This is a genomic window from Salinivibrio proteolyticus, assembly GCF_001996165.1.
Classification (GTDB): domain Bacteria; phylum Pseudomonadota; class Gammaproteobacteria; order Enterobacterales; family Vibrionaceae; genus Salinivibrio; species Salinivibrio proteolyticus.
Genome location: NZ_MUFP01000003.1, coordinates 115,344 through 173,014 on the forward strand (window position 1 = coordinate 115,344; position 57,671 = coordinate 173,014).

Annotated in this window: 53 protein-coding genes (2 of these 53 cut by a window edge); 25 read left to right on the forward strand and 28 right to left on the reverse strand. The window is 52.5% G+C overall.

The features are described from left to right. The 3 genes in view from waaF to rfaD are tightly spaced (at most 44 nt apart) and all read right to left on the reverse strand, a layout consistent with a single transcriptional unit that may run on beyond the window. On the reverse strand, positions 1 to 894 hold the 5' portion of the coding sequence (gene waaF, locus BZJ19_RS02840; RefSeq protein WP_077674549.1) for a lipopolysaccharide heptosyltransferase II. Its footprint begins 132 nt before the window's first position; 894 of the gene's 1,026 nt are visible here — the first part of the coding sequence; its start codon is at positions 892 to 894; the stop codon falls past the left edge of the window. Next, positions 891 to 1,871, reverse strand: a complete 981-nt coding sequence (locus BZJ19_RS02845) for a lipid A biosynthesis (KDO)2-(lauroyl)-lipid IVA acyltransferase (RefSeq protein WP_077674550.1) — start codon at positions 1,869 to 1,871, stop codon at positions 891 to 893. Before BZJ19_RS02845 ends, waaF begins: the two co-directional genes overlap by 4 nt. Positions 1,872 to 1,915: 44 nt before the next feature. Then, positions 1,916 to 2,860 (reverse strand): ADP-glyceromanno-heptose 6-epimerase, encoded by a 945-nt coding sequence (rfaD, locus tag BZJ19_RS02850; RefSeq protein ID WP_077674551.1) that lies wholly within the window; start codon positions 2,858 to 2,860, stop codon positions 1,916 to 1,918. A 100-nt stretch (positions 2,861 to 2,960) separates the two neighbouring features. On the opposite strand from rfaD, the gene BZJ19_RS02855 reads away from it, so the two are divergent. The 3 genes from BZJ19_RS02855 to tdh all read left to right on the forward strand — a co-directional run bounded on the left by BZJ19_RS02855 (position 2,961) and on the right by tdh (position 6,063). Then, positions 2,961 to 3,629 (forward strand): TetR/AcrR family transcriptional regulator, encoded by a 669-nt coding sequence (locus BZJ19_RS02855; RefSeq protein ID WP_069590877.1) that lies wholly within the window; start codon positions 2,961 to 2,963, stop codon positions 3,627 to 3,629. Between the two features lie 189 nt (positions 3,630 to 3,818). After that, positions 3,819 to 5,015, forward strand: coding sequence for a glycine C-acetyltransferase (locus BZJ19_RS02860; RefSeq protein WP_077674552.1), 1,197 nt, complete (start codon positions 3,819 to 3,821; stop codon positions 5,013 to 5,015). A gap of 19 nt (positions 5,016 to 5,034) precedes the next feature. Beyond that, positions 5,035 to 6,063, forward strand: a complete 1,029-nt coding sequence (gene tdh, locus BZJ19_RS02865) for an L-threonine 3-dehydrogenase (RefSeq protein ID WP_102136096.1) — start codon at positions 5,035 to 5,037, stop codon at positions 6,061 to 6,063. A 66-nt stretch (positions 6,064 to 6,129) separates the two neighbouring features. On the opposite strand, the gene BZJ19_RS02870 is transcribed toward tdh, so the two are convergent. Then, positions 6,130 to 7,239, reverse strand: a complete 1,110-nt coding sequence (locus BZJ19_RS02870; RefSeq protein ID WP_235608132.1) for a peptidoglycan DD-metalloendopeptidase family protein — start codon at positions 7,237 to 7,239, stop codon at positions 6,130 to 6,132. A 31-nt stretch (positions 7,240 to 7,270) separates the two neighbouring features. Beyond that, positions 7,271 to 8,809, reverse strand: a complete 1,539-nt coding sequence (gene gpmM, locus BZJ19_RS02875; RefSeq protein WP_077674555.1) for a 2,3-bisphosphoglycerate-independent phosphoglycerate mutase — start codon at positions 8,807 to 8,809, stop codon at positions 7,271 to 7,273. A gap of 462 nt (positions 8,810 to 9,271) precedes the next feature. Here gpmM and BZJ19_RS02885 point away from each other — a divergent pair, with 462 nt between their 5' ends. From BZJ19_RS02885 to cysE, 4 genes are all read left to right on the forward strand, one after another. Then, complete coding sequence (locus BZJ19_RS02885) at positions 9,272 to 9,733, forward strand: rhodanese-like domain-containing protein (RefSeq protein ID WP_077674557.1); 462 nt, start codon at positions 9,272 to 9,274, stop codon at positions 9,731 to 9,733. Between the two features lie 97 nt (positions 9,734 to 9,830). After that, positions 9,831 to 10,307, forward strand: coding sequence for a protein-export chaperone SecB (gene secB, locus BZJ19_RS02890; RefSeq protein WP_069590868.1), 477 nt, complete (start codon positions 9,831 to 9,833; stop codon positions 10,305 to 10,307). A gap of 9 nt (positions 10,308 to 10,316) precedes the next feature. Further along, positions 10,317 to 11,336 (forward strand): NAD(P)H-dependent glycerol-3-phosphate dehydrogenase, encoded by a 1,020-nt coding sequence (gene gpsA / locus BZJ19_RS02895; protein ID WP_077674558.1) that lies wholly within the window; start codon positions 10,317 to 10,319, stop codon positions 11,334 to 11,336. Between the two features lie 122 nt (positions 11,337 to 11,458). Beyond that, positions 11,459 to 12,292 (forward strand): serine O-acetyltransferase, encoded by an 834-nt coding sequence (gene cysE, locus BZJ19_RS02900; protein WP_069590864.1) that lies wholly within the window; start codon positions 11,459 to 11,461, stop codon positions 12,290 to 12,292. Between the two features lie 58 nt (positions 12,293 to 12,350). On the opposite strand, the gene pfkA is transcribed toward cysE, so the two are convergent. From pfkA to BZJ19_RS02915, 3 genes are all read right to left on the reverse strand, one after another. Beyond that, entirely contained in the window at positions 12,351 to 13,313 is a 963-nt protein-coding gene (gene pfkA / locus BZJ19_RS02905) for a 6-phosphofructokinase (RefSeq protein WP_069590862.1), read from the reverse strand. Between the two features lie 154 nt (positions 13,314 to 13,467). Next, positions 13,468 to 14,394, reverse strand: coding sequence for a CDF family cation-efflux transporter FieF (fieF, locus tag BZJ19_RS02910; RefSeq protein WP_077674559.1), 927 nt, complete (start codon positions 14,392 to 14,394; stop codon positions 13,468 to 13,470). 76 nt (positions 14,395 to 14,470) lie between these two features. Continuing rightward, entirely contained in the window at positions 14,471 to 14,908 is a 438-nt protein-coding gene (locus BZJ19_RS02915) for a Spy/CpxP family protein refolding chaperone (protein ID WP_077674560.1), read from the reverse strand. Positions 14,909 to 15,063: 155 nt separating this feature from the next. Here BZJ19_RS02915 and BZJ19_RS02920 point away from each other — a divergent pair, with 155 nt between their 5' ends. From BZJ19_RS02920 to BZJ19_RS02930, 3 genes are all read left to right on the forward strand, one after another. Continuing rightward, positions 15,064 to 15,759, forward strand: coding sequence for a response regulator (locus BZJ19_RS02920; protein WP_077674561.1), 696 nt, complete (start codon positions 15,064 to 15,066; stop codon positions 15,757 to 15,759). Next, complete coding sequence (gene cpxA / locus BZJ19_RS02925; RefSeq protein ID WP_077674562.1) at positions 15,747 to 17,147, forward strand: envelope stress sensor histidine kinase CpxA; 1,401 nt, start codon at positions 15,747 to 15,749, stop codon at positions 17,145 to 17,147. Before BZJ19_RS02920 ends, cpxA begins: the two co-directional genes overlap by 13 nt. Before the next feature lie 63 nt (positions 17,148 to 17,210). Continuing rightward, positions 17,211 to 17,675 carry a tRNA (cytidine(34)-2'-O)-methyltransferase gene (locus BZJ19_RS02930; protein ID WP_077479523.1) on the forward strand — a complete coding sequence of 155 codons (465 nt, stop codon included), beginning with the start codon at positions 17,211 to 17,213 and terminating at the stop codon, positions 17,673 to 17,675. 50 nt (positions 17,676 to 17,725) lie between these two features. Here BZJ19_RS02930 and tpiA read toward each other — a convergent pair whose 3' ends face one another. After that, positions 17,726 to 18,493: a triose-phosphate isomerase gene (tpiA, locus tag BZJ19_RS02935; RefSeq protein ID WP_069590852.1), complete on the reverse strand. Its 768-nt coding sequence runs from the start codon at positions 18,491 to 18,493 to the stop codon at positions 17,726 to 17,728. A 260-nt stretch (positions 18,494 to 18,753) separates the two neighbouring features. Between tpiA and BZJ19_RS02940 the strand changes: the two genes are divergently transcribed. Further along, positions 18,754 to 19,113, forward strand: a complete 360-nt coding sequence (locus BZJ19_RS02940) for a 5-carboxymethyl-2-hydroxymuconate Delta-isomerase (RefSeq protein ID WP_069590851.1) — start codon at positions 18,754 to 18,756, stop codon at positions 19,111 to 19,113. A gap of 51 nt (positions 19,114 to 19,164) precedes the next feature. On the opposite strand, the gene BZJ19_RS02945 is transcribed toward BZJ19_RS02940, so the two are convergent. The 4 genes from BZJ19_RS02945 to glpX form a co-directional block, all read right to left on the reverse strand. Further along, positions 19,165 to 19,506: a DUF3135 domain-containing protein gene (locus BZJ19_RS02945; protein ID WP_077455092.1), complete on the reverse strand. Its 342-nt coding sequence runs from the start codon at positions 19,504 to 19,506 to the stop codon at positions 19,165 to 19,167. A gap of 238 nt (positions 19,507 to 19,744) precedes the next feature. Then, positions 19,745 to 20,488, reverse strand: a complete 744-nt coding sequence (locus BZJ19_RS02950) for a ferredoxin--NADP reductase (RefSeq protein WP_077674563.1) — start codon at positions 20,486 to 20,488, stop codon at positions 19,745 to 19,747. Positions 20,489 to 20,497: 9 nt separating this feature from the next. Beyond that, a complete protein-coding gene (locus BZJ19_RS02955) occupies positions 20,498 to 21,118 on the reverse strand; it encodes a helix-turn-helix transcriptional regulator (RefSeq protein ID WP_069590905.1) in 621 nt (206 codons plus the stop codon). A 129-nt stretch (positions 21,119 to 21,247) separates the two neighbouring features. After that, positions 21,248 to 22,255, reverse strand: coding sequence for a class II fructose-bisphosphatase (glpX, locus tag BZJ19_RS02960; protein WP_077674564.1), 1,008 nt, complete (start codon positions 22,253 to 22,255; stop codon positions 21,248 to 21,250). Positions 22,256 to 22,557: 302 nt separating this feature from the next. Here glpX and zapB point away from each other — a divergent pair, with 302 nt between their 5' ends. After that, entirely contained in the window at positions 22,558 to 22,800 is a 243-nt protein-coding gene (gene zapB / locus BZJ19_RS02965; RefSeq protein ID WP_069590841.1) for a cell division protein ZapB, read from the forward strand. A 51-nt stretch (positions 22,801 to 22,851) separates the two neighbouring features. Here the strand turns inward: zapB and rraA are convergent, their stop codons facing one another. From rraA to priA, 7 genes are all read right to left on the reverse strand, one after another. Next, positions 22,852 to 23,370, reverse strand: a complete 519-nt coding sequence (rraA, locus tag BZJ19_RS02970; protein ID WP_077479519.1) for a ribonuclease E activity regulator RraA — start codon at positions 23,368 to 23,370, stop codon at positions 22,852 to 22,854. A 119-nt stretch (positions 23,371 to 23,489) separates the two neighbouring features. Next, positions 23,490 to 24,395, reverse strand: a complete 906-nt coding sequence (locus BZJ19_RS02975) for a 1,4-dihydroxy-2-naphthoate polyprenyltransferase (RefSeq protein ID WP_077479518.1) — start codon at positions 24,393 to 24,395, stop codon at positions 23,490 to 23,492. A gap of 153 nt (positions 24,396 to 24,548) precedes the next feature. After that, positions 24,549 to 25,880 carry an HslU--HslV peptidase ATPase subunit gene (gene hslU / locus BZJ19_RS02980; protein ID WP_077674565.1) on the reverse strand — a complete coding sequence of 444 codons (1,332 nt, stop codon included), beginning with the start codon at positions 25,878 to 25,880 and terminating at the stop codon, positions 24,549 to 24,551. 11 nt (positions 25,881 to 25,891) lie between these two features. Next, complete coding sequence (gene hslV / locus BZJ19_RS02985) at positions 25,892 to 26,419, reverse strand: ATP-dependent protease subunit HslV (protein WP_069590834.1); 528 nt, start codon at positions 26,417 to 26,419, stop codon at positions 25,892 to 25,894. A gap of 168 nt (positions 26,420 to 26,587) precedes the next feature. Further along, the gene (locus tag BZJ19_RS02990) at positions 26,588 to 27,139 is read right to left on the reverse strand and encodes an SPOR domain-containing protein (RefSeq protein WP_077674609.1); all 552 of its coding nucleotides are present in this window, start codon (positions 27,137 to 27,139) and stop codon (positions 26,588 to 26,590) included. Between the two features lie 71 nt (positions 27,140 to 27,210). Next, entirely contained in the window at positions 27,211 to 28,248 is a 1,038-nt protein-coding gene (gene cytR / locus BZJ19_RS02995) for a DNA-binding transcriptional regulator CytR (RefSeq protein WP_256369730.1), read from the reverse strand. Between the two features lie 146 nt (positions 28,249 to 28,394). After that, the gene (priA, locus tag BZJ19_RS03000; RefSeq protein WP_077674566.1) at positions 28,395 to 30,593 is read right to left on the reverse strand and encodes a primosomal protein N'; all 2,199 of its coding nucleotides are present in this window, start codon (positions 30,591 to 30,593) and stop codon (positions 28,395 to 28,397) included. A 218-nt stretch (positions 30,594 to 30,811) separates the two neighbouring features. On the opposite strand from priA, the gene rpmE reads away from it, so the two are divergent. Beyond that, positions 30,812 to 31,027 (forward strand): 50S ribosomal protein L31, encoded by a 216-nt coding sequence (gene rpmE, locus BZJ19_RS03005; RefSeq protein WP_077640953.1) that lies wholly within the window; start codon positions 30,812 to 30,814, stop codon positions 31,025 to 31,027. Between the two features lie 252 nt (positions 31,028 to 31,279). Beyond that, positions 31,280 to 32,533 carry a malic enzyme-like NAD(P)-binding protein gene (locus BZJ19_RS03010; RefSeq protein ID WP_077674567.1) on the forward strand — a complete coding sequence of 418 codons (1,254 nt, stop codon included), beginning with the start codon at positions 31,280 to 31,282 and terminating at the stop codon, positions 32,531 to 32,533. A 114-nt stretch (positions 32,534 to 32,647) separates the two neighbouring features. Here the strand turns inward: BZJ19_RS03010 and metJ are convergent, their stop codons facing one another. Beyond that, the gene (gene metJ / locus BZJ19_RS03015) at positions 32,648 to 32,965 is read right to left on the reverse strand and encodes a met regulon transcriptional regulator MetJ (protein WP_069589843.1); all 318 of its coding nucleotides are present in this window, start codon (positions 32,963 to 32,965) and stop codon (positions 32,648 to 32,650) included. 172 nt (positions 32,966 to 33,137) lie between these two features. Between metJ and metB the strand changes: the two genes are divergently transcribed. The 3 genes from metB to metF all read left to right on the forward strand — a co-directional run bounded on the left by metB (position 33,138) and on the right by metF (position 37,957). Beyond that, positions 33,138 to 34,295: a cystathionine gamma-synthase gene (gene metB / locus BZJ19_RS03020; RefSeq protein ID WP_077662611.1), complete on the forward strand. Its 1,158-nt coding sequence runs from the start codon at positions 33,138 to 33,140 to the stop codon at positions 34,293 to 34,295. 69 nt (positions 34,296 to 34,364) lie between these two features. Next, positions 34,365 to 36,806, forward strand: coding sequence for a bifunctional aspartate kinase/homoserine dehydrogenase II (locus tag BZJ19_RS03025; RefSeq protein ID WP_077674568.1), 2,442 nt, complete (start codon positions 34,365 to 34,367; stop codon positions 36,804 to 36,806). 251 nt (positions 36,807 to 37,057) lie between these two features. Then, positions 37,058 to 37,957 (forward strand): methylenetetrahydrofolate reductase, encoded by a 900-nt coding sequence (gene metF / locus BZJ19_RS03030; protein WP_077674569.1) that lies wholly within the window; start codon positions 37,058 to 37,060, stop codon positions 37,955 to 37,957. A gap of 52 nt (positions 37,958 to 38,009) precedes the next feature. Here metF and BZJ19_RS03035 read toward each other — a convergent pair whose 3' ends face one another. The 3 genes from BZJ19_RS03035 to ppc all read right to left on the reverse strand — a co-directional run bounded on the left by BZJ19_RS03035 (position 38,010) and on the right by ppc (position 42,729). Then, positions 38,010 to 38,570 carry a PadR family transcriptional regulator gene (locus tag BZJ19_RS03035; RefSeq protein WP_077674570.1) on the reverse strand — a complete coding sequence of 187 codons (561 nt, stop codon included), beginning with the start codon at positions 38,568 to 38,570 and terminating at the stop codon, positions 38,010 to 38,012. 64 nt (positions 38,571 to 38,634) lie between these two features. Next, on the reverse strand, positions 38,635 to 39,912 hold the full coding sequence (locus tag BZJ19_RS03040; RefSeq protein ID WP_077662614.1) for an O-acetylhomoserine aminocarboxypropyltransferase/cysteine synthase family protein: 1,278 nt from the start codon (positions 39,910 to 39,912) through the stop codon (positions 38,635 to 38,637). Between the two features lie 183 nt (positions 39,913 to 40,095). Further along, positions 40,096 to 42,729, reverse strand: coding sequence for a phosphoenolpyruvate carboxylase (gene ppc / locus BZJ19_RS03045; protein WP_077674571.1), 2,634 nt, complete (start codon positions 42,727 to 42,729; stop codon positions 40,096 to 40,098). A 529-nt stretch (positions 42,730 to 43,258) separates the two neighbouring features. Here ppc and argC point away from each other — a divergent pair. From argC to BZJ19_RS03070, 5 genes are all read left to right on the forward strand, one after another. After that, positions 43,259 to 44,269 carry an N-acetyl-gamma-glutamyl-phosphate reductase gene (gene argC, locus BZJ19_RS03050; protein ID WP_077674572.1) on the forward strand — a complete coding sequence of 337 codons (1,011 nt, stop codon included), beginning with the start codon at positions 43,259 to 43,261 and terminating at the stop codon, positions 44,267 to 44,269. Positions 44,270 to 44,278: 9 nt separating this feature from the next. Continuing rightward, positions 44,279 to 45,058 (forward strand): acetylglutamate kinase, encoded by a 780-nt coding sequence (gene argB / locus BZJ19_RS03055; protein ID WP_077674573.1) that lies wholly within the window; start codon positions 44,279 to 44,281, stop codon positions 45,056 to 45,058. 54 nt (positions 45,059 to 45,112) lie between these two features. Then, positions 45,113 to 46,324, forward strand: a complete 1,212-nt coding sequence (locus BZJ19_RS03060; protein ID WP_077674574.1) for an argininosuccinate synthase — start codon at positions 45,113 to 45,115, stop codon at positions 46,322 to 46,324. Between the two features lie 34 nt (positions 46,325 to 46,358). After that, on the forward strand, positions 46,359 to 48,239 hold the full coding sequence (gene argH, locus BZJ19_RS03065) for an argininosuccinate lyase (protein WP_077674575.1): 1,881 nt from the start codon (positions 46,359 to 46,361) through the stop codon (positions 48,237 to 48,239). Between the two features lie 213 nt (positions 48,240 to 48,452). Beyond that, a complete protein-coding gene (locus BZJ19_RS03070; RefSeq protein ID WP_077674576.1) occupies positions 48,453 to 49,922 on the forward strand; it encodes an alkaline phosphatase family protein in 1,470 nt (489 codons plus the stop codon). Here BZJ19_RS03070 and BZJ19_RS03075 read toward each other — a convergent pair. The 3 genes from BZJ19_RS03075 to BZJ19_RS03085 all read right to left on the reverse strand — a co-directional run bounded on the left by BZJ19_RS03075 (position 49,919) and on the right by BZJ19_RS03085 (position 52,588). Further along, the gene (locus BZJ19_RS03075) at positions 49,919 to 50,191 is read right to left on the reverse strand and encodes a DUF3624 domain-containing protein (protein ID WP_077640964.1); all 273 of its coding nucleotides are present in this window, start codon (positions 50,189 to 50,191) and stop codon (positions 49,919 to 49,921) included. The two genes, BZJ19_RS03070 and BZJ19_RS03075, sit on opposite strands and share 4 nt — an antisense overlap. Before the next feature lie 161 nt (positions 50,192 to 50,352). After that, positions 50,353 to 51,804, reverse strand: coding sequence for a dihydrolipoyl dehydrogenase (locus BZJ19_RS03080; protein ID WP_077674577.1), 1,452 nt, complete (start codon positions 51,802 to 51,804; stop codon positions 50,353 to 50,355). Positions 51,805 to 51,856: 52 nt separating this feature from the next. After that, positions 51,857 to 52,588 (reverse strand): glutathione peroxidase, encoded by a 732-nt coding sequence (locus BZJ19_RS03085; RefSeq protein ID WP_077455110.1) that lies wholly within the window; start codon positions 52,586 to 52,588, stop codon positions 51,857 to 51,859. Between the two features lie 149 nt (positions 52,589 to 52,737). On the opposite strand from BZJ19_RS03085, the gene oxyR reads away from it, so the two are divergent. Continuing rightward, positions 52,738 to 53,670 (forward strand): DNA-binding transcriptional regulator OxyR, encoded by a 933-nt coding sequence (gene oxyR / locus BZJ19_RS03090; RefSeq protein WP_077674578.1) that lies wholly within the window; start codon positions 52,738 to 52,740, stop codon positions 53,668 to 53,670. Positions 53,671 to 53,734: 64 nt separating this feature from the next. On the opposite strand, the gene BZJ19_RS03095 is transcribed toward oxyR, so the two are convergent. Then, on the reverse strand, positions 53,735 to 56,227 hold the full coding sequence (locus BZJ19_RS03095) for a penicillin-binding protein 1A (RefSeq protein ID WP_077674579.1): 2,493 nt from the start codon (positions 56,225 to 56,227) through the stop codon (positions 53,735 to 53,737). Positions 56,228 to 56,370: 143 nt separating this feature from the next. Between BZJ19_RS03095 and pilM the strand changes: the two genes are divergently transcribed. Together pilM and BZJ19_RS03105 are read left to right on the forward strand one after the other, a co-directional pair. Next, positions 56,371 to 57,285, forward strand: a complete 915-nt coding sequence (gene pilM / locus BZJ19_RS03100) for a pilus assembly protein PilM (protein ID WP_077674580.1) — start codon at positions 56,371 to 56,373, stop codon at positions 57,283 to 57,285. Beyond that, positions 57,276 to 57,671, forward strand: the 5' portion of a protein-coding gene (locus tag BZJ19_RS03105; protein ID WP_077674581.1) for a PilN domain-containing protein. It continues 183 nt past the right edge of the window; the window shows 396 of its 579 coding nt (coding positions 1-396); it begins with the start codon at positions 57,276 to 57,278; the stop codon falls past the right edge of the window. Before pilM ends, BZJ19_RS03105 begins: the two co-directional genes overlap by 10 nt.

Below are 57,671 nucleotides of genomic sequence, written 5' to 3' on the forward strand. Positions count from 1 at the left end.
TAATGGGGGCGTATATTCCGGCGACGTGGAGCCGTATACTGCAATCACATGACAATTTACCGCGGCAGCGATATGCATTAAGCCCGAGTCGTTGCTGACCACAGTTTGGCAGGCGCCGAGTAAGTCAACGGCTTCAATCAGGCTGGTTTTTCCCGCTAACACATACATGTTATCTTGCTGGCCAGACAGTGCGGCAATGTTTTCACAGGTTTCAACGTCTTTTGCCGAGCCGAATAGCCACACTTGGTAGCCTTGTGCAATCATCGCTTGTGCGACCGCGGCATAGTGTCGTTCGGGCCACTTTTTCGCTGGGCCAAACTCGGCCCCTGGGCATAAACCAAGCACGGGCWTATCTTGATTCAGCCCCAGTTTTTTGACCACGGCCGCTTGTGCGTCAGGGTCAATGGTTAACTCAGGCTTTGGCAGGCCTTCAAGACCGCCGAGTGAGGCCGAGCTTTGCATCTCAGCTCGAGGGTGAGCCAATGCGACATAACGCTCAACCATGTACTGAAAGGCTTTTTTGTTGGGGCGTAAGTCATTCAGCAAGCCATACCGCATTTCACCTTTCCAGCCTGTGCGCACTGGAATATTGGCAAACCAAGGGATCAGTGCCGATTTGGCCGAATTAGGCAATACGTAGGCGTGATCATAATGGTGCTTTGTGAGTGCTTTACCCAATTGGCGACGTTTACCGAGCGCAAATTCGCCATGGCCGAGCGGCATCTCAATGCTGCGATTGACCTCTGGCATGCGTGCCAAAATTGGGGCACACCAAGCAGGCGCCATTACATCAATCTTGGCGTTAGGATGCTGTTGTTTAATGGATTTATACAGTGATTGTGACATCACCATATCGCCTACCCAAGAGGGACCAATGACCAGTATATTCGTCATGCTGCCGCCTTCTTTTTTGCTTCTTGATAAATGTTGCGGCCATCTTCTCGAGTCCGGAGAAGCTGAAGAATCCACATATATTGGTCTAACTGTCCTTCTAACATTGTCTCGATTTGTGCATTCATAGCGCGTGCATCTGTCTGACTTTCACCAGTAGGAAAGTCGTTGAATGCGGGATAAACGGTGATGGTAAATCGCCCTGTTTGGGCATTAAAGCCGGACAGTACCGGGACGATATGGGAACGGGTCACTTTGCTTAGCTTGCCTAAACTCGGCAAGGTGGCTTTGGTGGTGGCAAAAAACGGCACGAATTCGCTGCTTTCATCACGCATATCTTCATCAGGCAAGTAGTAACCCAGGAATCCGCGTTTAACTGCGCGAATAAAAGGTTTAATACCGGCCTCACGCTCGTAGCAGTTCCCGCCGTATTGCACGCGTTGGCGATGCATCAGCCAATCCAGCAGGCGATTCTTTTGTCGTTTCGAAAAGGCCGCCACCGGCAGTCCTTGAGAAGCAAACAGAATGGCCGCGGCATCAATGGCCCATGTGTGGGGCACAAAAAGGATCACCGCTTCGTCATTATCCGTGTGGCGAGTGATGTTCTCCATGCCCGCGACGTCACAGTGGTGTTGAAACCAATRGCGGCTTCGCAAGGTGATCAGCGGAAAGCTAAGCAAAAAGGCCCCAGCCGTGGTTAAGGTTTCTACCAAAATCGCCTGACGTGCCTCGGCGGATTTGTCAGGAAAGCAGGCTTCGAGGTTAAGCCATGCATTTAAAATAGTGCCCTTTTTCTTTGCTACCAGTTTGTTGGCGACCCAGCGAGAAAAACGGTACTTCGCCTTAGCCGGAGTGAGTAAACAAACGGGAAGGGCAACCAAAAGCATCAGCCATGTGCCCCAGTATTTTGGCGCCAGATAGGCCCGCGAAAATTCTGGGTTGTAAGCATGCGCGTCGTAATCGTGTCGCTGTTTTGTCATTGCTCTTTCTCACGCCCCAGCCTCACTGGGGCGAACTATTGTTATTAGCGATTAATTTCGGCCAAGTACGCGGCAACACCTTCAGCAACGGTTTTAAATGTTGCGGTGTAGCCAGCCTCTCGAACCTTGGTGAGATCGGCTTGCGTGTAGGCTTGGTAACGGCCTTTCAGGTGGGCAGGAAATGGAATTTCTTCGATTTCGCCTTTGCCGTGAAACGCGATCACTGCATTGGCAACGGCGCTGAATGGCTCAGCACGGCCGGTACCGCAGTTAAAAATCCCAGAGACTTGCTGCTGCCAGAACCAGATATTCATCGSGCAAACATCGCCGACATAGACAAAATCACGTTTGAAGGTATCACTGCCTTCAAAAAGCTTGGGATTTTCACCATTTAGGATTTGTTGGTTAAGGTGGTAGGCCACTGAGGCCATACTGCCTTTGTGCTGCTCGCGCGGGCCATACACATTAAAGTAGCGAAAGCCGGTGATAGGTGGCAGTGTTTCACCATGGGCTGCCGCATCGTCCCATACGCGACGAACATAGTTATCGAATTGCTGCTTCGAATAGCCATAGACATTGAGTGCCCCTTCATAGTCGGGCGATTCAATGAAATCGCTGTCGCGGCCGCCGTAAGTGGCTGCTGACGAGGCGTATAAGAATGGAATATCCCGCTCAATACAATAATGGAGTAGCTCTTTGGAGTACTCATAGTTATTGAGCATCATGTACTTACCATCCCACTCGGTGGTGGCAGAACAGGCGCCTTGGTGGAAAACCGCTTCAATAGGACCAAAATCATCACCCGCCATAATTTGGGTAAGGAAATCGTCTTTATCCATGTAGTCGGCGATATCGAGATCAACGAGGTTAGCGAACTTGGTGCCGTCTTTTAGGTTATCGACCACCACAATATCGCGATAGCCTTGCTGGTTGAGTGCTTTTACTAAGTTGCTGCCGATCATGCCGGCGCCACCTGTCACAATTATCATATCATTACCTAAATTTTTGCCTGACGACAGACGCCGTCGCCTTCGCTGTTGTCTGTGATAGTATGGTTTAGCATCAACCGGGCAGAGGACAGAACCATACATGAAAACCCGCGATCGAATTATCCATGCTGCACTGGCTTTGTTCAATCAACACGGCGAGCCAAATATTACCACAAACCATATAGCGGCTGACCTCGGTATCAGCCCGGGCAACCTTTACTATCACTTTCGCAATAAAGAGGCGATTATACACAGTATATTCGACCAATACGCGCAAGATCTCGCCTTGGCGTTTGATCCTCATCAGCCCCGCGACGATACCCAAGCCCTGTTGCAGCATTATTTAGACGCGACGTTTAGCCTGATGTGGCGGTATCGGTTTTTTTACGCCAACCTGCCCGACATCCTGCGCCGAGATGAAGCTTTGCAACAAAAGTACTTGGCCGCCCAGCAACAGCTGCAAGTTAATTTAATGACCATACTTCAACACTATAGCCAAGCAGGCTGGCTCGCGCTGGATGAAAGTGCCCTTAGTGCCGTTGGCGAAACCCTGAAGTTGGTGGCGTCGAGCTGGATTTTTTACCAAAGCGCCCAGGCTCCCCAAACGCAAATTCACGCGGGGGTGATTTATAAAGGCGTGCTGCAAATGCTAGAGCTCCTCAGGCCCTTAACTACCGCACAAGGGCAAGCCGCCATTGGTGTATTAATAGACCACTATCGCAAGCAATTAGTTCGCCAAGATAAGCATGCTTTAGACACGCTGAACTGAGTAGCTCGACGGTTTGCCTGCCTAGCTGCGCGATATTCAAACAAGATGACAGCGATTACACGATATGAATCACTGTCTGACATCCCTTATTGGCACCCGGGTATTTAACGTGCCATGATAGCCGCCATCATTCGCTGCCACTGTAGGCAGCGACCTTCCTAAAGTAATCATCACAGCATGGAGATTGCGATGACGGCTGCCTTCTATCAGCAAATTCGTCATCAGCTTGAGCAAGTAAAAGCTGATGGCTTGTACAAAAGTGAACGTCTTATTACCTCGCCACAAGCGGCCAGTGTCGCCGTTAATCATGAGCAGCAGGTACTGAACTTTTGCGCCAATAACTACTTGGGGTTGGCGAATCATCCTGAGTTGCTCAAGGCTGCCAAGGCAGGGATGGATGAGCACGGTTTTGGTATGGCGTCGGTGCGGTTTATTTGTGGGACGCAAGATGCACACAAAACCTTGGAAGCCAAGTTATCTGACTTTCTCGGGATGGAAGATACCATCCTATATTCCTCATGCTTTGATGCCAACGCGGGGTTATTCGAGACCATTCTCGGCCCTGACGATGCCATTATTTCTGATGCGCTAAACCATGCGTCAATTATCGATGGCGTACGCTTGTGTAAAGCGAAGCGATTCCGTTATGCCAACAACGATATGGACGAACTGGAAGCCCAGCTTAAAGCCGCGAAAGCCGCCGGTGTGGCGAATATCTTGATTGTGACTGATGGTGTCTTCTCGATGGACGGCGTGGTGGCGAACTTACCAGCTGTGTGCGATCTGGCGGAGCAATATGGCGCACTAGTCATGGTGGATGATTCCCACGCGGTTGGTTTTATGGGCGAGCATGGCCGAGGTACGCACGAGTATCATCAAGTGATGGATCGTGTCGACATCATCACCGGCACCTTGGGTAAAGCCATGGGCGGCGCGTCAGGGGGCTACACGTCAGGCAAAAAAGAGGTGATCGATTGGCTGCGTCAGCGTTCGCGTCCCTACCTTTTCTCCAACTCGCTGGCTCCTGCGATTGTGTCTGCCTCTATTCGCGTACTGGATATGCTGGCCGAAAGTGACCACTTGCGTGAGCAGCTTTGGGACAACAGCAAGCACTTCCGTGCACGCATGACGGAAGCTGGATTTACGCTAGCAGGGGCTGATCACGCTATTATTCCTGTGATGCTTGGCGATGCCAAAGTGGCCAGTGAGTTTGCCGAGCGCATGATGAAAGAGGGCGTCTATGTGGTTGGCTTCTCCTACCCAGTGGTACCGAAAGGTCAAGCACGTATCCGCACCCAGATGTCAGCCGCGCATACGCGTGAGCAATTGGACCGAGCCATTGATGCTTTCATTAAAGTAGGCAAAGAGATGCAACTGATTGGGTAATGTTATGACACAAACAACCATGAAAGCTTTGGCGAAACTCAAAGCGGAGCCCGGCATTTGGATGACGGAGACCGAGCTTCCCGAGCTGGGGCATAACGATCTACTGATCAAAATTCGCAAAACGGCTATCTGTGGCACCGACGTGCACATTTACAAATGGGATGAGTGGTCGCAAAAGACCATTCCGGTTCCTATGGTAGTTGGCCATGAGTATGTCGGTGAAGTGGTCGGCATTGGTCAAGAAGTGCGTGGCTTCTCTCTGGGCGATCGGGTTTCAGGAGAAGGGCATATCACTTGTGGACACTGCCGTAACTGTCGTGGTGGTCGCACTCACTTATGTCGCAACACCGTTGGTGTGGGAGTTAACCGTGAAGGTGCCTTCGCAGAGTATCTGGTGATCCCAGCGTTTAACGCGTTCAAAATTCCCGATGAGATCTCTGATGACTTAGCCTCGATTTTCGACCCATTCGGCAATGCGGTGCATACGGCGCTATCCTTTGATTTGGTGGGCGAAGACGTGTTGATCACCGGCGCGGGGCCGATTGGCATCATGGCCGCTGCGGTGGCCCGTCATGTTGGGGCGCGTCATGTGGTGATCACCGACGTGAATGAATATCGCCTCGAGCTTGCTCGTAAGATGGGTGTCACACGTGCGGTCAATGTGGCTGAGTCATCTCTGGAGTCGGTGATGGAAGAGCTTGGCATGACCGAAGGTTTTGATGTTGGCCTCGAAATGTCTGGGGTGCCGACGGCGTTTAATAGCATGCTGGCAGCCATGAACCACGGTGGCAAGATTGCGCTTCTTGGCATCCCACCGAGTGATATGGGCATTGATTGGAATCAGGTGATCTTTAAAGGGCTCGTGATCAAAGGTATCTACGGCCGCGAGATGTTCGAAACCTGGTACAAGATGGCATCGTTAATTCAATCTGGCTTGGATTTAACCCCGATCATCACCCATCACTACAGCGTGGATGACTTCCAACAAGGCTTTGATGTGATGTGTTCAGGGCAATCAGGGAAAGTGATCCTCGATTGGCAGCGTTAATGCCTCTGGTGTAGCAGCGCTGAAGCGCGCAAAACACGAGCACGCCCACTTATTTGGTGGGCGTTTTTAATTCAGCCAAGGGAGTGGATTGGTGGTGTTGCCTTTGCGGCGAATTTCGAAATACAAGGAAGGGGTGGATTGGCCACCGCTGTCGCCGACCAAGGCGATAGGCTCACCGGCGGTCACCGTATCGCCCACATCTTTTAGCAAAGCTTGGTTATAACCATACAAGGTCATGTCACCTTTACCGTGGTCTACGGCAATCAATAGGCCATAGCCACGCAACCAGCTCGATAGAACCACTTTACCCGCATGCGCCGCTTTCACTTCGGTGCCGCGCTTGGCGCCAATCACCACACCGTTCCAACTGACTTGGCCGGACTGACGTTCGCCAAAACGGTGTAATAACGTGCCTTTAACGGGCCAAGTGAGCTTGCCTTTGGCATTCGCAATCCCTGCCATCTTCACGGTGGCGCGTCGTGCCGCCGCGGCGATTTCTTCTTGTAAACGTTGTTTGTTCGCGTTGAGTTCCGCAAGGTAGGCACTGTCACTGGCAATTTGTGTGCGGATTTTTTTCGCCGTTTGACTTTGTGCGGTTTGCTCGCTTTCTAAATCCCGCTTTTTCTCTTGCAGTTCGGCCACCAAGGCAGCCTGCTTATCGCGTTGTTGTTTCAGCTGGTGCGCGGTTAACTGATATTCGGTGCGTGTCGCGGCGAGGGACTCAATCGCAGCTTGACGAGACTGAGCCAAGGTTTCGGCATAGCGTGTGAGTCGGTCTAATTGTGCAATATCATCGCCACTGAGTAGGCGCTGGAGTTGATCGTGTTGGCCTTGGCGGTATTGTGCGTCCAGTAAGTCGGCCAGTAAGGCTTGCTGGCCAATCATCTCCTGTTGGAGACGGGACTGTTTTTTAGTGAGTGTCTCAATCTCGGCTTCTGTATCACCAAGAACGCTCTGTGCAGAGCGAATCCGTTTCGATAGCGTTTCAATACGCGTGGCTTGCGCTTTTAAATCGCGTTGCAGGTGATTCAGTTTTTTGTTGTGTGCGGCCAATTGCGATTGTTGGCGAGCGATTTCATCACTGACGCCTTCCAACTGGGAATTGGCGCTAGTTGAAAAAGTGAGCAGGCACAGAAAAACGCCAGTGCACAAGGCACTGGCGCGGAGGGCTGTCAAAAAGCGTGTTCGTTTCTCCCGCATGAGGGGATTATTTCAGATCGAACACCGGCTTGCCAGTCATCTCTTCTGGAATATCCATACCGGTCAAGGCCAGCATGGTTGGGGCCAGATCAGACAGCTTACCGCCTTCTTTCAACGTGATGTCTTTGCTGCCCACATACATCAGTGGCACTGGCAAATTGGTGTGCGCGGTGTAAGCGCCACCAGTGTTTGGATCCACCATCATCTCGGCGTTACCGTGGTCGGCAGTGATCAGCATCTGACCGTCCACTTCGTTGATCGCTTCCAGCACGCGACCAATGCAATGGTCTACCGCTTCACATGCCTTCACCGCGGCATCGTACACGCCAGTGTGACCGACCATGTCGCCGTTCGGATAGTTACAGATAATCATGTCGAACTTGCCAGACTTGATGGCCGCAACGAGCTTGTCAGTCAACTCTTCTGAACTCATTTCTGGCTGCAGATCGTAGGTTGCTACTTTTGGTGAAGCAACCAACGCACGCTCTTCGCCTTCAAACACGGTCTCGATGCCGCCGTTAAAGAAGAAAGTCACATGAGCGTACTTCTCAGTTTCTGAGATGCGCAGCTGGGTTTTGCCGTTTTTCGAGAGCCACTCACCCAAGGTGTTAGACAAGCTCTCTGGTGGGAATGCGACCGTGGTATCGATGTCGGCCGCATATTCTGTCAGCATCACAAAGTCAGACAGCTCGGCGTATTTTTTACGCGTAAAGCCATCGAAATCCGGCATAAAGGCGCGGGTCATTTGACGCGCACGGTCGGCACGGAAGTTCATGAAGATCACTGCATCGCCGTCGTTGATGGTCGCTTTGTTATCACCGTCGCGATAAATTTCGGTCGGCGCGACAAACTCATCATTTTCTTCACGGGCGTACGCAGCTTCTAGGCCCTCAACCGCGCTGGTGGCAGTGAACTCGCCGTGGGCTTGGGTAAGCACATCATAAGCGCGCTCAACACGATCCCAGTTGTTGTCACGGTCCATCGCGTAGTAACGGCCCACCAAAGACGCAATACGGCCTTTACCGAGTTTGGCAAATAGAGCATCAAAACGCTCAAGTGATGCTTTGGCGCTGCGTGGTGGCGTATCACGCCCGTCGAGGAAGCAGTGCAGGTAGATTTGGTCGGCACCGCGTTCAGCGGCAAGCTCAACCATAGCTGCAATATGGTCTTCATGACTGTGTACACCGCCTGGCGACATCAGACCCATAATGTGAACCGCTTTGCCTTTGTCTACCGCTTTATCAACCGCAGCAGTCAGCGCTGGCGTTTGGTTAAATTCACCATCTGCAATGGATTTGGTGATCCGAGTCAAGTCTTGGTAAACCACGCGGCCGGCACCAATGTTCACGTGTCCCACTTCTGAGTTACCCATTTGCCCATCCGGTAGGCCCACATCGAAACCTGATGCAGAGATCAAGGTACTGTTAGCGGCCATTAGGCTATCGAGTACTGGAGTGTTGGCGTTGGTAATCGCGTTATCGCTTTGTGGATCGCGATAACCCCAACCATCGAGAATCACCAGTGCTAGTGGTTTTTTTGCAGACATATTACGTCCTCTCAATTCAAGCTAAAGACTGACATTGGCTGCCATAAGACAACCACTGAGGCTTGATGCCGACCCGAGCTGAGTAGCAGCATGACTCAATGGTCATTGAATGAGCGTAATTTTACTACATTTTACGCCGCGATATGTAGGCTAAGATCAATTATCCCCGCTGACAAGTTGACCGTTAGACTTGCCAATGCCCCTTGAGTCCCCTCATTATGGCGAAGATCCAGTCTGCTTGCGAATGGCTTTGCTCGATTTCTGCTATTGGTGAAACCTTCTTTCTTTTCAAGTTATTGAGCAGGTGGGTAAAACCGTGCGAGTGATTCGGCAAGTGAGCGAGCGCGCGGATTTGCGCGGACAGGCTGTAAAACCATGGCGAGCAAGTTATACTCGACACCATTTTTCACCCCTTGATGGATTCTCGCGACGCGAGTCAGCAAGCAGTATAGAGCAAAGATTATGCAGGAATATATCGATTTCGTCTCCAACAACATGCTCCTCACTTTGGCATGGGTAGGTTTGGCCGCAGCACTGCTGATGTCCTTAATTAAGCAGAAAACCGCGGCATACAAAGTGGTTGTGCCGAACCAAGCGGCGATCATCACCAACCGTGAAAACGGTGTGTTTGTCGATATCCGTAGTCGTGATGAGTACCGTGCTGGCCACATCACCGGTGCGATCAACCTCTTGCCGAGTGAAATCAAATCGAACGCACTGGGTGAGCTTGAAAAACACAAAAATGACCCCATCATTGTGGTATGTAAAACAGGTCAAACGGCGGCAGAAAGCGCTAACCAGCTAGTCAAAGCTGGATTTGACACTGTGTATGTACTGAAAGATGGTCTCACCTCTTGGAATGATGCCAATATGCCACTGGTTCGCGCCAAAAGCAGCAAGGGCAAAGCCAAGAAGAAAAAGTGATCATCAACTCAAATATCGAGCGGTCGCATGACGCGGCGGCTCGCTTTTTTTAATGTGCTGGGCACATTGAGCCAATTTAAAGTAAGGATTAACCATCATGGCTGAAGCAGAAACCAATCAACAAGCCGAGCAAAACTTTGCAATCCAACGCGTGTTTTTGAAAGATGTGTCTTTCGAAGCGCCAAACTCGCCGGAAGTGTTCCAACAAGATTGGGCGCCAGACGTTAACTTGGATCTCGACACGCAAAGCCGTGAGCTAGGCGAAGGCATTTATGAAGTGGTTCTGCGTCTAACGGTGACAGTGAAAAACCAAGACAGCAATGCCTTCCTTTGTGAAGTGCAGCAAGGCGGTATTTTCTCGGTGACTGGCATGGAAGCGCCGCAATTGGCACATTGTCTGGGTGCCTTCTGCCCGAACATTCTTTTCCCGTATGCACGTGAAACCATTTCAAGCTTGGTCGTCAAAGGCACCTTCCCGCAATTGAACCTAGCGCCTGTTAACTTTGATGCGCTGTTCATGAACTACTTGCAACAGCAAGCTGACGAGCAAAAAACCGAAGACGCACAAGCGTAAGGATTGGCCATGACCACGTTGGCACCGACACAAGACGCTGCAATCACCGTACTAGGCGCAGGCTCTTACGGCACAGCACTGGCGATTTCACTTGCCAGAAACGGTGCCAATGTCGTGTTGTGGGGCCATGATCCCCTGCATATCGCGCAGCTTGAAACGGATCGTGCCAATCAGGCGTTTTTGCCTGACATCGCGTTTCCGGACTCATTGATCTTGTGTGCTGACTTAGCGGTGGCAGTGAATGCCAGCCGCGATCTACTTGTTGTGGTACCCAGCCACGTCTTTGGTGATGTGCTGGGTAAGGTGAAGCCTTACCTACGCGCTGATTCTCGCGTGTGTTGGGCAACCAAAGGGCTTGAGCCAGAAACCGGACGCCTTTTACAAGAGGTGGCTCGGGAACAACTGGGCGATAATATCCCGCTTGCGGTCTTGTCGGGTCCCACCTTCGCCAAAGAGCTGGCGGCGGGCTTGCCTACCGCGATTTCGGTGGCCTCTCCGGATGCAACATTTGTGAGTGACTTACAAGATACCATTCACTGTCAGCACAGCTTTCGCGTCTATGGTAATCATGACTTTATCGGCATGCAGCTTGGCGGCGCGGTGAAGAACGTGATTGCGATTGGCGCAGGGATCTCCGATGGGATTGGCTTTGGCGCCAACGCGCGCACCGCACTGATCACCCGAGGGCTTGCTGAAATGACACGCTTGGGCGAGGCGCTGGGTGCGTCACGCGATACCTTTATGGGCATGGCTGGACTCGGTGATTTGGTGCTTACTTGTACCGATAACCAATCTCGAAATCGTCGCTTTGGCTTAGCGCTCGGGCAGGGCGAGGGCGTTCAAGACGCGCAAGATAAGATTGGTCAAGTGGTTGAAGGTTACCGCAATACCAAAGAAGTGTGGGCGCTGGCGCAACGCGCGGGCGTGGAAATGCCGATTGTCGAGCAGATCTATCAAGTCCTTTACCAAGGTAAAGCGGCTCAACAAGCAGCAAAAGACTTGCTCGCACGAGAGAAAAAGTCGGAATAATCACCCAGCGAGTGCAGACATAAACGCGCGGGGTGAGAACCGCGCGTTTTTTTTATACACTGGCAGTGGCACTGGACGTGTATGCGTCCTGGTTGTAGGTCATTTTTGTAAGGACGAAGGCAGTGAATAAGGCCAGAAAAGAATGCCAGCAACACCGCGTATGGCAAGCGGTGAAAAAGGAAGCGCGCGAGCATGCTGAACGCGAGCCGATGTTGGCGAGTTTTTACCATGCCACCATTATCAAGCACGACAACCTTGCCAGTGCGTTAAGTTATATTTTGGCGAATAAGCTATCGACCCCGTCGATGCCGTCGATGGCGGTGCGAGAGGTCATCGAAGAAGTCTATGCCAATGATGCTTGCGTGACGGAGTCAGCCGCCTGTGATATTTGTGCAACGGTAGAGCGTGATCCCGCGGTTGAGCTTTATTCAACGCCACTTTTATACCTAAAAGGTTTTCATGCGTTGCAAGGCTTTCGCGTCGCGAATTGGTTATGGCGTCAAGGCCGCAAGGAGCTCGCGACCTATCTTCAAAACCAAATTTCGGTGACATGCCAAGTCGATGTGCACCCTGCAGCCTGTATCGGGCGTGGTATTATGTTTGACCATGCCACTGGAATTGTGATCGGCGAAACCGCGGTGATTGAAGACGATGTCTCTATCTTGCAAGACGTGACCTTGGGCGGTACTGGTAAAGAAGGTGGCGATCGCCATCCAAAAGTCCGCACAGGGGTGATGATTGGCGCAGGGGCGAAGATTTTAGGCAATATCGATATTGGCGAAGGCGCGAAAATCGGCTCCTGCTCTGTGGTGCTCAACCCTGTTCCGCCCCATACCACCGTGGCCGGTGTGCCGGCGAAAATTGTGGGTCGACCCAGCTCGCATATGCCGTCTTTGGATATGGACCAAGAGTTCAACGGCTCGCATAAAACCTTTATCTCTGGTGATGGGATTTAGTCTGACCCATAAAAAAACGGAGCCAGTGGCTCCGTTTTTGTTCGCATATTGAGCGAGATTAAAACAGCTTTTCTGCTACTTCGTACAAATCTTGGCGGAATGGACGTTTCATGTTTTCAATAGCGTCGATGATGTCGTGATGCACCATTTTATCGTTCTGAATACCCACACAACGGCCACCTTCACCTTGCTGGAGAAGATCGACGGCATATGCACCCATGCGGGATGCCAAAATACGGTCAAAGGCACCCGGTTGGCCGCCACGTTGGATATGGCCCAAGATGGTTGCTCGGGTCTCGCGGCCGGTTTCGGTCTCGATAAACTTCGCCAGTTCGTTTACGTCGGTCATCAATTCTGTGATAGCGACAATGGCGTGTTTCTTACCCTTGTAGATCCCTTCTTTGATTTTCGACAGTAGTTTGTCTTTATCCAAACCAGTCTCTGGGGTAATGATGTATTCGCAGCCACCCGCAACGGATGCCATCAAGGTGAGGTCACCACAATGGCGGCCCATCACTTCGACAATCGAGATACGTTGGTGAGAGGATGAGGTATCGCGCAGACGGTCAATCGCATCGATAACGGTGTTCAAGGCGGTCATGTAACCGATGGTGTAGTCAGTACCCGCTACATCGTTGTCAATGGTGCCGGGTAGGCCGATACAAGGATAGCCCATTTCAGTAAGCTTCTTGGCGCCCATGAATGAGCCGTCGCCGCCAATTACCACCAGTGCATCAATACCGTGCATCTTGAGGTTTTGGATCGCTTGTTCACGTACTTTCTCGTCCGCGAACTCAGGGAAGCGGGCTGAGCCTAAAAACGTACCGCCGCGGTTAATTACGTCGGAAACACTGGTGCGGTTAAGACGCTCAATTCGGTTTTGGTGTAAACCGAGAAAGCCATCATAGATGCCGTAAACTTCGAGTCCTTCGGTGAGTGCGCTACGTACCACTCCACGAATCGCTGCATTCATGCCCGGCGCATCGCCGCCACTGGTCAAAACACCAATTTTTCTAACCATGGTTACCCTCTGACTTTTGGTCACTTATTTCGCGCCGATTGCGGTAATGGCAACCTACTTGCCCCAGTGTACCCGCAATGACTATTGCTTAAACTGTAATTTTCCTACTTCTGTAATAGTATTACAATTACTGTCGCTAAAAAGTTGATACATGTCAGCCCAGTGGGCTTTTGTTCACCGCCGATGACGAGAATTGTGCGCGCTCTTTGTCCACCACGGACACGGGATCTTGGTGGATCATGATGTCCGCGCCGGGAAATGCAATGAGCAACCGGTCTTCCACTTCATCGGCAATCGTATGTGCATCTACTAAGGGTAGCTCGTCATCCAGCTCAATGTGCAGTTGGATAAACGTTGTCATCCCAGCTTGGCGTGTACGCAGCTGGTGGATCCCCCGCACACCCGCAACAGAGCTTGAAAGCACGGCGATGCGTTCCTGATCATCAAGCGGAATTTGCCGGTCGAGTAACGACTGGACTGCCTCGTAGGCCATTTTGATTGCTTGCCACAAAATAAAGCCACTGATCCCAATCGCGAACCAGGCGTCGGCTTGTGTCCATCCATACCAACTGAGGACCAGTGCAACAATGATCGCCACATTCATCAGCAAATCTGACTGATAGTGCAGCGCATCGGCACGAATCGCGGGGCTCGCGGTTTTACGAATTACCCACTTTTGAAACAGCACCAACCCCAAAGTCACGAGCGTTGCCCCCACACTCACAGCGACCCCGAGTTCAGGGGCTGCAATGGGTACAGGCTTGAACAAACGTTCAAGCCCACTGAGCAGCAAAAATGAGGCCGAACCGACAATAAAGGTTGATTGGGCTAAGGCGGCCAATGACTCAGCCTTACCATGGCCAAAGCTGTGTTCATTGTCAGCCGGTTGCACGGCATAACGCACCACGACTAAATTGGTTAATGAGGCGAGCAAGTCGAGTAGTGAGTCCACGAAGGAGGCGAGCACACTGACCGAGCCAGTCAGCCACCAAGCAATCAGCTTGGCGATCAGCAATAGGGTGGCTACGCAGGTTGCGGCCCAAGCAGCGGCCTCAACCCAGAAGGCATACTTTTTTGTCATACCGAGGGCAGCAGGTTAATCAAGTCTGCCCTCAGTATATATCTCATTCACAGCAAACGTATGACACGGCGCAGGTTTAACGTGAACAATCGCCTTTTTTACCGTGATGACGATGATGCCCTTTGCCTTGTTTGTCATGCTTTTTATGCATGGCGTCAAAGAACGCGGTTTGCTGCTCTGGGGTGAGCACCTGCATCATCGCGTGTTGATGACGCGCATGGGCCACGCGGCGTTCAATATTCGGCTGTGGATTAGCCGACAATAAATCACGCACTGCCTGCTCATCAAAGGTGTCTTGGGTCAGTAAGGTTTTCATCTTTGCTTGAAAGTCGCCGCGTGCCTGCTGGCGTTGAGTGCGATACTCATCACGCAGTGCTTGGAATTGATTCTGTTGAGCCTCGGTTAAGTTCAGATCACGCCACATCCCGCGGTCCATACTATCGCCAAAGTGGGGAGCGGCGAGGGTGGGCAGGGCAATGGCGGCTATTGCTAGGCCGATCGTGAAACGTTTCATGATTTTTCTCCGGTGGTGAGTGGTTACCTGTTTAGCTTACGGGCTGGGATGTAAAGTCACGTTATTCGGTGTAAAGATGGGTAAAGTCACTCACCCGCGGGCGTAGCTATGATAGAACTACGGCTAATTGATAATGGGCAGAGAGTCTGATTGCCATGCAAGAGGTTTTGATCATCGATGATGATACCGCACTGACGGATTTGCTCAGTGAGTTGCTCTCACTAGAGGGGTTTTCGGTGCGTTGTGCGGATAATGGCCAAACTGGCCTTGAGATGGCGAGTGCCTCGCCCCCTGACATTATTCTGCTGGATGTGATGATGCCGGTTTTGAACGGCATGGAGACCTTGCGTCAGCTGCGCGCAACATCCAACGTCGCGATCTTGATGCTCACGGCGCGAGGAGAAGAAGTAGACCGAGTGATGGGGCTCGAGCTAGGGGCAGATGACTATTTGGCCAAACCCTTTAGCGATCGCGAACTTTTGGCGCGAATGCGGGCCATTTTGCGCCGAACGCAGGTCGTAAGCGCAGAGTCGGCACCGCCTGAAGATGAGCCGGTACTGGCCCATCATGATGTGCGAGTGTACCCGCGTCGATTAGAGACGTTGTGCCAAGATAAACCCGTGGCGTTGACCGGTATGGAAACCGAAATGTTGGCCTGTTTGCTTCATCACCCCGGTGAAGTGGTAAGTAAAGCCTTGTTAAGTGAGCAGGTGCTAGGAAAGCGACTAATGCCCTTTGACCGTGCAGTCGATGTGCATATTTCCAATTTGCGTAAGAAGCTGCCAGAGCGCCTTGATGGCAAACCTAGGATTAAAACTCTAAGGGGTAAAGGCTATCTATGGGTCGACTAGGTCTCTGGCGTCGCCAGCTCGCCGAGCGCTGGTCACGGATGCCCTTTCTCGGAAGCTTATATGGTCGGGTTTTTATCATTTTCTGGCTGACGCTGCTGGCGGTGTTGGCGGCGGTTATCTGGGCTCAGCGAGAGGATCCGCGTAGCCTGCATGCCATTCCCTCGCCGGAAAAAGCCCGTATCCAAGCCCAACTGGACCAATTGGTGGCGATCGCACAACAGCGTGATATCCCGATTGCTGTGATGGTTGCGCGTCAGAATCAACATCGCGGTCATCGTCGCACGCCCTATAAGTTGTATTGGGTGCCTGATAGCGCGACATTAGGATCTTTGCCACGCGAATTACGCCATTTTATATCGCAAACCACCGACACCGACGCGCCGATGCAGCGCCTTTATCACCGCAATATGTTAGCTGGCCCTTTCCCAGTCACTACCGCGCATGAAGCTGGAACCTTTTATCATGCTCGGCGTTGGCAACCTAAACTGCCGTTTGTGCTTAAAATTTTGGAAAAACCACAGCACTTATTAGTGGTGACCATGTTGGTCAGTACCCCTTTATTGCTGTGGTTGGCGTATACCTTGACGCGTCCCGCGCGGCGGTTTCAAACCGCGAGTCAGCGGGTCGCCAAGGGGCAATTGGTGATTGACCCTACCCTTGAGCAAGGCCCCAAAGAGTTTCGCGACGCAGGTCGAGGCTTTAACCAAATGGTGACTGCGCTTAATCAGATGGTGACTGGGCAGCAACAACTGGTGTCAGATATTTCCCATGAGTTGCGCTCACCTCTGACGCGATTACAAATGGCACGCGCCTTGGCTGCGCGTGAATTGGGCGATAGCGAGGTATTAGCGCGGATTGAACGGGAAGCGAGCCAATTGGAAGCCTTGATCAGCGAGCTACTCACCTTGTCACGACTGCAATCGCAAGGACACCTTGAACGCGAATCCATCAGTGCTCAAGTACTCTGGCAATCGGTCGTTGACGATGCCCAATTTGAAGCGGGGCAGCAAGGTAAACAGATCGAGGCGACTCCCTTTCCTGATGTCGCATTAACCGTCAATGTGCGCTTAGCCCGCAGTGCGCTCGACAATGTGCTGCGTAATGCGATTCGCTACGCCAATAAACATGTCTGCCTATCGGTCACGAGCGAGCAAGCGGGGTTAAATATTGAGATTCAGGACGATGGCCCCGGCGTCCCTGAGACCATGCTGACTGATATTTTCCGCCCCTTTTATCGCGTGTCTGCCGCGCGAGACCGTCAATCGGGCGGTACTGGGCTGGGGCTGGCGATTACCGCACAAGCCGTACAGCAGCATGGTGGCCAAGTCAGTGCCGCGAACCATCCACAAGGTGGACTCGTGGTGAGCTTGCAATGGCCGAGTGGTTAATATTGCGCAATCTACCAGCGGTTGCGACAATACCTGCCTTGCTTACTTTGGTAATGAACTCTCATGTTTGATATAGCGCTTTACGAGCCTGAAATTGCCCCTAATACGGGGAATATCATTCGTCTTTGTGCCAACTGTGGTGCGAACTTGCATTTGATTGAGCCGCTTGGCTTTGATCTAGAAGAAAAGAAAGTCCGTCGTGCGGGACTGGATTATCACGATCTTGCCCGAGTGACACGTCATAAAGACTATGCGGCGTTTGCAAACGCGATGGCGGGTCGTCGGATCTTTGCGTGTACCACCAAAGCCACCCAGTTTCATACGGAGGCGACGTTTGCGGACGGTGATGTGTTGTTGTTTGGGCCAGAAACGCGCGGCTTGCCTGATGCGTTGATCCAAGCATTACCTGACGCGCAGCGTTTACGCATACCTATGCAGCCAGAGGCACGTAGCCTTAATCTGTCTAATGCCGTGGCCATTATTGGCTATGAAGCGTGGCGGCAATTAGGTTTTACCGGCGCACAATAAAAAACGTCCCCAGATTGGGGACGTTTTGTTAGACGTTTAGCGTCAGTCGCTTACGCTTTTTTCGCGTCAGCCGCTGCTTTAGCGATAGCGGCAAAGCCCGCTGCGTCAAGCGCGGCACCGCCAACTAGCGCGCCGTCGATATCCGGCATCGCAAATAACTCTGCAGCATTTCCTGCTTTTACTGAACCGCCGTACTGAATCACAACCTTGCTTGCGACGTCTTCGCTGTAAGACGCAATGTGCTTACGAATGGCCGCGTGGATTTCTTGAGCCTGTTCTGCAGTGGCTGCTTTACCAGTACCGATCGCCCAAATAGGTTCATAGGCAATGATCGCACCGTTCAGCGCTTCAACACCTTGTGATTGGATCACTGCGTCAAGCTGACGTGCACAGACAGCAAGGGTTTCGCCCGCTTCGTTTTGCGCTTCGGACTCACCGATACAAAGTACTGGCGTGAGGCCATTTTCTTTCAAGAAAGCGAATTTCTGCGCGACAAATTCGTCAGATTCTTGGTGATATTCACGACGCTCTGAGTGGCCGATAATAATATGGGTTGCACCAAAGTCTTTCAGCATCTCTGCAGAGATATCACCGGTGAATGCGCCGCTGTTGTGTGTGTCGACGTTTTGCGCACCAAGCTTAATAGCGCTATCTGCCAGCAGTTGCTCGGCTTGTGCCAAATACATGACCGGTGGCGCGACAGCAACGTCCACACCTTCCACGCCTTTAAGTTCAGCGTTCAGGCCGTTAAGCAGTTCAGTGACCATGGCTTTGCTGCCATTGAGTTTCCAGTTACCCATTACCAATGGACGGCGCATAGGAATTCCTCCGCGGTTTAGTTGATTTGAAGTCAAAAGATGTAAAGAAGGTAGTCTATTGTAGCGCGGCCTTCTCTGTTTAAAATCATAGAATGGCGAGAATGCCTTCGTTTTTACGCGTTTTATTGACAAAAGTGAACCGCTAAGTAGTAAATTTTCATCATTTTGTGGCACGTCTGGCCAGTGAACTGTGATGGTCTCGCTAGAGTGGTGATGAAAAATCCGGCACCATAGCCTTTCTTAATGACAAGGAGCGTGTGATGCCACATTTAATCATGGAATACACAGAATCGGTTTCTGAACGAGTAAACATTGATCAGGTGGTGGAGGCCTTGCATCAAGCTGCCATCGCCAGTGAGGTGTTTGAGCCGGCGGCGCTAAAGTCGCGAGCCGTGCCTTGCGGCGTATGGCGGGTTGGAGAACAAGCCGACCGTGGTGATTTTATTCATGTTGAATTTCGCTTGCTCGATGGGCGAACTGTGGCGCAAAAGCAAGCCATTAGCCAAGCGCTGGTTGACGTGTTATCCCGCCATGCTAGTCACGTGAGCAGTTTGACGGTTGAAATTCGTGATATGGAAACCAAAAGCTACAGCAAGCGGGTCGCGTCAGCGGTGGTTTGACCGATGATAAAGCGGTAACGGGTGGATGCTCCACCCGAGCCGGTTTGGACGTTATTCGCCAGCGCGTGCGCTTTGTCGTGCGGCTTGGCCGACGCGAAAGTCCATGATCTCAGCGTTGTGGCTACGTAGCGATTCGGGTGATTCAAAGGCGGTGGCAAAGCGTGAGTATTGCTTTGACAGCGCTTGAAATAACATCACATTCACGTGCAGTGGGTTTTTACCATGTTCTATCACGCGGTTGATGTGGCTTAGCATGGCGTGGAGCTGTGGTTGCGTGGCATGTGAGGCATTGGCAATCACTTCTTCACTCATCTTGAGGCGCAAAGCTTCTAAAGCTTTTGGATCGGACTGGGCCAAAGCGGCCAGTTCATCAAAAGAAGGTAGCGTCTTCATAAGTTACTCCTTTGTACGCCGTCGGTCAGATGACCGCATTACCAAGGCGTATGAATAACTATGAGTCGGGGGCGTGGGGGGATCAAATTCAGGGTGTCTGAGCCACTTGGCGCTCTGAACGGGAAAGCAGACTGTGGCACAAACAATTCCCTGAAAAATGACCGCTTTTTAGTGCTTATTTTTAACCATAAAAATACAACGGGTTACCGTATGCACCCCAGCAAAGAGGCGCAACGACTTACCAATAGTGCTCGGTGGTAATATTACCGGGCTTACGGCGTAGGTTTTTGCTTAATCCTTTGCCTTCCAAAATACTCTTCACTTCTTTGACCATAGCCGGGTTCCCGCACAGCATCACTTGGCTATGTTCGGGCTGAAGCGGCAGCCCAACCACACGCTCGAGCAAGCCATCTTCCAACGCATGGGTGATTCGTCCAGAAAGAGCGCCCGCGGTGGGCTCGCGACTCACGAACGGTTGGACGACTAACTGATCGGGGTATTTTTCTTGCAGTGCGTTGATGCGCGCTTGATAGGTCAGATCCGCCGCGAATCTTACCGCATGCACCAAGATAACCTTTCTAAACCGCGACCAAACATCCCCTTGCTCCATAATCGACAGATAAGGACCAATGGCGGTACCGGTGGCGAGCATCCACAAGTGTTGGCCTTGCGGTACTTCATCCAAGGTAAAGTAGCCCGCGGTATCTTTGGTGATCATCACGGTTTCACCCGGCTCTAGCGCATGCAGTCGCGGCGACATCAATCCATCGGCGACACGCGTGGCATAGACTTCGTGATACTTACTTTGAGGAGGGTTTACAAATGAGTAGGCACGTTGAATGAGTTTACCGTCGATCTCCATCCCCAGTTTTGTAAACTGGCCGGCGGTAAAGGGTTCAATAGGGGCGGATAACACCAGGCTGAAGAGATCCTTCGTCCAATGTTGGTTCTCCACAACTTCAGCCTTGATCCAAGTGGCCATATTACCTCCTCACGTCTTTTCTCCGATTCGATATGTACAGCGACGTTGCCCGGACACGATGTGCTCTTCGCGCTCGATACGGTAAGCGTTACCTAAAAGGCGTTGAAATAACTGTATTTCTGAACGGCAAAGCGCCGGACACGTTTTGGCTGCGTGGCAGATAGGGCAGTGATGTTCAATCAATATGTAGTCGGCGCCATCCTGTTGGAGCTCGGCCATATACCCCTCGCTCTCTCTAAGATACGCCAAGGTTTGCAATTTAGCCTCTAAATTATCGCAATCTTTTAGTGCATCTTGATATTGCGCAAGGGTTCGCGCTTCTCGTTGCGCGATTACTTTTTCGACGCCTTGTTCGCCAAACACGTCTTGGACGGAGTCAATCAAGGTGATCGACAGATCGTTATGACTATCTGCAAAACGGCTATGACCACTGGCGGTGAGCGACCAGTGGCGGGTGGGGCGGCCAACTTTGGCGCGCACATCTTCGAAATCAACCAGCCCGTCTCGCTCAAGGCTCTGTAAGTGTTGGCGCACGCCCATCGTGGTCATCCCCAGCGATTGCGCGAGGGTTTTTGCGCTGACACTGCCTTCTCGTTTAAGGGTATCGAGAATGCGATCGGTAGACTTGATGGTAGTGATAGTGATTACCCCAATACGCTGCCCAGCAGCACACAACTAAATAAAGCAAAGTGTTTATAAAAGGGTAATCGAAATCAATCCACTTGACCAGTCAGGACAGCACATTGGCTGCCCGCTGATTTATAAGATGTGATGCTTGATGGCGTCGTCTTTACGGCTTAAATAGTGGGTCGAGCGGATGCGGCGTATGGTGCGACATTGACCGCGTACCACCAGGGTTTCTGTAGTGGCCAGATCGCCTTGGCGACTAATGCCATCTAGCAGGTCTCCTTTGGTGATCCCAGTGGCGGCAAAGACAACGTTATCGCTGCTCGCCATGTCGGACAACGTCAGTACTTGGTGGGCTTGGATCCCCATTTCCTGGCAACGCGCTAATTCTTGCTCACCAAAAGCACGGTTTTCTGGGGTATCGTCTTTGACTTCATGGCGAGGGAGCAAACGTCCTTGCATGTCGCCGCCTAAGGCGCGAATAACAGCGGCTGACACCACACCTTCCGGCGCACCGCCAATGCCGACCATCACATCCACCTCGCTTTCCGGCATGCAGGTAAGAATTGAGGCGGCCACGTCGCCATCGGGAAAGGCGAAAACTCGGATCCCGCGTTGTTGCATAGTGGCGATGATGGCGTCATGGCGAGGCTTTGCCAAGGTGGCGACGACCAGCGTATCTAGGGTTTTACCTAGGGCGATGGCGATATTTTCTAAGTTCTCGAGCAGGGGCTTGTGAAGGTCAATGGCACCTTTGGCGCACGGTCCCACTACCAGTTTTTCCATATACATATCCGGCGCTTTTAAGAAGCTACCTTTCTCGCCGGCGGCCAGTACTGCCAGGGCATTCGCTTGCCCCATGGCCGTCATGCGTGTGCCTTCAATCGGATCGACGGCAATATCGACCGCGTCGCCGCCCAAGCCGACTTGTTCGCCAATATAGAGCATCGGCGCGTCGTCAATTTCGCCCTCGCCAATCACAATTTCACCATCAATCTCGGTGAGGTTCAGTAGGGTGCGCATCACGGCAACGGCTGCACCATCCGCTGCATTTTTATCGCCACGGCCTAGCCATTTATAACCGGCAAGGGCGGCGCCTTCGGTGACACGAGAGAAAGCCAGTGCGAGATCGCGTTTCATGAGTACTCCAAGATAAAAGCCACAAAAACTGGTCAGCCCAGTGAGCGCGCGCCAGTTTATCAGAAATAGAAAACGTTTGCGTGCGCCTGTGAGCAGGGGATATGTGGAAATACACGTCAGGGGGATCAGGAATAACACCAAATATGCTGGATTTTTGTGCACTTGTGCGTTGGCAAGGCGCGAGAACAGTGGCAGTCTAGCGTGCGCTCGGTACAATAACAGCGGGGTGCACAATCACGTTGCACGGGTTGCTGCTGATGTCAGTAGTAACGGGATCAATCGTCAGAAATAAGGTGGCCTTGATGTCATTGGAAGTATTAGAACAACTCGAAGCAAAAGTACAAATGGCGGTGGATACCATTTCGCTGCTGCAAATGGAAATCGAAGAGCTGAAAGAAAAGAATGACGCGCTAGAGCGTGATGCAGCCTCGGTGAAAGAAAGCCGTGAAAGCCTCGAGCAAGAAAACGCCAAACTGCGTGAAGAGCAAGAAGCGTGGCAAAACCGTATTCGTAGCTTGCTGGGCAAGATTGAGAACGTCGAATAAACAAAAACAGAGCCGATTGGCTCTGTTTTTCTATCCGCGTGAGGCGACGTATTAGTCGTCGTCTTCCTCGTCATCAACGTCTACGCTGTCCATGGTGAGCGCGTCGGGTGAGAGGATCACGCCAGTCGTATCTGCATAGACATGATCGTCCGGGAGGAAAGTCACACCGCCAAAGTTGACGGGAACGTCGGTTTCCCCTGTGCCTTGTTCATCCGCGCCGACCGGAATCGATGCCAGTGCTTGAATACCGATATCAAGCTCATCAATAGTATCGACATCACGGACGCAGCCATACACAATCATACCTGCCCAATCGTTATCAGCAGCAAGCTGTGCAATTTCTCCATCAATTAACGCACGGCGCAGTGAGCCACCGCCATCAATCAACATGATCCGTTGCTGACCGTCTTGTTCAGCAAGCTCGCGGATAAGGCCATTATCCTCAAAGCATTTAACGGTTGTAATCTGGCCACCAAACGCACTGCGGCCCCCGTAAGAGCTAAACATTGGCTCCACGACATCCACTTGGTCAAGATACATGTCGCATAGTTCCGAGGTATTGTATTCCATAGTCTAACTTCTTGTTGAGGCAGAAAAAGGCTGACAACATGCGGTTGCCAACAAGGCTAGTCCAAGTATAACGGGCCGATAAGGCTTTGCAATGCAAAAGGGGACAATCTGTGCCCTGATTACACCAACAGCATACCGGTCATAAAAAGGCCATTGGTGACCAGCGCACAACGTACCATGTTTCCCATCATGGGGCGCAATGCGGTGGCGCTTGCGGCTTGATACACTTCACGTCCATGGCGAATCAATAAGGGAACGCCGGCGAGAAACAACCATCCCAGCCAAGCTTGGAAGGTGAGCGCGGCAAACAGCGAATAGCAAACGACAGCACTGGCAAGCAAAATCACATGATACTGACGACCGCGATGCGGGCCTAACCGCACCACAAGCGTATGTTTGCCACAGGCGCGATCGTTATCAATGTCGCGTAGATTATTGATGTTGAGCACTCCCACTGCGAGTAAGCCGCATGCGGTGGCGGGGAGGATCACCAGCGAGTCAATGTGTCCGACTTGTAAATAGTAGGTCCCGGCGACACCCAGCCAACCGAAAAACATCAACACGGAGAGATCCCCCAGCCCACGATAGCCATAGGGTTTATTGCCCACGGTGTAGGTAATGGCCGCCACAATGGCCATGACACCGAGTAGCAGAAAACTGACGATATCAGTGGGTTGTTGGCAGGCAATGGCAATTAAACTGCCGCCACTGATGAGCGTGAGCAGTACGTTGAGGATGAGTGCACGCCGCATGGTGGCAACACTCACGTGTCCTGACTGAATGGCGCGCATTGGGCCAAGGCGCGCAGCGTTATCTGTCCCTTTCACCGCATCGCCATAATCATTGGCGAGGTTAGACAAAATCTGCAGTAATAACGCAGTGACCAAAGCCATGGCGCTAATCGACCAAGAAAGACGCCCTTGTGAGGCGGCGACCGCGCTGCCACATAAAATAGAGGTAATGGCAAGGGGCAAGGTCTTGGGCCGAGCGGCATCAAGCCAAATAGCTAAAGTGGATTGAGTCATACAGACACTCTCGACGAAAAGACAATATCGCCATTATCGCTTAAGCGTGTAAGTGGGCAACGGGCAGGGTGAGGAAATTCGACTTCCGTTTGCGTCAGCGCAAACTTTTATGCAAAAAAGGGCAGCGTTTGCTGCCCTCGATATCGGTGTGGATTAGAGAATAAAGCGGCTGAGATCTTCGTCATCCACCAGCTCTTCAAGGTGGCTACGCACGTACTCGGCATCCACTGTCACGCTTTGACCGGCGCGCTCGCTGGCTTCGTACGAGACGTTTTCCATTAAACGCTCCATCAGTGTATGCAGACGACGAGCACCGATGTTTTCGGTTTTCTCGTTCACGCGCCAAGCGGCAGAGGCGAGCTCATCGATACCACTTTCTTCAAACGCCAGATCAATTTCTTCGGTTTTCAGCAAGGCGGTATATTGCTGGGTGAGCGAGGCGTTTGGCTCGGTGAGGATACGCTTGAAGTCATGAGTTGATAGGGCTTCAAGCTCAACACGGATGGGCAGACGGCCTTGCAGCTCTGGGATCAGATCCGATGGACGTGACACTTGGAATGCGCCTGAGGCGATAAACAGGATATGATCAGTTTTGATCATGCCGTGTTTGGTCGAGACCGTACTGCCTTCCACTAACGGCAATAGATCACGTTGCACCCCTTCGCGCGATACGTCACCGCCGCTGGTGTTACCGGATTTACAAATCTTATCGATTTCATCAATAAAGACGATGCCATTGTTTTCCACCGCATGAATGGCTTGCTCTTTGATGTCATCATGATTGACCAGCTTGGCTGCTTCCTCTTCGGTCAACACCTTCATCGCGTCTTTGATTTTCATCTTGCGCTTTTTGGTGGTGTTGCCTGCCAAGTTTTGGAACATGCCTTGTAGCTGGTTGGTCATTTCTTCCATGCCGGGAGGCGACATAATCTCAACGCCCATTTGTGGAGCGGCAACGTCGACTTCTACTTCTTTATCGTCAAGTTTGCCTTCACGCAGCTTTTTGCGGAAGTTTTGACGGGTTGAAGAGTCTTCCTGACTGGCTTCATTTTGCCCCCAAGCGTCACGGGCGGGTGGCAGCAAGATATCGAGGATACGCTCTTCCGCTTGCTCTTCAGCACGGAATTTCACTTTCTCCATCGCTTGCTGTTGGGTCATGTTCATCGCCACATCCGCGAGATCGCGAATAATGGTTTCCACTTCTTTACCCACATAACCGACTTCGGTGAACTTGGTCGCTTCGACTTTAATGAAAGGCGCATTGGCAAGGCGTGCCAGACGGCGAGCAATCTCGGTTTTACCCACACCCGTCGGGCCAATCATAAGGATGTTTTTCGGCGTGACTTCCGCACGCAGATCTTCTGGCAGCTGCATACGGCGCCAGCGGTTACGCAGTGCGATCGCCACCGCACGTTTGGCTTTATCTTGGCCGATGATATGGCGGTCAAGCTCATGCACAATTTCGCGTGGAGTCATTTCAGACATGACAAATCCTGTTATTTACTCTCGAGTTCTTCGATGGTGTGATGCTGGTTGGTGAACACACAAATGTCACCAGCGATCGCGAGGGCTTTTTCGGCAATTTCTCGGGCGCCTAGCTCTGTATTTTCGAGCATGGCGACGGCGGCGGCTTGGGCAAAGTTGCCACCTGAGCCAATCGCAATGAGATCACGCTCAGGCTCAACCACATCGCCGTTACCAGTGATGATCAGTGACGCGGTTTCATCCGCCACCGCCAATAAGGCTTCGAGTCGGCGTAGGGCGCGATCGGTGCGCCATTCTTTGGCGAGTTCAACTGCCGCTTTGGTGAGATGGCCTTGATGCAATTCGAGTTTGCGTTCAAAGCGCTCAAATAGGGTGAAGGCATCCGCCGTACCGCCAGCAAAACCAGCTAATACTTGGCCGTTATATAAACGACGAACTTTGCGTGCATTGCCTTTCATGACAGTGTTACCAAGGGAGACTTGGCCATCGCCAGCAATGACCACTTTACCTTCGCGGCGAACGGAGACGATTGTAGTCACGGGAACCTCTTTGTTTGTTTCTGGTGCACCAGATGGGTGATTACCTTAAGAGTTTGGGCCGCGGACGAGGGTTTTCAAGGGGAGCGGTAATATTTCCTCGCGCTGTCTTACCACCGATGCACTACCGGTCCGACTCATAAAGCGGACCGGTAGTGCAGGACAAACGGATTATTCCCAATACCAGATGGCGCAGGGTTCGATACCCGCACGGCGTAGCATGTTGCGATCCCGCTCAGCTTGACGTTTACGCGGGTAGGGGCCGAGCACCACACGGTACCACGCGCCTTTTTCGCCTTGGCTGACCTTGATTTGGCTTTCAAGACCTTGAAACGCAATCATCGCTTTACGCTCACTGGCTTGTTCGCGACTGCGATACGCGCCACATTGCATCAGATATGGACGGGTTGATTGGGGGATTTCCTTCGCTTCAACCTCTACCTTTTTGCTTTCCAGCTCTTCGATGTAGCTCCATTTTTCTTTGGGCTTTTCAGGCAAGGTGCTCTTCGGTTGCGGCTTCGCCGGCGCAGTGGGTTGCTGAGGTTGCGCTGGCGCCGGCGTATCGGTTTGGCTCAAAAGGTATAAACCATAGCCAAACGCGCCCACTAACGCGATCGCAAGCAGTGCCCATTTAAGTGGGAAACCTTTACGAGCCGGTGGTTGGCGACGGGAAGTTTTTTTGCGTGGCGCTTTGCCACGTTTGACGTAATCACGAGTTGCCACAGCAAATAATCGAATCAAGAAGCCAGTAAAGCGCTCATGTTACTGGCTTCAACCCGTGCTGACTAGTCTTACTATCGAGACGGGGGCGCGACACTCTCACGGATCACCAATTTGGCATCCAGTAAGCGAGAGCCGGCGTTCACATCTCGTCCGCGTAAGATACTGAGTAACATCAGCATTGCTTGACGACCAATGTCATAGCGAGGCTGTGATACCGTGGTAAGCGGTGGATCGCAGTACTCAGCGAATTGAATGTCATCAAAGCCGACAATAGAAATATCTTGCGGCACACGCATGCCCAAGCGTTTTGCCTGCTGCATGGCACCCACTGCCATCACATCACAATGACAGAATACAGCAGTGGGGGGTTCGGGCAGGGATAACAGGCTTGTCATGGCGCGAGCACCAGATGCAAAACTGAAATCCCCAGTCACACTGTAGGCGGGGTTAACCGTGATCCCAGCTCGGCGCAGTGCTTGCTGGTAGCCTTGGGTGCGGAACTGTGTCAGTGCCGTATGAGTTGCACCGGTAATGTTGGCAATACGGGTATGCCCCACTTGGGTGAGGTAGTTGACTGCCTCGAACGCCGCGGTGAGGTTATCGATATGCACGGTGGGCAACTCGAGCTCTGGCGCATATTCACAGGCCATCACCAAGGGGGGAAGATTTTTTTGCTCTGGCTTGCTGACATCAAATGGGACATCCGTGCCCAAGAGCAGCATGCCGTCGGCTTGCTTGGTAAAAACTAAATTCACAAAGGAGTTTTCACGGTTTTGCTGCTGGGCACTGTCGCCAAGCAAGACCAAGTAGCCGTGTTCCATCGCCGCTTCTTCGATACCACGAATGATCTCACTAAAGTAGGGATCGCAGATATCCGGAATGATCGCGACAATGGTCTTAGACTCATTGCGGCGAAGATTGCGCGCGAGTGAATTGGGGGAATAGCCAGCTTCAACCACAGCCTGTTCGACCTTCTTTCGCGTGGATGCTGACACCTTTTCAGGGTTCATCAGTGCGCGCGAGACCGTGGCAGTAGATACACCGGCAATGTGGGCAACGTCCTTCATTGTCGCCATAATGACAGTCCTCTTGTTGTCTGAGTTAGTCAGATCAGTAAGTTATTCACTCCTCTGACCTGTCTAGGATGCGTCAATTTGCGAAGGTATTCTACCTAGGCTTGGCCCATATAAATACGAACAAGCTAACACTTATTGCAAAGAAACCGTGATCTACGTCGCTTTAATGCAAGGGAATGTTAAGAAAGGTCTTGCGGCTCAACATCTAATGACCATCTGACTTTACGCGACAAAGGCAATTGTTGGATGACGGGCAAGGCAACGGTGAGCCATTGTTGCATCACTTTTCGTGACGGTGCTTGGATCAGCAGTTGCCAGCGATAACGCCCTGCGCGTCGCGCCATCGGCGCAGGCATCGGCCCCATAATGTGTACCTCATCATGTTGAATGGGTGAGGCGGCCAAGGTTTGTCGGACTTGCTGTAAAAATTGCTGCACGCTGTTGTCCTCATGCCCTTCGGCACGAAACAGGCTTAAGAAGGTGTAAGGGGGCAGCCACGCTTGGCGACGTTCCGCCAAGGCAGAGTCAGCAAATGCCTGATAACCCTTGTGGATCAGCGCTTGAATCAGACTGTGCTCAGGGTGGTGGGTTTGCAAAATCACCGTGCCGGGTTTGCTGGCGCGGCCAGCTCGTCCCGCGACTTGTACCATTAGTTGGGCGAGACGCTCTGGGGCACGGAAGTCATTACTGAACAAGGCGCCATCCACATCGACAAGCGCCACCAAGGTGACATTGGGAAAGTGGTGACCCTTCGCAAGCATTTGGGTGCCGAGTAAGATTTGGTACTCACCTTTTTCGATGCCAGCGAGATAGCTCTCTAAGCTGCCTTTGCGTCGGGTATTGTCGCGATCGATACGGACTGTATTGTAGTCGGGAAACAATTCGGCCAGTTGAGCTTCGAGTTGCTCGGTCCCCACGCCCACACTGATTAGCTGTGTCGAACCACAATCCCCACATTGGGGCGGCACGCGTTTTTGATGCCCGCAATGGTGGCAGCGTAACTCTTGATGCTGTTGGTGGAGGGTGTAGTAGGCATCACAGCGTTGACAACTGGCGAGCCAGCCACATTCGTGACACATCATTGCAGGCGCATAACCACGGCGGTTTAAAAACAACATCACCTGATTTCCCTGCTGAAGGTGCTGACGCATTTCGGCAATTAAGGGTGCCGATAAGCCCGCCTCAAGATGGTGGCCTTTGATGTCGAGCACCCCTTGGCGGGCGGTGACTGCATTGCCCGGACGTTGGGTCAAGCGTAAGTATTGGTATTTTCCCGTTTGTGCATTGTGCAGCGTTTCCAGCGACGGTGTCGCCGAACCGAGCACCACAGGTATCTTTTCTTCATGACCGCGCATCACTGCCAGATCGCGTGCATGGTAGCGAAAGCTGTCTTGTTGTTTATATGAGGGGTCGTGCTCTTCATCAATAATGATGATGCCAAGGTTTGCCATCGGGGTGAAAAGTGCTGAGCGAGTTCCAATCACAATTGCGGCGTGATTGTCGCGAGCCGCCAGCCACGCGTTCAGTCGCTCGGTATCATTAAGTCCCGAATGCATCACGGTAACTGGGACGTTAAAGCGACGTTCGAATCGGCGGATGGTTTGCGGGGTGAGACCAATTTCTGGCACCAAAATTAACGCCTGCTCGCCGCGGGATAATACCGGCTCTAAGACGTTTAAATACACCTCGGTTTTGCCTGAGCCAGTAATACCTTCTAAAAGTACACAGGCAAAGCCATCGCTGGCGTTGATGGTAGCAACGGCCATGGCTTGCTCATGATTCAGTGATGGCTTGTCTTCACTGATGGCAAAGTGCCGTGCCCAAGCTTTGCTTTCAAGCGGTGGGGTATAAGGCGCGATCCAACCCTTATCGACCAAGGCGTTAATCACAGCGGGGGTAATGTCTTGCTCCACGAGGTCGGCATGTGGGGCCGGGCCGTGGGTGAGGAGGGTTAATACACGCGCTTGCTTTGGCGCGCGGGTAAGCCCGGTTACCGGTTGATTCTGTCCGGCTTCGGTCAGTTGCCACCATTTTTGCTGCTTAAGCGCTGCGGGTCGACCTTTACGCAGCAGCGTTGGCATCACGGCGCCCATCGCATCGCCAAGTGGATGATGATAAAAGCGGCTTGCCCATTGCAAAAGGTGATAGACGGCGGGAGTCCAAAGTGGCGCATCATCCAATACCTCAGTGATCGTCTTGACTTGATGGGCGGCAACACTGGGGCTGGTGGTGATGGCAGTAACAATGCCGACCTTGTGCTGGCGACCAAAAGGCACCTTCACACGCGCTCCCACCACAGGGACGTGTTCGGTAATCCGGTAATCAAATGTTTTCGCCAGCGGGACCGGTAAGGCCACTTGTGCAAACTGTTCCATCACAACATCTTATCGGCTAACAAGATGCTCAGTGTAACGGCTTGACTCAGGGAGGCAAAGCCTTGTCGTGGGATACAAGTAAAAGGGAGATTGCACAAAAAAGTTGCGAAATCGAGGTCGCTTGATTAGAATTGCGCGCCTTAGAAAATGTTTGTTAACGACGTGTGGTGCCCGGCTTAGGATCGGGAGAGCGACACGGCCTTTAATATGAGGTTATCCCTATGAAAGCTGGTATCCATCCAGAGTACAAAGCTGTCAATGCTAAGTGTTCTTGCGGCAACGAATTCGCGTTCAACACCACTCTTGGTAAAGACATCAACCTAGACGTGTGTGACAAATGTCACCCATTCTACACTGGTAAGCAACGTATCGTTGACACCGGTGGCCGTGTTGACCGCTTTAAGAAGCGTTTCGGTGCCCTTAGCAGCAAAAAATAAGCCGCTAACAGCCGAATGCGAAAAAGGGGTGCGAAAGCGCCCCTTTTTTGATCCCGTCGTCACCTTTTTAACGTCGAGAGGTCGGAGGTTAACGTTCGGGACCGTTTTGGACTGGTGGACCTTTAGCCACTGCGTTAACATCTTCTATCTTGCTTGAATCTACCCTGTGGTTTGAGTATAGCGTTGCTGATATCAGCAGCCTTCCCAGCTGATATTGGTGCACCCCTTCACGATAATAACTAGGAACACTACATGTCGGACGATAAACGCCAGCAAGCGCTGGATTATCATGCATACCCTACTCCCGGAAAAATCTCTGTTGAATTGAGCAAGCCTGCTGACTCGGCGGCGGATCTGGCGTTGGCATACAGCCCTGGCGTTGCAGAGCCGGTCCGTGAAATCGCTCAGAACCCAGACGCTGTGTATCAATACACCGCAAAGGGCAACATGGTTGCGGTGATCTCAAACGGTACCGCCATTTTGGGATTGGGTAACTTAGGGCCAATGGCCTCAAAGCCCGTCATGGAAGGTAAAGCTTTGTTGTTCAAGCGTTTTGCTGGCTTGGACTCGATCGACATTGAAGTCAAACACCGTACTATCGATGAATTCGTGGATACCGTCGCGAACATCGCGGATACCTTTGGCGGTATCAACCTAGAAGACATCAAAGCGCCGGATTGCTTTGAAATTGAAAAGCAGCTGATTGAACGTTGTGAAGTGCCTGTTTTTCACGATGATCAGCACGGTACCGCGATTGTTACCGCAGCGGGTATGCTGAATGCCCTTGAGCTGCAAGGCAAAGATATTGGTGAAGCCACCATTGTGTGCCTCGGTGCTGGTGCCGCGGCCGTTGCCTGTATGGAGCTATTGATCAAATGCGGCGCGCAACGCGAAAAAATCTACATGCTGGATCGCAAAGGCGTGATCCACACCCGTCGCGACGACATCAATAAGTACAAGCAATTGTTTGCTAACAATACCGACAAACGTACCCTCGAAGATGTGATTGAGGGCGCCGATTTGTTTGTGGGTGTGTCAGGGCCAGACTTGCTTTCGCCAGAGGCATTAAAACTGATGGCCGATAAGCCGGTTGTTTTTGCCTGCTCGAACCCAGATCCTGAGATTAATCCAGAGGTCGCGCATAAAGTCCGTGATGATTTGATCATGGGGACAGGGCGCTCTGATTATCCAAACCAAGTCAACAACGTACTCTGCTTCCCGTTTATTTTCCGTGGCGCGTTGGATGCGCGTGCCAGTGAAATTAATGATGCAATGAAACTGGCGGCCGTCGAGGCGATCCGTGGTTTGGCGAAAGAGCCTGTCCCACAGTCGGTATTGGACGCGGCAGGTGTTGATGCGCTGCATTTTGGCCCGGATTACATTATTCCTAAGCCAATGGATGCACGCTTATTGCCACGCGTAGCTCGTGCGGTGGCACTTGCAGCGGTTGAAACTGGCGTCGCCCGTATCGAGATGCCAGACAACTATATGCTCGACAAGGCGTAATATGCTCGATAAAGCGTAATGCATGAGCGTTAGGAAAAGCGCGGTGCTATAAAGCCTGAGAAGGCTGTACCGAGCACCTATGATGACAGAAAACCCGCCAATCGGCGGGTTTTTTTAGTATTCGCTATCGTCGAACTCGATACCTAATTCTTTCATGATCTGACGCGCTTCAGCAGGAATGCTGTCAGGCTTGTCTTTGCGAATATCGTCATCGGTTGGCAATGGCTGGCCGGTATAAGCATGCAAAAATGCTTCACACAGCAGCTCACTGTTGGTCGCGTGACGCAGATTATTAACCTGACGGCGTGTCCGCTCGTCAGTGAGAATTTTTAAAACTTTAAGTGGGATAGAAACGGTGATTTTTTTCACCTGCTCCTTTTTCTTACCATGCTCGGCATACGGATTAATGTAATCGCCGTTCCACTGCGCCATGTCTCACCTATCTTGATTATTGAATACCCAGAATGATGCTGCGGAGATTCTAGCTATATTAACCGCCACATGCAAAGCTGTATAGACGTCTAGAAGTGTTGACGTCTCAAAAAGTGCAGGGTAAGGTGAGGATAACAACGCTGGCTCGCGCACCACATCGCAAGGATGAACCATGACCCGAAAAAAAACTGACACCATCGCTGTAAGAACTGGCATTGGCACCGACACGCAACATCATGCGGTGGTCCCCCCTTTATATCTCTCGACCAATTATCGCTTTCCTGCGTTTGGGGATGTGCCCACCTATGACTATGCACGCGGAGGGAATCCGACCCGCGCGCAGTTAGAGCAAGCATTGACTGATCTAGAAGGGGGCGCAGGTGCGGTGGTAACCAACTGCGGGATGGCCGCGATTAATTTGGTGTTATCGCTATTGAATGCGGGTGACAAAATTGTGGCCCCACATGACTGTTATGGTGGCACGTACCGGTTGCTTGAGTCCCGAGCCAAGCAGGGAATTTGGCAGGTTAAATTTGTCGATCAATCCGATCCAGACGCCTTGGCGAGCGCCTTGGCAGAATCGCCAAAGTTGGTACTGGTGGAAACCCCATCGAACCCCTTGCTGCGCGTGGTCGATATTGCTGATATTTGCCAGCAAGCGCATCAAGTCGGCGCTTGGGTGGTGGTCGACAACACTTTTTTATCTCCCGCTTTACAGCAACCTCTTGCGCTAGGAGCCGACATGGTGGTGCATTCGACCACCAAATTTATTAATGGCCATTCTGATATTGTCGGTGGCGCGGTGATCGCAGCAACCAGTGAACTCGCCGAAACCTTAGCTTGGTGGGGCAACTGTATAGGCGCCACGGGCAACGCGTTTGACAGTTATATGACATTGCGAGGGTTGCGTACCTTAGGCGCACGGGTTAAACAACACCAGCAAAACACGCAAGCGGTACTCGCCTATCTGCAAACGGTTCCTGCTGTGCGCCAACTCTATTATCCGGGACTCGCTACCCATCCGGGTCACGAAATTGCTGCCCGTCAGCAATCAGGCTTTGGTAGTATGCTGAGCTTGGAATTGGATACCGACAGTGACGGGGTGGCGCGCTTTATCGCAGGCCTTTCGCTATTTGCTTTAGCAGAGTCGTTAGGCGGTGTAGAAAGCTTGGTCACACACCCAGGCTCCATGACACATCGGGCGATGAGTGATGCGGCGCAAGCGGAAGCGGGTATCGCACCGACTTTGCTGCGCTTTTCAATCGGACTGGAAGATGCGGATGATCTCATCGCTGATTTGGCCCACGCTTTTGCGGCATTAGCCGCGTAACTCGAACAACGTTACGGCGCTGTTCCTTGCTTTACCCTGATATTTGGTTAGACAAAGAGAGACCTTGTCATGCATGCGCAATCGACGGAGACGTCCCCTGAATCACAACGACAACTTCATAAATTTGGCGGCAGCAGCTTGGCGTCGCCCGCCTGCTATCGTCGGGTTGTCGATGTATTGACCGCCCACGCGGGCCGCCAAGATTTGATTGTGGTCTCCGCGGCAGGCAAAACCACTAACCAATTGATTGCCTATTTGGCTCAGCTCAACAAAGACGGTCGCCTCGCCCATGAAACGCTACAGACCTTGCGCGGCTTTCAGCAAGATTTAATTGAAAATCTGATTGATGGTGAAGATAAGCAGCGCCTTGTCGATGCCTTGTATACAGACATCGCCACGATTGCGACCTTGGGTGAGGGCGCGCTGACTGACGCAGATAAGGCGCGTATTCAAGGGTTTGGCGAGGTATGGTCGGCACGCTTACTGGCGAGCTTGCTTAGCCAGCACCAGCAACCGGCTGTGATGTTGGACTCACGTCTGTGTCTACGTGCCGAGCGGGCAGCGCAGCCGGAGGTTGATCGGGGAGCGTCTTGGCCATTGCTGAACAACCAGTTATCCCAATATGCCCACACCCATGTGGTGATCACGGGCTTTATGGCACAAAACCAAGCGGGAGAAACCGTGCTGCTTGGCCGCAATGGGTCCGATTACTCGGCAACCATTTTAGGCGCACTGGCAGGGGTGAGTCGGGTGACGATTTGGAGTGATGTGGCTGGGGTGTACAGTGCCGACCCGCGTCACGTGGACAATGCTTGTTTGTTGCCTTTGATTCGATTGGATGAGGCGGCTGAGCTGGCACGTCTTGCTGCCCCTGTGCTACATAGCCGCACCTTACAACCGGTCGCGCAGAGTGCCACCGATCTCACCTTGCGCTGCACGCATGCACCTGATAGTGGCTCAACCCGTATCGAACGTGTGCTCGCCTCTGGGCGTGGTGCAAAGATCATTACTGCGCTAGATGATGTCTGCCTGTTGCAGTTTGATGTCGCACGCGGCCTCGACTTTCAGGCGTTTAAGCAGGAGCTAAGCCGCACCCTGACTCAGCTCAAGCTGCAACCTCTAGCTGTCGATTACCGTGATGACCAGCATCGCATTCAATTGGCATTCAGTGCAGAAGTGATCGATACCGTGATGGCACAGATTCAGGACGCGGGCTTGTCTGCGGAATTGCGTTTGCGTGAGGGCTTTAGCATGGTGGCGGCGGTGGGGGCCGGTGTGGTCAATAACCCCGTCCATTGCCACGGCTTTTACCAACAGCTGAAAGCACACCCTGTCGAGTTTATGAGTGAGTCGGCGTCTGGGCTTAGCTTGGTTGCGATTTTGCGTCAAATGCAGACCCAAGCCTTGGTGGCGGGGATGCACGATGCCCTGTTTCAGGCTCAGCGGCGCATCGGTTTGGTGTTAGTGGGAAAAGGCAACATTGGTACCCGCTGGCTCAGCCTCTTTGCCGAGCAAAAAACAGCGTTGGAGAAGCGCCATGGTAAAGGGGTCTCATTGATCTCTGTGGTGGATAGTCGCAACCAATGGCTGGATTTTGCCGGTATCGATCCTAGCCGTGTGTTAGACGGATTCGATGACAAAAGCGAGCCCTATTTTGATGACGAGTGGCTTACCAGCCTGCTCAATCATCCCTATGACGATGTGATTGTGTTGGACGTCACTGCCAGTGCGTCACTCGCGTATTTGTATCCTCGGCTTGCTGAACATGGCTTTCATTTGATCTCGGCGAATAAAGAAGCGGGAGCGGCACCGGCAGAGCAATATCATGCTATTCAGCAGGCCTTTGCCAAAACCGGACGGCATTGGCTTTACAACGCGACCGTCGGGGCAGGGTTGCCGATTAACTACGCGGTGCAAGATTTACAGGAAAGTGGCGATCAGATCCTAGCCTTATCCGGCATTTTCTCCGGCACACTCTCGTGGCTATTTTTACAATTTAGCGGCGAGGTTCCGTTTAGCGTGTTGCTTGAGCAGGCTTGGCAGCAAGGATTAACCGAGCCTGATCCGCGTGAAGATCTCTCCGGCGCGGATGTGGTGCGCAAGCTGGTGATATTAGCGCGTGAGGCCGGTATGGCGTTAGAGCCGGAGCAAGTGAAAGTGGAGTCGTTAGTGCCAGAGACGCTGCAAGCACTTTCTTTGGACGGTTTTTTAGATAACGCCAGCCAAATGGATGAGGTGCTGCATGAGCGTTTAATGAAAGCACAACGCGACCGCTCGGTGCTACGTTATGTGGCGCGTTTAGACGGCCAAGGTAAAGCGCAAGTCAGTTTAGAAACCCTGCCGGTTGAACACCCGCTGGCGCATCTGCTGCCGTGTGACAATGTATTTGCGATTGAAAGCCAATGGTATCGCGAAAACCCATTAGTCATTCGTGGCCCTGGCGCGGGGCGTGATGTCACTGCAGGCGCGATTCAATCCGATCTTAACCGTTTGATTGGACGTCTCCACTAGCTGGCGCATTTGTATTCGACGTTTACTAGGCTGCTCAATGATGCGTTGAGCAGCCTTTTTTCTGCCACGCATCAACGGCTTTTCCACCATACTGATCTCGACGGCCTGATTCATAACGTTATGAGTTTTTTTCATTAATGTATCGTTGACATTCTCGCCGGATAACGCCAATCTTTAGACATATGGACGTCTAAACGTATAAACAAAAACACACATCATCGCACACACCATATTGGTTGCAGGGAGAGGGTATGAGCTACACGCACGCGGGCCACATTGATGCACTGAATCAGAACATTGCTGACTTAAATGGCGATATTAACGTCTCATTTGAGTTTTTTCCGCCGAGTACCCCAACCATGGAGGAGACACTTTGGAACTCCGTGCATCGCTTAAAAGCGCTCAAACCTAAATTTATGTCAGTGACCTACGGCGCCAATTCAGGCGAGCGCGATCGTACCCACGACATTGTGAAAAGCATTCATGAACAAACGGGTATCGCCGCGGCGCCACATTTGACCTGCATTGATGCCAGCGAAGACGAGCTGCGTCATATTGCCCGCGACTATTGGCAAAACGGCATTCGTGACATTGTGGCGTTGCGTGGTGACTTGCCCTCGCCAGAGAAAAAGCCCGATATGTATGCGGTGGATTTGGTGCGTTTGCTCAAAGAAGAGCATGATTTTGATATTTCGGTCGCCGCTTATCCCGAAGTGCACCCAGAAGCGAAAAGCGCGCAGGCGGATTTAATTAACCTCAAGCGCAAAGTGGATGCGGGGGCCAGCCGGGCGATTACCCAGTTTTTCTTCGATGTGGAAAGCTACCTGCGCTTTCGTGACCGTTGTGTGGCGACGGGCATTGATGTCGAAATTGTGCCGGGGATTTTGCCGGTCTCCAACTTTAAGCAGGCGTCGCGCTTTGCCAAGATGACCAATGTGCGCGTGCCGCAATGGATGCACAAACAATACCAAGGTCTAGAGGATGATCCTGTCACGCGTCAGATGGTTGGGGCCTCGATTGCTATCGATATGGTGCGAGTCCTGAGTCGGGAAGGGGTGAAAGATTTCCATTTCTACACCTTGAATCGTGCCGAGCTTACTTATGCCTTGTGCCATACCTTGGGCGTACGTCCACTTGTGGCGGTCTCATAAAAAAACGCCCACAATGGGGCGTTTTGAGGTTGCGTGTTGTGTGGTTTGCAATTTATGCCGAGCAAGGTTCGCGAGGGGCTAGCATAGCCAATTCGTCGCGTACCTCTTGTGCCCAAGCCAGCCAAGCGCGGCGTTGATGAATGGTACGACGCAAGGCTAAACGCAGCAGGCGCTGCTGATTGGTAAGCGGGTTGGCTTGACCAAATTCGCGTTGCTCAATCATGGCGTAATGGTTGAGGAGTTGCTGCGATTCGGCAATTAACTGATTAACATGACCCAGCATAGGGGACGGGTCGAGCACCTCGCAGCTTAACAGGCGTGCGACATACTCATCCCGCTCGGGGGCAAGTCTTGGCTCACTGAGTAACCAAGCTTGCAACATGTCAGTGCCGATCGGCGTAATGGCATACACCTTTCGATCGGGCTTACCCATCTGTGGCTCCAATCGGCAGCTCACCGCCCCTTTTTCTGCGAGCTTGGTAAGCTCGCGATACACTTGCTGATGGCTGGCTTTCCATACATAGCTAATGCTAGTGGAAAACGCCTTGGTAATATCGTAACCCGTGGCCTCGCAGTTGCTTAGCACCGTCAGTATTACATGGGGTAGTGACATCTCTTCTATCCACAATTAGTCGTACAACAATAGGTCGGCCCGGAATGCGATAACCTTCTTTGGGTTATTTCGCCAAACTCAAGGCCTGCTCAAGGTCGGCAATGATGTCATCAATATGCTCAATGCCGACACAAAGACGGATCATTTCTGGTGTGACGCCGGCCGCGGCCTGCTCCTGCTCGTTTAACTGACGATGAGTGGTCGAAGCAGGATGACACGCGAGCGACTTGGCATCGCCAATGTTCACCAGACGTTTAAATAAATTCAGTGCATCGTAAAAGCGCACACCCTCATCAAAGCCACCTTTCAAGCCAAACGACAACAATGACGCGGGCAATCCACCGCGGATCAGCGTTTGGGCGCGAGAATAATGCGGATGCGTTTCAAGGCCGGCATAGTTCACCCACGCCACGGCAGGGTGATTGGCTAGGTAATCGGCCACGGCTTTGGCGTTCTCGCAATGGCGCTCCATTCGCAGGCTCAAGGTTTCTAACCCCTGCATCAACATAAAAGCATTCATCGGTGAGAGTGCCGCGCCACTGTTACGTAGCGGCACCGTACGTGCGCGGGCAATAAATGCGGCTGGGCCAAAGGTCTCACTGTAAACCACGCCGTGATAGGCCGGCTCCGGTTGTGAGAATTGCGGGAAGCGGGCTTGATGTGCCACCCAGTCAAAGGTGCCGCCATCGACAATCATACCGCCAAGGGTGGTGCCATGGCCGCCAATGTACTTGGTGAGTGAGTGCACCACGATATCGGCCCCATGCTCAATCGGTTTACACAAAACCGGTGTGGCCACGGTATTGTCGACCACCAACGGGACCCCATGCGCATGGGCAACCTTGGCTAAGCCTTCAATGTCGGCGATATTACCGGCCGGGTTACCAATCGACTCGCAATACACCGCTTTAGTATTGGCATCGATCAGCGCCTCAATGGCACTGGCGTCGTCACTCGCGGCAAAACGCACCTCAATGCCTTGCTCAGGGAGCATGTGGGCAAACAAGGTATAGGTGCCACCGTAAAGCTGTGGTGTGGCGACGATGTTATCACCGGCCTTGGCGAGGGTTTGAATCGCATAGGTGATGGCAGCCGCGCCGGCACTGACGCAAAGCCCCGCAATACCGCCTTCTAGTGCCGCCACGCGTTGTTCCAACACGTCGTTGGTCGGGTTCATTATCCGTGAGTAGATATTGCCCGGTACATCAAGATTGAACAGGTCAGCACCATGTTGGGCATTATCAAACTCGTAAGCGACGGTTTGATAAATGGGCGTTGCCACCGATTTGGTGGTGGGGTCGGTCTGGTAGCCGTGATGAATCGAGAGGGTTTCGTCTTTCATGGCAATTCCTTTGCGTTGTTGGGTCGCGTCAGTGCGACCTTCAATAGTAATAATATTATCAATGCAACAGCAAGCATTAGCTGCGGCTTTGCATAAAAAAGTCTGTGGTTAGGATTTCCTCAGCGTCGTCTGTGTGCCAAGACAAAAAAGCCGCACCCTAGGGTACGGCTCTACTATCAAGGATTAACCGGTATTGCGCAGCCCCGCGGCAATTCCCGCAATGGAAATCATCAAGGCATCGTCGAGTGACTGATCGCCTTGTTCCGATTGCCGTGTACGGTATAAAAGCTCGGCTTGCAGCATATTGAGCGGCTCGACATAAATATTACGTAAGCGAATCGCTTCAGCGCCCCACGGGTTTTGCTCCATCAGGTTATCGCTATTTTCTACTGCCAGCACAACCTGAATATCTTGGCGTAATTGCTCACGTAAGGATTCACCTAGCGGCCAGAGGTTTTCATCGACCAAGCGCTGATCATAGTACTTGGCAATGTCTAGGTTGGTTTTGGTAAACACCATTTCCAGCATCCCGAGACGGGTAGAGAAAAACGGCCATTCGCGACACATTTCTTCCAGTTGGGCTTTATGGCCTTTTGCAATGGCGTGATCGATAGCCTGTCCAGCCCCCAGCCAAGCTGGCAGCAATAAACGGTTTTGACTCCAGGCGAAAATCCAAGGAATTGCCCGTAAGCTTTCCACACCACCGTTGGGGTTACGTTTGGAAGGGCGCGATCCCAGTGGCAGTTTGCCTAACTCAAGCTCAGGCGTGGTGGAGCGGAAGTAAGGCACAAATTGCTCATGGCCGCGCACCACATCGCGGTAGGCTTGGCAGGAGATGTCACTTAAGGTGTCCATCAGCTGACGCCATTCTTGCTTAGGCTCTGGTGGTGGCAGCAAGTTCGCTTCCAAAATGGCGCTGGTGTAAAGGTTTAAGCTGTTGACGGCAACGTCGGGTAGCCCCAACTTAAAGCGGATCATCTCGCCTTGTTCGGTCACCCGCAAACCGCCTTTTAAGCTGCGCGGAGGTTGTGAGAGCAATGCCGCATGCGCGGGTGCACCACCGCGACCTACGGTGCCACCACGACCGTGGAAAAGTACCAAGTCGACGCCTTGGTCATCGCATAAATTGACTAGCGCTTCCATGGCGCGATATTGCGCCCAACCGGCGGCCATCACTCCAGCGTCTTTGGCGGAATCCGAGTAACCGATCATCACCATTTGGAAGTTCTGGGTAAAGCCTCGGTACCAATCAATGGCCAGCAGCTCACCAATCACTGCCTCGGCATTGTTCAGATCGTCCAAGGTTTCGAATAACGGGCACACGTCCATACGGAATGGACAACCGGCCTCTTGCAGCAATAGGTGGACAGCCAGCACGTCGGAAGCGGTACGTGCCATCGAAATGACATAGGCGCCCAAGGCTTCACGCGGCTGCTCGGCAATCACTCGGCAAGTGTCGATCACCTCTTGGACGTCAGGCGAGGGTGACCAATCACGTGGCAACAACGGACGCTTAGACGCCAGCTCGCGGGTTAAGAAGGCTTGCTTGTCTTGCTCGCTCCATTGGGCGTAATCGCCCATCCCCAAATAACGGGTCACTTCTGAGAGCACATCGGCATGGCGGGTACTTTCTTGGCGAATATCGAGTTTGATCAGGTGCACGCCAAAGCATTGCACGCAGCGGAGTAAGTCAAGCAATTTGCCGTCGGCAATAATGCCCATGCCACATTGATGGAGCGACTGGTAACACGCCAATAATGGTTGCCACAATTGCTGAGTATCGGTCAGGATCCCTTGTGAGGAGGCGCGTTCGCCTTTCAGTTTGGCGTCCAAATAGCTCAAGGTATGAGTTAGCTGGCTGCGCAAGGTTTTGAGGATAGCGCGATACGGTTCGTGCGCCTCGCCGGCCATCTCACGCACAGTGTCATCACACTGTGTCATTGACAGTTCACTGATCAAATCCTGCACATCGCGCAAATACAAATCCGCTGCTTTCCAGCGTGATAACAGCATCACTTCACGGGTAACCTCGCTGGTGACATAGGGGTTACCGTCGCGGTCGCCGCCCATCCACGAGGAAATTTGTACCGGTTTGGCATCAATGGGTAAGTTGATATCGAGATGGCTTTCAAGCTGCTGATCAAATTGGCGTAAAAACGCCGGTACTGCTTGCCACAGTGAATTTTCAATCACCGCGAAGCCCCATTTGGCTTCATCAAGTGGGGTAGGTCGCTCTTGGCGGATCACATCGGTGTGCCATGCTTGTGCAATCAACTGCTCAAGACGTTTCTCTGTTTTGGCACGCTCTGCCGCCCCCAAATGTTCACTGAGCTCTAACTTCGATAAGCACTTATTAATCTGCACCAAGTTATGAATGGTGGTGCGGCGTGCGATTTCGGTCGGGTGAGCGGTCAGGACTAACTCAATTTTTAAATCGGCGATCGCTTGTTGCGCGTCATTGGCATTAATCTCACCTTGGCTGACACGGCGGAGTAAATCGTCGATAGCATCCGGGCTGCACTCCAGCGCGTCGCATTGACGCGAGACGGTGTGATATTGCTCGGCGATATTAGTCAGATTCAAAAATTGGCTAAAGGCGCGGGCGACCGGAAGCAGTTGGTCAGCCGGCAAGTTTTGCAGCACGGTTTTCAGCTTAGCATGATCGTCCTGATTGCCAGCGGCAGCCGATTTTGAGAGCTGACGAATTTCCTCAACTTTTTCTAAGAGTGCTGGACCATGGGCATCTTGGATGGTGTTACCCAGCAGACGGCCAAGCATACTGACATTGCTTTTTAAGGCAGAGTACTTTTCGTTCATAGCGTATCCATTCTGTAACAAAGTTACATCCTACTGTGACTGTAAAGAACCAATCTAGCGAATATTGCGCGATCGGGTCAACTTAACCGCAAATTAGCGCGAAAACTGGCCACCGGATTTGATGCTTATCATAGCACCACCCTAAAAGCTGAAAAAAAGTTTCAGCTTTTAGGGTTGCCAGCCCTCCGAGGGTTTCTCCGCGCCCGCTATATCGCGACTTTCTCGTGAATGGCGACAGGGTGATTTGCATGATTAGATAGAATTATTGCTCTTTTATGAATGAATATACATAAAAAGTGGCTTTTTACGCTTTTAGGACTTGACGTCCAAACGGGAATGCGATAAAAAATAACCATTCACTATTTATGAATAAAAATATCCTTGAGAGTTGACCCATGATGCCACTCGCCACCAAATACAACGCCCTTTCTGCTCGACGACGCTAGCCTGCCTTGCGTGGCTATTGGCTACGCCCTCGATACTCTGCTGCACCGCAGCACACCGTAAACACCCATAAAGAGAGACACCCATGACCCTTAACACCATTATTGTCGGTGCCAGTGGCTACACAGGAGCCGAGCTTGTCGCCCTTGTCCATCGCCATCCGCAACTGCACTTGGCCGGTTTATATGTCTCGGCAGGCAGTGAAGACGCTAATCGTCCTGTGAGCGCGTTGCACGGTCAACTGCGTGGCGTGGTGGATATGCCACTGATGCCTTTGACCTCGCCACAGGATTTGGCCAAGCAAGCCGATGTGGTGTTTTTAGCCACTGCGCATGCGGTTAGTCATGAATTGGCGCCGATTTTTCTGGCTCAAGGTTGCGTGGTGTTTGATTTGTCGGGGGCGTATCGGGTCAATCAAGCGGATTTTTATCCTACCAATTACGGCTTTTCGCACCAGTCACCGGCATGGCTGGCGCAAGCCGTGTATGGCTTGGCGGAGTGGCAACAGGAAGCATTATCTGCAGCGCAGCTGGTAGCCGTGCCGGGATGTTACCCGACCGCCAGCCAATTAGCGCTCAAACCTGTGCTGGATGCAGGCTTGTTGGATAAACAAATGTGGCCGGTGATCAATGCCACCAGTGGCGTAACGGGCGCGGGGCGAAAAGCGAGCCTGACCAATAGTTTTTGCGAAGTGAGCCTGCATGCCTACGGGGTGTTTTCTCACCGTCATCAGCCAGAGATTGCCGCACACCTAGATACGCCGGTGATTTTCACCCCACACCTTGGCAGTTACAAACGCGGCATTCTTGCCACCATTACCGCCAAATTAGCGCCAGGTGCTAGTGAGGCCGAGGTGGGGCAGGTACTGAACCAGGCTTATCAAGATGCGCCGCTGGTACGGGTACTTCCTGCCGGTGAGGTGGCCAAGCTGCAAGCGGTGCAACATACCGGCTTTTGCGATATTGGCTATCAGGCCGCGCATGGGCATCTGATCCTTACCAGTGCGATCGATAACTTACTTAAAGGCGCGGCCAGCCAAGCCGTGCAGTGTTTAAACCTTAAGTTTGGCTTTGCCGAAACCACAGCGATTGTCTAGGAGAAACGGATGAAAACGCCATTAGTGATTAAATTAGGCGGCGCAGCACTGAGCTGCAGCGAGACCCTCGCCAAGGTTTTCGGCGCGATGAACACCTATCGCAGTGAGGCTGAGCGCCCGCTAGTGCTGGTGCACGGTGGCGGCTACTTGGTTGATCAACTGCTGAAAAAACTCGCCCTCACCAGTGTGAAAAAACAAGGCTTGCGGGTCACGCCAGCCGACCAGATTGATTATGTCACCGGTGCTTTAGCTGGCACGGCCAATAAGCTGCTGTTAGCTGAGGCGCGTAAGGCGAAGATTAAAAGCTGTGGCTTGAGCTTGGCCGATGGCGGCTTGTGTCAGGTCAGCCAACTGGACCCCGAGCTTGGGGCAGTGGGGGAAGCCAGCGCCGGTGATCCGAGTCTGCTGCAAGCGGTACTGGCCGCGGATTGTGTTCCTATTATTAGCTCGATTGGCATCAGTGACCAAGGTGAGCTGATGAACGTCAATGCCGACCAAGCGGCGGTAGCGGTGGCAACCACTCTCGGGGCGGAGCTGGTGTTGCTGTCGGATGTCAGCGGCGTGTTAGACGGCAAAGGGCACTTGCTGCCTTGCCTCACCGAGTTAGATGCGCAGCACTTAATGGAAAAAGGCGTGATCACCGATGGCATGGTGGTCAAGGTCAACGCGGCGTTTGCCGCTGCCCGTGAACTGGGTAAACCAGTGGAGATTGCCACCTGGCGTTACCCAGAAAAACTCACGCAATTATTCGATGGCCAGCAAATCGGCACCCGGTTTAGCGCCAGTTAATTAGACGTATAACGACGCGACGACACCGTCGATTTAGGATTTAAGGAGAGCAAGATGAGCAAGGTAAATAAAGTTGTACTGGCCTATTCGGGTGGATTGGATACCTCGGCCATCATTCCGTGGCTAAAAGAGAACTATGACTGTGAGGTGGTGGCCTTTGTTGCCGACGTCGGTCAAGGCGAACAAGAGCTCGAAGGCATTGAGCAAAAAGCGCTCGCTTCCGGGGCATCCCAGTGTTTTATCGCCGATCTGAAACACGAAATGGTGGCGGAGTATATTTACCCCAGCCTGAAAACCGGTGCGGTGTATGAGGGCAAATACCTTCTAGGTACCTCGATGGCGCGTCCGATCATTGCCAAAGCGCAGGTCGAGTGCGCCCTAGAGGTTGGAGCGGATGCACTTTGCCACGGCTGTACCGGCAAGGGGAACGATCAAGTCCGTTTTGAGAGCACCTTCTCCGCGTTGGCGCCGCAACTGAAAGTGATTGCGCCGTGGCGGGAGTGGGATCTTACCAGTCGTGAAGCCTTGCTCGATTACTTGGCCGCCCGTGACATTCCTTGTACGGCGAGCCTTGAGAAAATTTATTCACGTGATGCCAATGCTTGGCACGTTTCGACCGAAGGCGGTGTGCTGGAAGATACTTGGACCGCGGCCAACCAAGATTGCTGGGTATGGACAGTGGCACCGGAAGAGGCGCCCAATACGCCTGAGTTTGTCACCTTGGGAGTACAAAGCGGAGAGGTGGTCTCGGTCGATGGTAAGTCCATGTCGCCTTATGACGTGCTGACGCTGCTGAACGACAAAGGCGCCCAGCATGGCGTGGGACGGATTGATATTGTTGAGAACCGTTTGGTGGGGATGAAATCCCGCGGCTGTTATGAAACCCCAGGTGGCACCATCATCATGGAAGCGCTGCGTGGTGTTGAGCAATTGGTGCTGGATAAAGAGAGTTATCAGTTCCGTGAGGAGCTCGGTTTAAAAGCGTCTCACCTGATTTATGATGGTCGTTGGTTTACCCCGCTTTGCCAGTCCATTCTTGCCGCGGCCAATTCTCTTGCCGCGCCGGTATCGGGCGAGGTGGTGGTCAAGCTCTATAAAGGGCAAGCGACTGTGATCCAAAAGCGTTCAACCAATAGCCTGTACTCGGAAGACTTTGCCACCTTTGGTGATGATGATGTCTACGATCACAGCCATGCCGAAGGTTTTATCCGTTTGTATTCGCTGTCGAGCCGGATTCGGACGCTGAACAAACAAAAACAATCCTAATTAAAATGCATCGTGAGCAGTAAGGAGAGACAGCATGGCATTATGGGGCGGACGCTTTAGTCAGGCAGCAGACAAACGGTTTCAAGCGTTTAACGATTCACTGCGCTTTGACTATCGCCTAGCAGAGCAAGACATTGTGGGCTCCATTGCTTGGTCCAAAGCCTTGCGTTCGGTGGGCGTGCTGAGTGATAACGAGCAACAGCAATTGGAGCTCGCGCTCAATGAGCTCAAGCTGTCGGTGATGGAAAACCCAAAGCAAATCTTACGCTCAGAGGCTGAAGACATTCACAGCTGGGTCGAGCAGCAACTGATCGACAAAGTCGGGGATTTGGGCAAAAAGCTGCACACCGGACGCTCGCGTAACGATCAGGTCGCTACGGATCTCAAGCTCTGGTGTCGCCAACAAGGCCAGCAAATCTTGCTGTCTCTCGACAAGCTTCAGCAGCAGCTGGTGGATGTGGCCAGCCAACACCATGATACCGTGCTGCCCGGCTATACCCACTTGCAGCGTGCGCAGCCAGTGACCTTTGCCCATTGGTGTTTGGCCTATCTGGAGATGTTTGAGCGCGACACCACCCGCTTACAAGATGCGCTTAATCGTCTTGATACCTGTCCGTTAGGATCCGGCGCGCTGGCGGGCACGGCGTACCCGATTGATCGCGATGCCTTGGCGCAACAACTGGGCTTTGAACGGGCCACCCGTAATAGCCTTGACTCAGTCTCAGACCGTGATCATGTGATGGAGATGCTGTCTGCGGCGTCGATATCAATGCTGCATTTATCACGGATGGCCGAAGATATGATCTTCTATAACTCGGGCGAATCCGGGTTTATCGAGCTGGCCGATACGGTGACGTCAGGCTCCTCGCTGATGCCACAAAAGAAAAACCCCGATGCGCTAGAGCTTATCCGCGGTAAAACCGGCCGCGTCTATGGCACCTTGTCGGCGATGATGATGACGGTGAAAGCCTTGCCACTGGCCTATAACAAGGATATGCAAGAAGATAAGGAAGGGCTCTTCGATGCCATGGACACTTGGCATGATTGCTTGGATATGGCCGCCTTGTGTTTTGAAGGTATCACCATTCACAAAGATAAAACCTTGCAGGCGGCGCAGCAAGGTCATGCCAACGCCACCGAGCTCGCGGATTATTTGGTGAGCAAAGGGATCCCGTTCCGTGAAGCACACCATATTGTGGGCGTGGCGGTGGTATCCGCCATTGAGCAAGGTTGTGCATTAGAAGCGCTGCCGCTTGCCACCTTGCAGCAATTCTCACCAGTGATTGAAGACGATGTGTATGCGATGCTCACGATTGAATCCTGCTTGGCCCAACGTCGGGCGCTGGGTGGGGTGGCGCCCGAGCAGGTCAGCTTTGCCATTCAAGAGGCGCAAAAGCGTTTAGATAAGCGCTTTACCCCCAAAGTCACGGTGCGCTCGGCAAGGCTCACTGACCTCGATACCATCGAAGGCATGGTGGTGTATTGGGCAAAATTGGGGGAGAACTTACCTCGTGATCGCCATGAATTGGTGCGTAATATCGGCCTATTTGCGGTATCCGAGCATCAAGGCGATCTCACCGGCTGCGGATCGCTGTATATTTACGACTCAGGACTTGCAGAAATCCGCTCCTTAGGGGTTGAAGCAGGCTGGCAGCGCCAAGGTCACGGTACCGCGCTGATGATGCACTTGATTAAAAAAGCCAAGCAAATGGCGATTGAGCAAGTCTTTGTCCTCACCCGAGTGCCCGAGTTTTTCACTCAATTAGGCTTTACCCCGGTGTCGAAATCGCAACTGCCTGAGAAAGTGATGAAAGATTGTGAAATCTGTCCGCGCTTTCACGCCTGTGACGAAGTGGCACTGACCTATAACATTGCCGGGCCAGCCACGATTTCGACCTTCTCTACGCTGGAGTAGGGTGACATCGTCTATTGCCTGACGCTATCAGCGTCGTCGTTATCCCTCCTTAAGGCTGTGTGCTGACTAAGTCGCAGCCTTTTTACCTATCGGTGTCATAAAAACTTCATCAAATTGAGTGGCTTACAAATTGTTACATTGTACGGTTTGTCACAGAAGCGTCACGTGCAATGACCATCATGCCCGCGTTTTCTCGTTAATGATGGAGATTTTGTGGTGAAAACAACTGTGACGGCCGCAGTGGCCTCAGCCTTATTAGCGGCAACTGCACACGCAGCAGTGCCTCAACAAAACGATGTCTGGTACCAAGACGCGCAAGCCGCCTTGGCGGCCGCTAAAGCGAACCCACCTATTACGGGCAAAGCCAAAAACGTGATCCTCTTTGTCGGTGATGGCATGAGTGTGGGGACAATCACCGCGGCGCGGATTTATCAGGGCCAGAAGCAAGGACAAACCGGTGAGGAAAACCGCCTTGGCATGGAAAGCCTGCCGCATGTTGCGCTAGCCAAAACCTATAACACCGACATGCAAACCCCTGACTCGGCCGGGACCGCGACGGCGATGGTCACTGGGGTGAAAACCAAAGCCGGGATCATCAGTGTTGACGATAACGTTCAGCGTGGTTTTTGTAGCACCGCCAAAGGTAACGAAGCGAAAACCTTATTTGAAATGGCGGGCGAGAAGGGCAAAGCATTAGGTTTAATCTCAACCGCCCGTTTAACCCACGCCACCCCAGCCACCACCTACGCGCACAGTGCGGATCGCAATTGGGAGAACGATAGCAAGTTACCCAATATTGCCAAAAACCAAGGCTGTACTGATATCGCCAGCCAATTTGTCGACTTTGATGCTGGGGAGGGTTTTCAGGTGGCGTTCGGCGGTGGGCGGCGTGAATTTATTCCTGCCGATAGCGTCGATCCTGAGGGCAAAAAGGGCAAGCGTAAAGATGGACGCAACCTGATTGAGGCATGGCAAACCCGTCACCCTGATGGGCAATACATTTTCGATAAATCCGGTTTTGATGCCATCGATCCGGCGACCACCTCACGCGTGTTTGGTTTGTTTGAAAGCAGCCACATGAAATATGAAGCGGATCGCCGTGAAAGCCAAGATGAGCCGTCATTGGCGGAAATGACCAGCAAGGCGATCGATATGCTCAGCCGCGACAAAGACGGCTATGTGATGATGGTGGAAGCCGGACGTATCGACCATGCTCACCATGCGGGCAACGCCGCGCGAGCATTAGAAGATACGTTGGCTTACGACGATGCCATTAAAGTGGCCTTAGAGAAAACCAACCCAGAAGATACCCTGATTATTGTCACCGCCGACCATGCCCATACCATGGTGATGAACGGCTATGCGGAGCGGGGCAATCCGATTCTCGGTTTGTCACGTCAAAAGGGGCGCTTGAATCAGGATGATTTTGGTAAAACCTATACCACCATCACCTATGGTAACGGCCCGGGAGCGGTGAAAGGTGAGCGTGAAAACTTGCAAGAAGGGCAGGTGCGTGCGCTGGATTACAAACAGCAATCCTTGATTAAGCTCGGTTCGGAAACCCACTCCGGTGAAGATGTGGCCATCATGGCGCGTGGGCCGATGGCGTGGTTATTCCAAGGTGCCGTGGAGCAAAACTACATTTTCCATGTGATTAACGAAGCCACGGATCTGGCCGATTAATCGTCTGGTATGTCTGACGACCCGCGCTCTGGCGCGGGTTTTTTATTGCGCCGAAACGGATAAATCACCACATGTAGTGTGAGTAGCACACTGGCACTGCCGGCGGCGAATAACAAGGCAATCGACTCCACTTGCCGTGGCGTATCGGCATAGCCCCACCACCAAAGCGGCCAAAGTAGCGCGCACATGGCGGCCAGTTGCTTCATGCAACGGGTACAGCGTCCCAGTTTTTGTTGCCAAATCGCGGACTGACAGTATTTGCAAGCCATGCGGTGTCTCTTGGTCGGTAGTAGCGATAGCTTATTGTGGCTCAGTGGGCCGCCGGATACAAAAAAGCCCTCCAACGAGGAGGGCAAAAGGTAAGCAAGTGCTTGGGGAAGCAACAGGCAGCGCCTGTAAAGCGCCGAGTGTCGGCGAAAAGGGCAGTGGGTTAGCAGCCTGGGCCGCAGTCCATGCAGTGTTTGATCATTTCAGGGCCGAGTTTGAGCTTGGCATTCACATCCCGCAATGCGGTACGTACCCCCTCCTCAATCACTGGGTGATAGAAGGGCATATCTAGCATTTGCGAAATGGTCATTTGATTTTGATGTGCCCATGCCAACAAGTGGGCCAAGTGCTCAGCGTTCGGACCAATCATTTCAGCGCCAAGAAAGCGGCCAGTCCCTTGCTCGGCATAAACGTGTAACAAGCCCATGTTGCGCAGCATCACCCGTGAGCGGCCTTGGTTTTCGAACGACACCACGCCGGTTTCAAAGCAGCCACAGGGGCCGAGACGGTCGGTAATCGCTTTGTAGCTTTCGCCGACCATTGCGATTTGTGGGTCGGAGAAAACCGCAGAGAGTTTGCTGCGGCGCAATCCGGCACGAATATCTTTGCCGCGTCCGGCGTTGTCACCGGCGATACGCGCTTGGTCAGCCGCTTCGTGCAGCAACGGAATTTGGTTACTGGCATCACCGGCAATAAAAATGTGCGGTGCCGTGGTTTGCAGGGTGTAACTATCGGCAACTGGCACGCCGCGGGCATCCACTTTGATGCTGGTCGCATCGAGGTTTAGCTTGTCGACATTGGGACGACGACCGGTGGCGGCAACCACATAGTCGACCCAGCGCAGTTGGCTCTCGCCCTCTTTATCACGATAACGGATTTGTACCTTATCGCCTTCACGCACCATCTCTTCCACCTTGGCATCGGCGTCGAGATAAAACTCCTCGCTAAAGGTTTTATCCGCATAGGCCATGATGTCCGGATCGGTCAGCGGGCCCACTTGGCCGCCGACGCCAAACATGGTCATCTCGACCCCGAGGCGATGCAGCGCTTGTCCTAGCTCAAGGCCAATCACGCCCGGGCCAAATACCGCAACTGAGTCAGGCAGATCGTCCCATTCGAAAATATCATCATTGACCACTAAACGATCACCAAGGTGATCCCAATCAGACGGCCAGCTTGGACGAGATCCTGTCGCGATCACGATACGATCAGCGTGGATGGTGGTGTGATCGTCAACCATTAAGGTGTGATCATCTACAAAGCGCGCATAGCCGTCAATTTTGTCTTGGGCGGGAATGTCATCGACACTTTCCAGTACAAAGCCGACAAAGCGGTCACGCTCGCGTTTCACCCGATCCATCACCTCACGGCCATTAATTTCCGTGGTGCCGCCGGGATACACACCGAAGCCGGGCGCTTTGTCGATATGATGCGCCGCTTCAGCCGCCGCAATTAACAGTTTGGAAGGCATGCAGCCAACCCGCGCGCACGTGGTGCCATAGGGGCCGCCTTCAATCATCACCACGTTATCCGTATGCGCTTTGGCTGCGCGATAAGCACCGAGTCCGGCGGTTCCGCCACCAATCACAGCCACATCAACCGTTAATGTTTTCATTGCTTTCTCCTGGGAAAATAACGGGCGGCAAGGAGGCCGCCCAAACAGCGGATTACTGATTCAGATAGGTATCGAGCTCTTCACTGCCACCGATATGACGGCCACCGATAAATACTTGTGGCACGGTGGCGCGACCGCTCACCGCGCGCAAAGAAACCGTGGTGGCGTCTTTACCGAGGATGATTTCTTCAAACTGAAGACCTGCGTCGATCAGGGCTTGTTTGGCCTTGGCACAGAATGGGCAGCCTGGCTTACTAAACACAGTGATCGAATCTTGCAGTTTGTGCTCAGGGGCGATGTAGCCCAGCATGGTGTCAGCATCAGAGACCTTGAACGGGTCGCCTGGCTCGTTGGGTTCGATAAACATTTTCTCGACCACGCCGTTTTTCACCAGCATGCTGTAGCGCCATGAGCGTTTGCCAAAGCCAAGATCGTTTTTGTCGACCAGCATTCCCATGCCATCAGTGAACTCGCCGTTACCATCAGGCAGGACATGAATGTTGTCAGCGTCTTGGTCGGCTTTCCATGCATTCATCACAAAGGTGTCGTTGACGGACACACAGACAATGTCATCAACGCCGTACTGTTGGAACACCGGGTATAGCTCGTTATAGCGCGGCAGGTGCGAGGATGAACAGGTCGGTGTAAACGCACCCGGCAGGCTGAATACAATCACGGTTTTATTGGCAAAAATGTCATCGGTGGTAACGTCTTTCCACTGGTCGCCTTCGCGAGTTCGGAAGGTAACTTGTGGTACTGGTTGGCCTTCTTTTGATGCAAACATGGTTTCCCCTTTTGATTTGGTCGTTAACTGTCGACGGCATGTGTCTGACTCGCCGTGTCTTGATGGATGTAGTATCGCGAAAGAAGATTGATAGCTCTAATCGCTTGATGCTATGGTTTTGATAGTTTTCTCCTATAGAAGAGACCGCAATGAATATTCGTGATTTGGAATACCTGGTGGCGCTGGCCGAACACCGCCACTTTCGCAAAGCGGCCGAAGCGTGTTTTGTTAGCCAACCCACCTTGAGCGGACAGATTCGTAAGCTGGAAGATGAGCTGGGCGTGAGTTTGTTAGAGCGCACCAGTCGTCGTGTGTTGTTCACGGATGCGGGTATGAGGTTAGTACAGCAGGCACGTAACGTATTGCGAGAAGTCACAATTTTGACCGAATTGGCCAGTGAACAAGGGGAAAGTATGACGGGCCCCCTACATATTGGCCTGATCCCGACTGTCGGCCCTTATCTGTTGCCGAAGATCATTCCCATGCTGCGCGACCGTTTTCCAGAGTTGGAGCTATTCATTCACGAAGGACAGACGCAGCAGTTAGTGCAGCAACTGGAAGAGGGCAAACTCGATTGCATCATCTTGGCTTCTGTGGAAGAAACCCAGCATTTGAAAGAGCTGCCATTGTATGAAGAGCCAATGTTATTAGCGGTCAGTGAGGCGCATAAGCTTGCGGGGTGTGCTGAAGTGGCGTTAGATGTCCTACAAGGGGAAACCTTGTTAATGCTGGGCGATGGTCATTGCTTACGTGACCAAGCGATGGGCTTTTGTTTTAAAGTGGGGGCGCGTGAAGATCAGCGTTTTCGTGCCACCAGTTTAGAAACACTCCGTAATATGGTCGCGGCGGGCAGTGGTATCACCTTACTCCCTCGCTTATCCGTCCCGGCACAGCGCCGTGATGGCGTGGCCTATATTCCCACCACGTCACCAACACCGACACGGCAGATCACCTTAGACTATCGCCCCGGTTCACCATTGCGAGGGCGCTATGAACAATTGGCTGAAGTGATCCGTGAGCATATGGTCTCGGTCATGGACACGCCGTTAAGTGCTGAGCCTGCCGCATTAAACGCAGGATAAAAAGAACCCCCAGTGCTGGATATCCAACACTGGGGGTCACTTCAATCGTCACGAACACTGTCGATTAAAACAAAGATTCGGTCTCTGTTTCATAGATGGTGCCGCTCGGCTGAGACGAGACGTATTCGGTTGGCTCTGTCCCTTTAATAAAGTACTCGAACATCGAGGTGTGGTCGGTTTTGCGGGTGAGCAAACCTGTTTCACGATCAATGCGTACCTTGACGATACCCGGTGGCACCACCTTGCTTTGTTCTGGCACATCCGCGAGCGCTTTTTGCATAAAGTCTATCCATGCGGGCCCAGCGGTTTTGGCGCCAGACTCGGCCCCACGAATCGGTTGCTGTTCGTCATTCAGGTTGCTGTTGCGGGTTGTGCGCCCTAATTCACGTGAGTGGTCATCAAAGCCGACCCATACCGTGGTGACGATACCCGGGCCATAACCTGTGTACCAAGTGTCTTTAGAGTCGTTGGTGGTCCCTGTTTTACCGCCAATATCCCGTCGTTTGAGCGCTTGCGCGCGCCAGCCAGTGCCATTCCAACCGGTGCCATAGCGCCAGTCGCCGCCGCCCCAAATATTGCTCTGCATCATTTCGCGCACCAAGAACGCATTTTGCTCGTCAATAACTTGTTTTGCGGGCTGTGGCGATTCTTCGCTGTTATCGGTCAGCAAATTCTGCTCGTTGAAGGGGTCAGCCTTCTCCATCGGCTTTTCGCAGTCATCGCAAATCACCGATGGGTTAGCACGATAAATTTCCTCACCGAAGGGCGTTTCTACCCGATCGATGATGAAAGGCTCCATAAAGTAGCCGCCATTGGCAAATACGCTAAACCCTTGCGCCATTTCAACCGGCGTTAAGCTGCCTGCGCCGAGTGCAATGGCTTCGGCGCGAGGAAGATCATCACGTTTAAAGCCAAAGCGAGTCAGATAATCTAGAGTATCGTCCAACCCAACACGACGCAGGACACGCACGGCCATCACGTTTTTCGATTGTGCCAACCCAAGGCGAGCACGCAGTGGCCCTTCATAACGTGGCGGCGAGTTTTTCGGACGCCACGCCACGCCTTGACTGCGATCCCAGCGGTTGATGGGGGCGTCATTGATCAAGGTGGCGAGGGTCATGCCTTCATGGATGGCCGCCGAATAGATAAAGGGTTTGATGCTCGAACCCACTTGGCGCACCGATTGGGTGGCACGATTAAATTTGCTATGCACAAAGTTAAATCCACCCACTAAGGCTTTGATAGCCCCCGTGGTAGGCGACATGGATACCAAGGCGGTATTAGCATTAGGCACTTGTGCCAAGTGCCATTGATCGGCAACGCGACGAATCCACACCTGCTCACCACTTTGTAAAATATCACTGGCGTGTTTGGGCGCGGGGCCTTGACGATTATCGGTAATGTAAGGGCGCGCCCAGTCCATCCCCGCCCAATCGAGTGTAATTTCTTGGCCATTAGGACCAATCACTAAGGCGGATTGGTCACTCACTTCGGTCACGATGGCAGGCTCTAGTGGACCATAGCTAGGCTGCTTGGCAAGATAATCGACAATACGCTGGTGTTGCCAGCGGTCGCTTGCGGCTTGCCATAAGGTCGCGACTGGACCGCGGAAGCCGTGGCGACGATCGTAAGCTAGGATGTTATCCATCGCCGCATCATCGGCCGCGCGTTGCATATCGGAGTCGACACTGGTGTATATGCGAATGCCCGATGTGTAAGCATCGTCGCCAAAGTGTTCTACCGCCCATGCACGCGCCATTTCTGCGACATAAGGGGCATCGAGCTCAATTTCAGCGCCGTGATAACGCGCGACAATCGGCTCATTCTTCGCTTGGCTATACTCGGCTTGCGAAATGTAGCCTTCTTTAAGCATGCGAGCTAGCACCACGTTACGGCGTTCAGTAGCACGAGACAAGGAGTACAACGGGTTCATGGTGGATGGCGCTTTAGGGAGGCCGACAATCACCGCCATTTCACTTAAGGTCAGCTCGTCTAATGTCTTACCAAAGTACACTTGGGCGGCGGCACCGACGCCATAGGCGCGGTAGCCGAGAAAAACCTTGTTAAAGTACAGCTCAAGGATTTCGTCCTTATTCAGCAATTGCTCGATATGCACCGCGATAAAAATCTCTTTTATCTTGCGCATAATGCGTTTTTCGTTAGAAAGGAAGAAATTTCGCGCCAACTGTTGGGTAATGGTACTGGCCCCTTGCTTCGCACTGCCTGACATGGCTACCACCACCGCGGCCCGAACGATACCAATTGGGTCGATCCCCGGGTGTTGATAGAAGCGACTGTCTTCAGTGGCGATCAGCGCATCAATCATTTGCGGTGGGATGTCTTCCAGCTTAACGGGAATACGTCGCTTCTCACCAAATTGGGAGATCAGCTTGCCGTCAGCACTGTATACCTGCATTGGGGTTTGTAGCTCGACATCTTTCAGTGTCGCCACATCGGGGAGGTCTGGTTTTACGTACAGGTAAAACCCGAAAATTGTAGTGACTCCCAGCACTGTGCAAACCAGTGCAAAGATAAGCAGACGCTTTATGAACTTCACCTGAGATTTCCCGTTCTGTTGCAATTGAGCCGTTCAACAACCATACGTCAGTAGTATAAAGGCACCAGCAAGAAAAATAACCCGCCGTGAAGGGCAGTTTTCTAAATGCTGACCTCACGCTGACGTTGGGAGCCTAACACGAAATGGTTCGAAATTCGGTAGTTTTAGGTATCGATATTGGCCGAGATACCATTCACGCCATTGCGGTTCGTGCACATCGACAAGGCATTCAGGTCGCAGGGCATCATGAGGTGCACTATCGCGCGACTGACGATCTTTTCACCCCGATGACCGAGATAAAAAAACGATTACTCGCATGTTTACCTTGGTATCAGCGCTTGCGCGTTCCTGTGGTGGTGGGTGTGGATGAAGATGCTGTGATCACCAAGCAAATTACGGCACCGCTTATTGACGATGAGATTGAGCAAGAAGCCTTGATTGGCCAAAAGCTGAGTGCTGCCCTCAATATGGATATCGCTACCTTGTATTACGATTTTGAGGTCATGAGCGGTATTTCCGTTCAGCCGGGACAAGCCTGTTATCAAGTAGTGGCGTGTCGGCGTCATGCGCTCACTCCAGCCCTAGATGCGCTCAAGCATGTCGGTTTATCGCCCTCGGTGGCAGACATTAACAGCCAAGCGTTAGTCGGGGTCTATCAAGCGATTCGACCTGTTGCGCAGGCTAATCACTGGCCGCTGTGGCTGCATTATCACGGTGGCTTGATCACCGCGATTCGTCTTTATCCGGATGGTCAGGTTTACCAGCATCGCAGCCGTTTGGGGGAGGGAGAGCGCTACGAAAACCGTGAGTTAGCTACCAACACCTTGGTGCAGCAGCACTTTGATCAGGCTTGTCATCGTGCGCGTGAGCATAATCGACTCTTACCACTGAGCACGGTTTGGATCAGCGGCGTCTGGCCTACCACACTGACGTCTGAGCATCTTGCCATCACACGCTTAAATCCAGTGGCGATGTTGGATCAAACTGCTCCCACCATCAGTGACGAGGCCAGTATTGCGTTGGGATTAGCGCTGCGTGGAGGGTATTCATGCGTATAAATCTACTCCCTTGGCGGGAAAAAGCGCGCCGTGCTCAGCGTAACACCTTTATGGTTCACACTGGTTTGGTGGTGCTGGGCGTGGTGCTGGTGGTTAGTGCCGTGAACGCGGTCCAGCAGCACTGGCTGACTGAGCAACAGGCACGTAATCAACGCTTAACCGCCGGGGTGAACGATTTTCGTGCCACCTTACAGGCTTTTAAGCGCGAAGATAAAAAGCGTGCTGCGCTGCAATCGCGCTTACAACTGGTCAACGCATTACAGCAACAGCGCAATAATGTCACCGCATTACTGAATTTCATTCCAACCGTGATGCCTGAAGGGGCGTATTTGAGTCGTGTGGCGCAGCAACACGGACGTGTCACGGTCGAAGGCTGGGTAACATCT

Excerpts from the sequence above, each read along its gene's own strand:
- BZJ19_RS03075 (WP_077640964.1), bottom strand. The coding sequence starts at position 50,191 with ATGGCTTGCAAATACTGTCAGTCCGCGATTTGGCAACAAAAACTGGGA.
- BZJ19_RS03080 (WP_077674577.1), bottom strand. The coding sequence starts at position 51,804 with ATGAAAACATTAACGGTTGATGTGGCTGTGATTGGTGGCGGAACCGCC.
- argB (WP_077674573.1), top strand. The coding sequence starts at position 44,279 with ATGAAAACGCCATTAGTGATTAAATTAGGCGGCGCAGCACTGAGCTGC.
- BZJ19_RS02950 (WP_077674563.1), bottom strand. The coding sequence starts at position 20,488 with ATGGCCACTTGGATCAAGGCTGAAGTTGTGGAGAACCAACATTGGACG.
- BZJ19_RS02975 (WP_077479518.1), bottom strand. The coding sequence starts at position 24,395 with ATGACTCAATCCACTTTAGCTATTTGGCTTGATGCCGCTCGGCCCAAG.
- BZJ19_RS02920 (WP_077674561.1), top strand. The coding sequence starts at position 15,064 with ATGCAAGAGGTTTTGATCATCGATGATGATACCGCACTGACGGATTTG.
- BZJ19_RS03035 (WP_077674570.1), bottom strand. The coding sequence starts at position 38,570 with ATGTCACTACCCCATGTAATACTGACGGTGCTAAGCAACTGCGAGGCC.
- rraA (WP_077479519.1), bottom strand. The coding sequence starts at position 23,370 with ATGGAATACAATACCTCGGAACTATGCGACATGTATCTTGACCAAGTG.
- BZJ19_RS02915 (WP_077674560.1), bottom strand. The coding sequence starts at position 14,908 with ATGAAACGTTTCACGATCGGCCTAGCAATAGCCGCCATTGCCCTGCCC.
- oxyR (WP_077674578.1), top strand. The coding sequence starts at position 52,738 with ATGAATATTCGTGATTTGGAATACCTGGTGGCGCTGGCCGAACACCGC.
- tdh (WP_102136096.1), top strand. The coding sequence starts at position 5,035 with ATGAAAGCTTTGGCGAAACTCAAAGCGGAGCCCGGCATTTGGATGACG.
- pilM (WP_077674580.1), top strand. The coding sequence starts at position 56,371 with ATGGTTCGAAATTCGGTAGTTTTAGGTATCGATATTGGCCGAGATACC.
- secB (WP_069590868.1), top strand. The coding sequence starts at position 9,831 with ATGGCTGAAGCAGAAACCAATCAACAAGCCGAGCAAAACTTTGCAATC.
- metF (WP_077674569.1), top strand. The coding sequence starts at position 37,058 with ATGAGCTACACGCACGCGGGCCACATTGATGCACTGAATCAGAACATT.
- gpsA (WP_077674558.1), top strand. The coding sequence starts at position 10,317 with ATGACCACGTTGGCACCGACACAAGACGCTGCAATCACCGTACTAGGC.
- BZJ19_RS02940 (WP_069590851.1), top strand. The coding sequence starts at position 18,754 with ATGCCACATTTAATCATGGAATACACAGAATCGGTTTCTGAACGAGTA.
- tpiA (WP_069590852.1), bottom strand. The coding sequence starts at position 18,493 with ATGCGCCGTCCATTGGTAATGGGTAACTGGAAACTCAATGGCAGCAAA.
- zapB (WP_069590841.1), top strand. The coding sequence starts at position 22,558 with ATGTCATTGGAAGTATTAGAACAACTCGAAGCAAAAGTACAAATGGCG.
- argH (WP_077674575.1), top strand. The coding sequence starts at position 46,359 with ATGGCATTATGGGGCGGACGCTTTAGTCAGGCAGCAGACAAACGGTTT.
- cpxA (WP_077674562.1), top strand. The coding sequence starts at position 15,747 with ATGGGTCGACTAGGTCTCTGGCGTCGCCAGCTCGCCGAGCGCTGGTCA.
- BZJ19_RS02930 (WP_077479523.1), top strand. The coding sequence starts at position 17,211 with ATGTTTGATATAGCGCTTTACGAGCCTGAAATTGCCCCTAATACGGGG.
- BZJ19_RS03040 (WP_077662614.1), bottom strand. The coding sequence starts at position 39,912 with ATGAAAGACGAAACCCTCTCGATTCATCACGGCTACCAGACCGACCCC.
- pfkA (WP_069590862.1), bottom strand. The coding sequence starts at position 13,313 with ATGGTTAGAAAAATTGGTGTTTTGACCAGTGGCGGCGATGCGCCGGGC.
- BZJ19_RS03060 (WP_077674574.1), top strand. The coding sequence starts at position 45,113 with ATGAGCAAGGTAAATAAAGTTGTACTGGCCTATTCGGGTGGATTGGAT.
- BZJ19_RS02885 (WP_077674557.1), top strand. The coding sequence starts at position 9,272 with ATGCAGGAATATATCGATTTCGTCTCCAACAACATGCTCCTCACTTTG.
- BZJ19_RS02945 (WP_077455092.1), bottom strand. The coding sequence starts at position 19,506 with ATGAAGACGCTACCTTCTTTTGATGAACTGGCCGCTTTGGCCCAGTCC.
- gpmM (WP_077674555.1), bottom strand. The coding sequence starts at position 8,809 with ATGTCTGCAAAAAAACCACTAGCACTGGTGATTCTCGATGGTTGGGGT.
- rpmE (WP_077640953.1), top strand. The coding sequence starts at position 30,812 with ATGAAAGCTGGTATCCATCCAGAGTACAAAGCTGTCAATGCTAAGTGT.
- hslU (WP_077674565.1), bottom strand. The coding sequence starts at position 25,880 with ATGTCTGAAATGACTCCACGCGAAATTGTGCATGAGCTTGACCGCCAT.
- fieF (WP_077674559.1), bottom strand. The coding sequence starts at position 14,394 with ATGACAAAAAAGTATGCCTTCTGGGTTGAGGCCGCTGCTTGGGCCGCA.
- BZJ19_RS02855 (WP_069590877.1), top strand. The coding sequence starts at position 2,961 with ATGAAAACCCGCGATCGAATTATCCATGCTGCACTGGCTTTGTTCAAT.
- BZJ19_RS03085 (WP_077455110.1), bottom strand. The coding sequence starts at position 52,588 with ATGTTTGCATCAAAAGAAGGCCAACCAGTACCACAAGTTACCTTCCGA.
- metB (WP_077662611.1), top strand. The coding sequence starts at position 33,138 with ATGACCCGAAAAAAAACTGACACCATCGCTGTAAGAACTGGCATTGGC.
- metJ (WP_069589843.1), bottom strand. The coding sequence starts at position 32,965 with ATGGCGCAGTGGAACGGCGATTACATTAATCCGTATGCCGAGCATGGT.
- BZJ19_RS03010 (WP_077674567.1), top strand. The coding sequence starts at position 31,280 with ATGTCGGACGATAAACGCCAGCAAGCGCTGGATTATCATGCATACCCT.
- glpX (WP_077674564.1), bottom strand. The coding sequence starts at position 22,255 with ATGAAACGCGATCTCGCACTGGCTTTCTCTCGTGTCACCGAAGGCGCC.
- BZJ19_RS03025 (WP_077674568.1), top strand. The coding sequence starts at position 34,365 with ATGCATGCGCAATCGACGGAGACGTCCCCTGAATCACAACGACAACTT.
- ppc (WP_077674571.1), bottom strand. The coding sequence starts at position 42,729 with ATGAACGAAAAGTACTCTGCCTTAAAAAGCAATGTCAGTATGCTTGGC.
- argC (WP_077674572.1), top strand. The coding sequence starts at position 43,259 with ATGACCCTTAACACCATTATTGTCGGTGCCAGTGGCTACACAGGAGCC.
- BZJ19_RS02860 (WP_077674552.1), top strand. The coding sequence starts at position 3,819 with ATGACGGCTGCCTTCTATCAGCAAATTCGTCATCAGCTTGAGCAAGTA.